The organism is Rothia sp. HMSC061C12 (genome assembly GCF_001815755.1).
Classification (GTDB): Bacteria; Actinomycetota; Actinomycetes; order Actinomycetales; family Micrococcaceae; genus Rothia; species Rothia mucilaginosa.
Window position 1 is genome coordinate 56,875 of record NZ_KV821863.1, and the last position, 40,466, is coordinate 97,340.

Genomic DNA, 40,466 nt, shown 5'->3' on the forward strand with positions numbered 1-40,466 from the left:
TGGAGGTCGGCAACTGCGCCGCATGCTGCTGCTCAGCAAGCCCCAGGTAGCTCAACCAGCTAAAACGCAGGGAACCGTACATCGTGCGGGTGGGAAGAGCGAAAATCTGCACGCGCTCGCTCGGACGGGCGGTAGGGCGCTCTGGGCGCTGTGCGCTGGGTGTTTCGGGGGCAGAATAGCTCATAGGTTTAGTGTACCCGCCCGGCTATGGTGGGCTCCTATAGGTTGTCCACAGCCGTGACCGCGCGCTACGCACCCTCGCCGCCGGTGCGGTAAAGTCATCACAGACATCATTACGGACTGCCGCCCGCACAATAGAGCGGCGGCGCAGAAAGAAGGTACCGTGAACAGCACGCAAGAGATCATTGCCGCCGCAGACGGCTCGGCGCTGGGCAACCCCGGACCGGCGGGCTGGGCATGGTATATCGACGACGACCACTGGGCGAGCGGCGGCTGGGCGCACGGCACCAACAATATGGGTGAGCTCAAGGCTGTCCTGGACCTGTTCGAGGCGACCGCATCCCGCCCGGAGGCGAAGCTGCGCGTGTACTGCGATAGCCAGTACGTCATTAACTCGCTGACCAAGTGGATGCCCGGCTGGAAGAAGAAGGGCTGGAAGAAATCCGACGGCAAGCCCGTGCTCAACCGCGACCTTCTGGAGGCGCTGGATCAGGCGCTGACCGGCCGCGACTACGAGTTTATTTGGGTGAAGGGCCACGCGGGTCACGCGCTCAATGAGAAGGCGGATTCCCTGGCGAACGGTGCCGCGCGCGCCTACCAGGAGGGCCGTGAACCCGCGCACGGCCCCGGCTTCGGTGCGGCTGCTGAACCCACTACTGCGGCTGAGCCTGTGGAGGCTCCGGCTGTTGAAGTGCCGATTGTGAACGCTCCGGTTGCAGAACCTGCCCTCTCTGACGTTGCGCTCTCTGATTCGGCGCCCTCCGAGTCTTCCGCGGACGCCCACCTGCCCATGCAGGAATTCACCGCAGCCGAGATCGAGAACGCCCAGCGCGGCGTGGAGAGCCTGCGCCTGTCCGGTCTGTTGCGCCCCGCCTCCGCGGTGAACGCCCCCGACCCGGAGGCGGTCCGCACCCGCAAGGAACAGCTGGCGCTCGCGGCAGAGCGTGCCGCTGAGCGTGACGCAAAGGCACTGGCACGCCAGCAGGAGGAGACCGCTCAGCAGGCATCGAGTGCCGCGCAGGCGGAAGAAGAGGATGACCTGACCGGTCTGGAAGAGTTCGCAGGTCTGGACCCGAACGATGTTGACCCGGCGGAACTGCTGGGCGAGACGGAAGCGCACGCAGAAGAGCAGGCGGTAGAGCCCGCCGCGGCGCCCGCACAGACCGTAGAGCCCGCTCAGGTTGAGGCACCCGTGAAGGACGCACCCGCTTCTGCCCCTGCGGCACCCGCGGCACCCGCTCTGAACCCCGAGGAAGCCGCCGCCGCAGAACAGCTACTCGAAAGCCGCGGCTCCGTCATGGAGGCACCGCAGCTGGAGTCCATGCTGCACGAGCGTCTGGTGTGGGTGACCGCCACCGGTAAGTCGGTGTCCCGCTCCTCGGTGCTGCAGTACCGCGAACGCGCCTTCACCCAGCAGGGTGCCCCACTCAAGCAGGGTATGCAGGTGCTGGATTCTTCCAGCGTGCTGGTTATGGCGGCGGTTGCGACCGCGCGTGGTCGCGTGAGCCGTTCGAGCATTTGGCATTACGATGCTGAGCGCGGCCTGTGGCGTCTGCGTTTCCGCCAGGAGACCCCTGCTTCCTAAAGCTCAGCTCCTAAAGCTCAGCTCCTAAGGAATGGGCTCTTGGGCGCAAAGATTTCCGTGCAATAAAACCCCGCCGCATCCTCATTCTCGAGGATGCGGCGGGGTTTTCTCAATAGATGTTCGCCGCCTTCTGGCAAATCTGGCGGGCGGTGTGCCGTGCGTCCGGGACCTTTAAACCACCCGGCCTGCTGCCTGGCTGCGGGTGGGGTTTTGGGCTTGCCGCCCTGACCCCTTAGCCGACGAACATGGAGGCGTTAGCCTGCTCGGTGTCTGCGTAGTTCACGCCTGCGCGGGTGAGTGCCTCGTTGATCTGGGTGATGGATGCTTCGACCTGGCGCTGGGTTGCGTGCCACTGGTCCAGTACGCCCTGGAAGTTGGCGGATGCGGAGCCGGTCCAGGAGCTCTGCAAATCGTGCAGGGATGCGGTCATACCGTTGACGTCTGCGGTGATGGATGCGACGTAGGATCGTGCCTGTGCGCTCTTGGCTGCGATGACTTCGGAATCGACATTGAACTGTGCCATGGTTTTTCTCCTTTGAGATATGTGAGATAGGTGGGGCGGTTGCCCCGTGGTGGCGCTTGGGGTGTGGATCTCTGGAAGGGTTGAGTTCCTGACCGGAAGCTTGTTATCACTATATCTTTCAAAATGCATCAAATGAGCTAAAAAGTGATTATTAAATAAATCTGTGGATAAACCCGCCAGATTCACTCCACATCTCGAAAAAATCGAAAGCCCTCCCGAAAATGACGCCGCCATGACGCGCGCTAGGTTGCTCCCGCGTTCTTTAGCCGTGCCGCTACTCGCACTCTCCTCACTTGTACCGCCGCGAGCCATAGTCCCGCCTCCGGCGCACAGCAAAATCCCCGAACTGTAGAACACTCAAGTTCCACAATCCGGGGGTTTATGCATCAGTGCTACTTCATTAGCTGATCATCCGAGACGGGCGGCGGATAGAACGGCAAAGAAATCACGAAGGTAGCGCCGCCACCATCGGTCTCTTCAATGTGAATCCTGCCCTCGTGCTGCTCGATAATCGCAGCCACAATGGACAGACCCAGACCCGTACCACCAGTCTCACGCGAACGTGAAGCATCGGTACGGTAGAAACGCTCGAAGACGCGCTCGCGGTCCTCGCCGTGAATGCCGGGGCCGTGGTCGCGCACCTCCAACACGGACAGCGGGAAGCCGTGAACCTCTTCGCGTACGCCCACCGCAATCTCCAGGGGAGAGCCGTCGGGGGTGTAGCGCATGGCGTTGGTCAGCAGGTTCGCCACGACCTGACGCAGGCGTGATTCGTCGCCGAGTACGGTTGCGGAGGTCGGCGCGACCTCTTCGTTCAGACCCACCAGGGACACTGCACGGTCGGGTGCCGTAGCGTAGGCGTCGTTCGTAGCGTCCACCGCAAGGTTGAACAGGTCGAAGGGCGCCAGCTTGGATTCGCGGCGCTCATCAATACGCGCCAGGGTCAGCAGGTCTTCCACGAGCTGACCCATACGCTTGGACTCCGATTCGATGCGGCTCATCGCGGTAGCGACAGCCTCATCGGTCGGTAGCGCGCCCTGACGGTACAGCTCCGAGTAGCCTCGAATACTGACCAGCGGGGTGCGCAGCTCATGCGAAGCGTCACCCACGAAGCGGCGCATTTTCGCCTCGCTCTTCTCGCGGGCTTTGAAGAGCATTTCAATCTGGGTGAGCATCGTGTTCAGCGAAACCGCGAGGTTACCGATCTCGTTGCTGGGGTTGTAGTCCTCAATACGCTGAGAGAGGTCACCGGCAGCGATCTTGGCGGCGGTCTGCTCCACGCGAGCCAGCGGCTCGAAGGTGCGGGTCACAATCACCCAGGTCATCGCAATCGCGGAGGCGAGAGTCGCCAAACCAAACGCGAAGGTCAGCACGCCCACGAGGGCGACCACCTGGTTCGTTTGTTTCAGCGGCATGGCAATGATGAGGGAAGCCGCCTCCGGCAAGCCTGAAGAGTCGTTGGCTTCAATGGGCACGGCGAGCACGCGCCAATCGGAGGAGCTGCCCACCGAGTTGACGGTGACTGCCTCCTCGTTTTGCTTGCGAACCTTCTCTTCGGTCCAGCCCTGCAGCGCCGGCTCGCTGAACTGTTCGCTGTCCTCGGACTTGAGCGAGTACAGTACGTTGCCGTCCTTATCGAGCAGGTACAGGCGGTAGGTGCTCAGGGATTGTTCCTGATTGCCGGAAGGGCGCACGGTCGCCAGCTGCACGAGTGAGGGGGCGCTGTTCTTCATCTCTTCGTCCAGCTGGTGCACCATCTGGGCACGCAGAGCGGAAATCGCCACCAGGCTCGTCACCGCAATGGAGAGGGCGATGAGCATGGAGGTAATGAGTACCAGCTGGGTGCGAAGGGAAAGAGACTGGGGGATCCGGTCGAGGGGTTTGAGCGCCACGTTAGCCTCGAGAACCGCGAATCATGTAGCCCACACCGCGCTTGGTGTGGATGAGCGGCTCGTGGTTTTCACGGTTGTTGTCAATCTTGCGGCGCAGGTACGAAATATAGGACTCAACGATGGAGGAGTCGCCGTTGAAATCGTACTCCCACACGTGGTCGAGAATCTGCGCCTTGGACAGTACGCGGTTGGCGTTGAGCATCAGGTAGTGCAGCAGGTTGAACTCGGTGGGGGAGAGGTCAATCTCTTCGTCACCGAGGAACACTTCGTGGGTGTCCACGTTCAGGGTGAGGGCGTCAACGCGCAGTACGGCGTCGTCCTCTTCCTGGACGCTGCGGCTACGGCGCAGAATCGCGCGGATGCGGGCGATCACCTCGTCGAGGGAGAAGGGCTTGGTGACGTAGTCGTCACCACCGGCACCCAGACCGGTCACCTTGTCCTCGGTGGCGTCCTTTGCGGTCAGGAAGAGTACGGGGGTGGTGGTGCCGTTTTCGCGCAGGCGGCGGGTCACCTCGAAGCCGTCCATGCCGGGCATCATGACGTCCAGGACAATGAGGTCGGGGTTTTCGGCGTGCGCCTTTTCGAGGGCTTCGCGGCCGTTGCCGGCGGTAACTACTTCAAAACCGGCGAAACGCAGGGAGGTGGCGAGCAATTCAAGAATGTTGAACTCGTCATCGACGACTAGGAGTTTTGCTTCAGCAGACATACTCTATCTTTCTCTCTGAATGGCAGGCTGTACTTGATAAGTGAATGATGTGTGTGAGCTTGCGGCTCAAATCTTTATGCCTTGTTGCGGCGCATGACCGACAGGATGAGTGCGGCCATGAGTGCAATAAAGGCGACGGGTAGGAGGACCAGCGGAATCTGGCTCATGAGGGCGGGCGGCGTTGCCCCAACCCACTTCATCACGAGCATGGCAACTCCGGTGAGCAGACAGAGCAGGGCGAGAAGCGCACCTGCCGCGCCGAGCCAACGGATGGCTCCGGCGTAGGGCAGGGGTGCAGGGATCTGCTCTGCAGTGTTGTGCTTATCCTGTGCGGGTTCATTACTCATGAAATTAACGGTATCAGCTCACACACAGCTGTTCGTGGGCGAAGCCCCAGATTTAGCGGTTTGAGACCCAAATTCACAGCGTATGCGAAGCTTGGAGCGGGCGCCGCAATGTTTGCGCACGCGAGATGCTTTAATAGGGGTATGTCTGAACAGGTTATTGAACTGCTCCCCGAAACTACGCCCGCTACTGACGCGCCCGCAGAGTCCGTTGTGCCTTCTGCCGCGCCTGAGAGCACCGACGAGGGTAGCGCTGTACCTGCTGAGACTCAGCCCTCCGTGAACGCTGAGGAGACTGAGGCGGCTGATACGCCCACTGAGGGATCTACCGCTGAGGAATCTGCCTCCGGGGAATCTGCTGCCGAAGAAACCGCACAGAACGAAGACTCCACCCCCGACCCCTTCACCCCGCTGGATGAAGAGGTGGGCGCCCCCTCCCTGGGTGTTCCGCACAAGCTGCGCCGCACCTCCAAGGTGGATGAGATTCTTGCCGCCGCCAAGGATGTGGCTTTGCAGGGCGTTCAGGAAATCGCCCCGGCACACGCTATCGGCCTGGTGCACCACGTGCGCGCCGAGGAAGAGCGTCTGAGCACTCACCTTTTCGAGTGCACCCTGCCCGGTTACCGCGGCTGGTTCTGGTTCGCGACCCTCTCGCGTGCGCCTCGTTCCCGCGTGGCAACGATCTGCGAGGTGGGCCTGCTGCCCGGCGACGACGCGCTCATTGCGCCGGATTGGGTGCCGTGGGCTGACCGCGTTCGCCCGGAAGACCTGGAGGAGAACGCCGCGCAGGAGAACGTAGAGCAGGAGAATGTAGAGTTTGATGCAGCTACTGAGGAATCTGCTGAGTCCGGTGAGCCCGTAGAGAACAACTCGGCGGAGAATGAAACCGCGCAGAACGCTTCTGCTGCAGAGGAAACTGCCGAGGCTGAGTCCGCAGAGTAAGCCTACCGTCTACTCCTCTTAATAAGGGGTGGGTTAGCAAAAGCGTATATATAAGGTGTCTTGAGTCGTCCAATGAGTTTTCATTGGACGACTCAATAACTTAAGCCGTGGCAAAAGCCGCTGAAAAAGTACATAATAGATTATTGAATAAGTAACGACTTAGGCAGTGCTATCTAAGTACTGTTGCGGTGAAAGCTGGGAGAGATATATGACAGACCTCATCGATACCACAGAGATGTATTTGCGCACCATCCTCGAACTGGAGGAAGAGGGCATCGTCCCCATGCGTGCGCGCATCGCTGAACGACTCGAGCACTCCGGCCCAACCGTTTCCCAAACTGTGGCACGCATGGAGAAGCACGGCCTGCTCACCGTTGAGCCGGACCGCCACCTCGAACTGACCGAGGAAGGCCGCCACAAGGCGGTCGAGGTGATGCGTAAGCACCGCCTGGCTGAGCGACTGCTCTCCGACATCATTGGTCTGGAACTTGAATACGTGCACGAAGAAGCATGCCGCTGGGAGCACGTCATGAGTGACAAGGTGGAGAAGCGCATCCTGGAGATGCTCAAGGACCCCAAGTTCTCCCCGTACGGTAACGCTATTCCCGGCCTGGAGGACCTGGGTCACGCTAGCGAGAAGAACGACGAGCGTACCGTGCCCATGTCCCTGGCGGCACGCGACTCCGGTCCCGAGGACCGTTTCACTATTTCTCGCTTCCCCGAGTCCATTCAGACTGACGTTGAGTTGCTGAAGCTGCTGGCTGACGCAGGTATTGTTTACGGCGCTTCGGTGTCCGTGGTCGCCGGTCAGGACGATGACGTGATTGTTCACGCCGACGGTGAAGAGGACACCCTCTCCCTGGATATGGACGTGGCAAACGCAATTGTGGTCAAGCGCGGCGGCAACCTCTAAGCTCTAATTCTGAGAGTCCGCTAACCCAGTTCACGCTAAACGGTGGTATCGCCTCCCTTTGTGGAGGAGGTGCCACCGTTTTTGTGCACGTGTTAGGGCTGCTCGGCCTTGCGGGGGAGGCTTCGGGGGAGCTGAGGTGCCTAGTGGACGGGGTATTTCAGAGTTTGGTCATGTGCGCGGGCGCATATACTCCTCTCTCAGAGTTTTAGCAACTGCGCTTGAGTGCATTTTTCGGGTTTTTCGCTTAAATCTGAGGTTGAAACTGATGGAAACGCCGATGTTTGAGCAATCTCTGGGAGTGGACACTTAAGAGATAAGGGTCATTTTTAAGAGTTTTGAACCCTGTCCTTAAGGGGGTACTGGTGCATTAAAAGCGAATGTGCATCCTTGTAAAATACCTAGTCAAGAGCCTTAAGCGGTAGCTGTTGGTTCCATTGAGAGGGGGTCAAATGCCTGGAGTGCCAAGTTTTCCCCCCAGGGTGAAAGTTCAAAATTTAAGCCCGAATGAAGTGACAACTGGGAGTTTTCTGTGTATTCTCATTTCTGTGCCCAAATCCTCATCGTAAGAGGGCACCGTCGAAGCGGTTCCGCTGAGTTCTGCCAACGCTTCGATGTACGTCTACCCAATATGGCAGAAGCGGGGGACCCAATCCCCAAGCTGGGATACGGCATCTCAATCGAGAAGCCTCGGGGCTAAGTCACTTCGGTGGCCGAGCGAATCCATGCTCGAGCCCGACAGCTCACCTCGTCAGGCAATGGAGGAATTACCAATGGCTAAGAAGATCGTACGTACCGCAGGTGCAACCCTCGCAGCAGGCGCAATCCTGCTCGGCTCGACCGTTCCCGCGAACGCATTCGCACAGATCCCCGCTGCGGCTGATCTGTCCTACGACTACACCAACTACGAGTTCGACTACACCAGCTACAACACCCCCGCAACCACCTACGTTGCACCCCAGGCTCAGGCACAGCAGACCTACGTTGCTCCCGCAGCAACCGAGGCACCCGCTGCTCCCGCAGTTGAGACCTCCTACGTAGCACCCCAGGCTGAGGCACAGCAGGCTTACGTTGCACCCGTTGCAGCTCCGGCACCCGCTGCTCCCGCAGCTTCCACCGGTAACGCATCCCGCGACGCAATCGTTGCAACCGCAATGAGCGGCCTGGGCGGCTCCTACGTTTGGGGCGGCAAGACCTTCGGTGCATGGGACTGCTCCGGCTTCACCTCTTGGGTTTTCGCTCAGCACGGCATCAAGCTGACCGCTTTCACCTACGCAATGAAGAACGAGCTGCGCCCGACCGCTAACCCCCAGCCCGGCGACATCGTCTTCCAGAACGGCTACAGCCACGTTGGTATCTACCTGGGCGACGGCAAGATGATCTCCGCTCTGAACCCCACCAACGGTACCCTGGTGCACCCCACCTCCTGGATGTCCGTTGACGGCTACTACACCGCTCTCTAAGCCTTAGCGCATAAGAGCTGGGCCTAGCCCAACATACTTCTCAAAAGGCGCCTACCCCGCACGGGGTGGGCGCTTTTTGCGTACCCGAGAGATTCCGTGAAAATACCGCCGAGAACGCACCTTAGTATGGGCGCATTCTCGGCGGTATGTGTTTTAGGTGTATGCGGCTAGGACGCGAGAGCCTGCAGAAGCCCCTGCGGGTCCTGAGCCCACTCGCTGAGCTCAGCACTCAGATTAGCCCTCGCGGGCTCCTCCCAGAGCTGCAGAGCCTGTTCGGAGAGGAAGATACGCTTACGCCCCAGGGTCGAACGCAGGAAGGTCGTACGACCGGTGCGGAACGCCTCATCGTCACAATGGGAGTACTCGCTACGCACCCCGCGCAGGTAGCGGTGGTAGCGTGCCGAATCAGCCGCCAGGATAGCCATATCGGCATCGAGGAAAAACTGAATATCCGCCGGCTCATAGCCCGCCGGTAGGTCGACAGACTCGGGCAACTCGTGGGTTGCCGTGGCACGCACCAGAAGGCTCACCATCTGTAGCTCGTGCCCGGTGAGCAGACCCGCGGTAACCAGCGGCTCCAGGGAGGTGCTCGCCAGCTGCTCGCTACGGCGCTCATCCTCACCCGGTGCACCCTCATAGACCGCGTCGTGGAACCACGCCGCCAGAACCAACGCCAGGGGAGTAGAACCCTGCGTGCGGTGTGCGTAGAGGCGGTCCAGATCGGTGAGCATCTGCGAAAGGTGCCCGCTGTGGTGGTAGGCGCGGTGCGGCTGCTCCCACGCCTGTAGCAGGCTCTCACCCAGTTCCGCTACCTGCGCCGTGAGTTGAGCCCGCAGCTCGGCAGGAACCTCCATGCGCTTGAGGCGGGGTGTAAACGCTGCCTCCCAGGCGCGAAGCAGACGCGGGCGAATCTTCTCGGGGCGCTCCTTCAGGGGAATCCGCAGACCGCTCGCAATGAGCGTGCGAGTCAGCTGCGCGCCGCTGAGCTCCTTCGCGCCCGCCCGTACTAGATCCTCGTAGAGGTGCGCCGGAACGTCGTAGTGGTCGCGGTCGAAGGCACGCTCACTGATGCCCGCCGCTGCGGCGAACTCGTGCAGTTCCGTCAGGGACACATCCGAAATGAGGTGCGAGAAGACGGTGCTGTGCGCGGGCCAGATGGGCGGGTCAATGTAGATGCTCATTCGTACATTGTAGGAGCGGTTCTGCCGCCGGGTGCGGGTGTCCTCAGGCGGTGAACACAGGGCGGTGAACACAGGCTGTGCGGACTCGCGGTGCGGGGTGCCTTATACTGGATAGGTACGCCCTCGTAGCTCAGGGGATAGAGCACTTCTCTCCTAAAGAAGGTGTCGGACGTTCGAATCGTCTCGGGGGCACACAGAATCGGTAGTCACGCCGGTACGAGAAAACCGCCCGTCGCTTGCATTGGCAGGCGCGGGCGGTTTCTCTGTTTCGGCACGTAACGAGCACTCAAGAAAACACGTTGTTATAGCTGAGACAGGTCAATCTTGCCCATCAGCAGGATCTTCTCGCGAGCGGCCTTATCCGCCATCAGCTCAGCAATATTGTGCGGGACAACCTGCCAAGAAATACCCCAGCGATCTACACACCAGCCGCAACGCTCCGCCTCAGGTATAGCCGAGAGCTGCTCCCAATAGTAATCAATCTCCTCCTGAGTACGGCACGAAAGAACTACCGAAACCCCCGGCGTGAATGTGAAATCGTGGAAAGTACCGGAATCAGTAGCCGCCATCCAGGTGCCATGCAGGTTGAAGTCGGTAAACATGACCGCATCTGCCTCAAAGGGGCTACCTTCCGGATAGTGGTACAGGGTGCCGCGGCGGGCATCATCAAACATGGAAATCCAGCCGTTGGTGGCTTCCTCTGCATTGCCGTGATTCGTGCCGCCAAACATGAAAGAAGGCACGACGAAGGGTCGCGGGTCGCCTGCAGGATTGGTAAGCATCAGCTGCCAGGTCATGCCGAAACGATCACGCACCCAGGCGTAGCGTGGGGAGAAAGGATACTCACCCAGTTCCATCAGCACACCGCCGGTACTTAGCTCTTCGTAGAGTTCATCGAGGTATGCTCGCGCTTGCGCCTCACCACCGAAGAGGAGCGGGTCAAAGTTTAGGATGCAACTGATGGACTGGTTCGGGACGTACCGGTCATCACCGTTAATGAGCGAGAGCTGGAAGCCATGGATGCTTAGAGTCGTGAGTCCGGGCACCTGTTCCATGATGGAAGCATCGCGAAAAACCCTGGTATAGAATTGTGCGGCTTCGTCGGCTGAGCCATTGCACCATAGGGCTATTGAGAGGCTCGGAGGTAAGGTCTGGGTCATGCGGTCATCCTAGCATGACTATTCTGCGCCACCGGTGTGCCGTTGCCGATATAGGACGTGCGGCGGATGACCGAGCGGGTGGGAGCCGCGGAGCAAATGCGGTAGCATGGAATATCGAACGTGTATTCTAGGCAGCGAGGTAGATGATGAGCGACAAGCCCGAACAGCAGAAGCAGCCCTTCACCGAACAGGACGGCCTGTTCGCCGCCGAACTCGTCACCCCCGCAGCACCGGTAGCGGATGACGAGCCGCCCTTCGACCCCTACTACGACGTGCCCCCTGCCGAGGACGACTACTACGCCCCTCCCATGGACGCCGCAGTGATGAATGCTCCGGTGATGGAGGAACCCGCACAGGACGTACCCGCCGCCCTGCCCACCGGCATGCCCGCCTACGGTACCCCTGCTACCAGCGCGCCCGTTCCTGAACCCGGCGCACCCGCAGCCTTCACCGCCGCAGACCCGCTCGGCGACTTCATGCCGCCCGCCTACCGCGTCGGTGGCTACGGCGATGACTTCGACCCCGCCGACCCCTACGGCGAACGCGCCCACAGCCTCAACGCCGTGGACCCTACCTCACTCACCGCAGGGCTCAACGAACGCCAGGAAGAAGCCGTGCTGCACTCCGGCTCGCCCTTGCTCATTGTCGCGGGCGCCGGCTCCGGCAAGACCCGCGTGCTCACCCACCGCATCGCCTACCTGCTCGCAACCCACCGCGCGACCCCCGGCCAGATTCTCGCCATCACCTTCACCAACAAGGCTGCCGCCGAAATGCGTGAACGTATTGAGGCACTGGTTGGCCCGCGCGCCAAGCACATGTGGATTTCTACTTTCCACAGCTTCTGCGTGCGCGTGCTGCGCCGTGAGGCCGCCGCCCTGGGTTTGAAGTCCACCTTCACCATCTACGATTCGACCGACTCGCAGCGCCTGCTGAGCCTCATCATTAAAGAGCTCAACCTGGACACCAAGAAGTTCACCGCCAAAGCCGTGGGCAACCGTATCTCCGCGCTGAAGAACGAGCTGGTCAGCGCCGAAGCGTACGCATCCCGCGTGGCGAGCGATAACCCGTACGAGAAGACCATCTCGCAGATTTACACCGTCTACACGCAGCGTCTGCGCGCCGCCAACTCCCTCGACTTTGACGACCTGATTGGCCGCACCGTCTTCTTGCTCGAGAAGTTCCCCGAAATCGCGAACTACTACCGCCGCAAGTTCCGCCACATCCTCGTGGACGAGTACCAGGACACCAACCACGCCCAGTACCAGCTGGTGCGTGAACTGGTCGGCGCCCACACGAAGGCACCGGCTGACCGCGGTCCCTACCCGGACGCCGTGCCCCCTGCCGAGCTGACTGTGGTGGGTGACTCCGACCAGTCCATCTACGCCTTCCGTGGCGCGGATATCCGCAATATTACGGACTTCGAGAAGGACTACCCGAACGCCCACACGATCCTGCTGGAACAGAACTACCGTTCCACGCAGAACATCCTCTCGGCGGCGAACGCGGTCATTGAACGCAACCCCGACCGTCGCCCCAAGAAGCTGTGGACCGCCTCCGGCGCGGGTGCGAAAATCATCGGTTACGTCGCCGAATCCGAACACGCCGAGGCGCGCTACATCACCCGCGAAATTGACCGCCTTGCCGATGAGCACGGCGTGCAGCCCGGTGACGTCGCAATCTTCTACCGCACCAACGCGCAGTCCCGAACCCTCGAGGACATGCTCATGCGTGCCGGCCTGCCCTACCGCGTGGTCGGTGGTACCCGCTTCTACGAGCGTAAGGAAATCAAGGACGCGCTGGCGTACCTGCGCGCCCTGAGCAACCCCGATGACGACGTGAACGTGCGCCGCATCCTCAACGAACCCAAGCGCGGTATCGGTGCCAAATCTGAGTCCGTGGTGGCGGAGTACGCGAGTGCGAACCGCATCTCCTTCTACGCCGCTGCACGCCAGGTAGCCGACATCCCCGGCCTGGGGGCCGCCGCGGTCAAGAAGTACGCCGAGTTCGTGCGCCTCATGGACGACCTGGCGCAGATTGCCCGCACCGAACCCGCCGCAACCTGCCTGGAAGCAGTCCTGGAGCAGACCGGGTACCTGGCGACTCTGCGCGCCTCCAAGGACATTCAGGACGAATCGCGCGTGGAGAACCTCTCCGAGCTGCTTGACGCCATGGTCGAGTTCGAGACCGAGAACCCCGGCGCCGACCTGGAGCAGTTCCTCGAACACGTGGCTCTGGTCGCCGACGCCGACTCGATCCCGAACCGTCCCGCCAGCGCGGAGGGTGAGAACGCCTCCGCCGCACAGATTGCCGCCGAAGCCGCCGAGGCGAAGGCGCAGGGCATGGTCACCCTCATGACCCTGCACACCGCCAAGGGCCTGGAGTTCCCCGTGGTGTTCCTGACCGGCATGGAGCACGGCCTGTTCCCGCATCAGCGTGCCCTGACCGACGAGAAGGAAATGAGCGAGGAACGCCGCCTGGCGTACGTGGGTCTGACCCGCGCCATGGAGCGCCTGTACCTGACCCGCTCGGAAACCCGCACCATGTGGGGTAAGAGCCAGTTCAACCCGCCCTCGCCCTTCCTGGAGGAAATCCCGGAGGAGCTCATCGAGTGGAAGCGCACCGCCGGTTTTTTGGGTTTTGGCGCCTCCGGTATGGGTGCGTATGGCGCTCGCGGCGGCGGTTCCTATGGCGGCAGCTCCTACGGCAACTCGTACGGTGGCGGCTATTCGGGTGGTTCCCGTTCCGGCTATGGTTCCGGCGGCTACTCGGGCGGTTACGGCTCGGGCGGGTACAGTTCCGGTGGCTCGCGCGGCTCATACGACCCCTACGAGTCCCGCCCCGTACGCCGTTCCGAGCCGTCCACCGCGGATATTAATGGCTCGGCAAGCTACGGGCTGGCGGCGGCCACCTCGAAGGTGACGAACCGTTCCCGCGTGCACCAGAGCAAGGAAATCCCGACTCTGACGGTCGGCGATACCGTGCGCCACACCAAGTTTGGTGAGGGTCGCGTGCTCGCCGTTGAGGGTAGCGGCGATAAGACCGTGGCAAAGGTCCGGTTCGGTTCGGAAGAGAAGCGTCTGCTGCTGCGTTACGCGCCGCTGGAGAAGGTGAGCTAACGCGTCAGGCGTGCGAACCTCACAACGCCTATGGAGGGGCGGGTACTTGAGGGTGCCCGCCCCTCTTTTGTGCGCTGTACCGGGCGTGTTGTCCGCCTGCTGAGAAGGGTGTGGCGGCTCTTAGGCACCGGGTGGTCAAGGTGGCGTGTTCGCCGGTATTTCGCGGCGGATGGGGGAGTGCTAGTTCGGGTTAGTTACCCGGTGCACAGCCTTTGGGTGGAATGTACCCAAAATATTTGTGAGCTGAGTCGCTAAAATCTCAGATTTGGGGCTCCGTGAGTGCGAGCTCACGCCGAATCCGATAGAGTAGAGACGAGAGAAATTCCCCGCGTCAATGATGCGTGTGCGCCGGGTGCGAGAGACCCCTATCGCACCGTACTGACCACACGGGGGAACCTCCTCTAATGACCAGGCCGAGTGCACCAGTACTCGGCACCACTTCGAAGAAGAAGGACACCTGTGGACCTTTTCGAATACCAGGCGCGCGAGCTCTTCGCAAAGCACGGTGTACCCGTGCTCAAGGGCATTGTTGCGACCACCCCTGAAGAAGCAAAGGCAGCAGCTGAGGAAATTGGCGGCCTGACCGTCATTAAGGCTCAGGTTAAGACCGGCGGCCGCGGTAAGGCTGGCGGCGTTAAGCTCGCAAAGTCCCCCGAAGAAGCTTACGAGCACGCTAAGGCAATTCTCGGCATGGACATCAAGGGCCACACCGTTCACCGCGTGCTGGTCGCTGACGGCGCAGACATCGCCGAAGAATACTACTTCTCCCTCCTGCTGGACCGTGCAAACCGCTCCTACCTGGCAATGTGCTCGGTAGAAGGCGGTATGGAAATTGAGCAGCTCGCTGCTGAGCGCCCCGAGGCACTGGCAAAGATCGAGGTTGACCCGCTGGTTGGCCTGGACCAGGCTAAGGCTGAGGAAATTGCTAAGGCAGCAGGTTTCTCCGCAGAACTGCAGGAGAAGGTTGTTCCCGTTCTCGTTAAGCTGGGCGAAGTCTACACCAAGGAAGACGCAACCCTGGTTGAGGTTAACCCCCTCGTTCTGACCCCCGAGGGCACCATCCTCGCCCTGGACGGCAAGGTCTCCCTGGACGACAACGCAGAATTCCGCCAGCCCGAGCACGAGGCTCTCGTGGACAAGTCCGCTGAGAACCCGCTGGAAGCTAAGGCAAAGCAGTTCGACCTGAACTACGTGAAGCTGGACGGCGAGGTCGGCATCGTTGGTAACGGTGCAGGTCTGGTTATGTCCACCCTGGACGTCGTTGCATACGCTGGTGAGAACCACGGCAACGTCAAGCCCGCAAACTTCCTTGATATTGGTGGCGGCGCGTCCGCTGAGGTTATGGCTGCTGGTCTGGAAATCATTCTGGGCGACGAGCAGGTCAAGAGCGTTTTCGTGAACGTCTTCGGCGGCATCACCGCATGTGACGCAGTGGCAGACGGCATTGTGAAGGCTCTGGAGATTCTGGGCGACGCAGCAACCAAGCCCCTGGTTGTGCGCCTGGACGGCAACAACGTTGCTGAGGGTCGCCGCATCCTCTCCGAGGCGAACCACCCGCTGGTTGTTCTGGCTGAGACCATGGACTCCGGCGCCGACAAGGCAGCAGAGCTCGCTCACAAGGCGTAATCGCCAGCAAAGGATTTCAAGGAAGTAATATGTCTATCTTTGTGAACAAGGACTCCAAGGTCATCGTTCAGGGCATCACCGGTGGCGAGGGTACCAAGCACACCGCACGCATGCTCGCAGCAGGCACCAACATTGTGGGCGGCGTGAACGCTCGCAAGGCTGGTACCACCGTCACCCACAAGGCGAAGGACGGCTCCGACATCGAGCTGGACGTCTTCGGTTCCGTAGCTGAGGCTATGGAGAAGACCGGCGCGAACGTCTCCATCGTCTTCGTTCCCCCGGCCTTCACCAAGGCAGCAGTTCTCGAGGCTATCGAGGCTAAGATCGGCCTCGTCGTCGTCATCACCGAGGGCGTTCCGGTTCAGGACTCCGCAGAGTTCTGGGCAGCTGCTAAGGCATCCGTGGACGAGAACGGCAAGCAGATCACCCGTATCATTGGCCCCAACTGCCCCGGCATCATCTCCCCCGAGGAGTGCCTGGTTGGTATTATCCCGGCGAACATCACCGGCAAGGGCAAGATTGGTCTGGTTTCCAAGTCCGGTACCCTGACCTACCAGCTGATGTACGAACTGTCCGACATTGGTTTCACCACCGCTATCGGTATTGGTGGCGACCCCATCATCGGCACCACCCACATCGACGCTCTGGAAGCTTTCGAAGCTGACCCCGAGACCGAAGCAATCGTCATGATTGGTGAGATCGGTGGTGACGCTGAGGAGCGTGCTGCAGAGTACATCAAGGCAAACGTGACCAAGCCCGTCGTTGGTTACATTGCAGGCTTCACCGCTCCTGAGGGTAAGACCATGGGCCACGCAGGCGCTATTGTCTCCGGTTCCTCCGGTACCGCTCAGGCGAAGAAGGAAGCTCTGGAAGCAGCAGGCGTGAAGGTCGGTAAGACCCCCTCCGAGGCTGCAAACCTGATGCGCGAAATCTTCGCAGCGAAGTAAACAGCATAGTATTGCGGCAGATGCCGGTAGTCCATGAGGCTACCGGCATCTGTGCTTTAACCGGGAACTCAACAGAGACAGTGCCGAAGAACGCCCAGAGGTGCTGGAGGGGAATGCACCGGGGAAAAGAGGAAGGTTGAGCCGCTCCAGCTGCCGAATAGTGCTGGGATTTGAGGATGCTTTTGAGATGTTTGAAACCGGGCGGTAGAACTTACGGAGGAAAGTAAGATTGTGCACATCCGCCCTCATAAGGTGCAGATATAACCTCAACCTTTGTATACTGGAGTGCATTGAGCCTAGTCAGAACCATTCTGAGCGGCTCTAAGAAACACCAAACACTCACAGGAGATCACTACACTCATGACTCAGCCCATCTCTCGCCGCACCATCGCAAAGGCAGGCGTCTGGTCCGCACCCGTCGTCGCAGCCTCCGCAGCAGTACCTGCCTACGCCGCATCCAAGGAAACCCCCGGCGTGCAGTACGGCGTGTACGTCAGCGTGCAGAACAACGGCGGCTACGTCGGCTACGCATCCTCCAACAACACCGGCACCATCAACCCGGCAAGCCCCGAGGCACACTTCACTGCCTCCGGCACCCCCGACTCCGACATCAACTGGGACGACGCAACCTCCAAGCCCAAGAGCGCAACCTACGTCAACGGCGAAGGTAAGTTCACCCCCGTCACCAACTCCCAGACCGGCGCAAACGGCGCATACATGTCCTCCAGCGGCTTCTGGTGGTCCGTACCGACCAAGGACACCGCAACCGGCACCGGCTACATCCCCGGCAGCAGCGTCACCCTCGCAGCTGGCGCAACCTTCGTAACCGAGGTTGAGTACACCGTCGCCGCCAGCGCACAGTCGCTCCTTAAGCTCGGTAAGATCAACGGTCAGGCATGGGCCCCCTCCGGTCGCAAGCTGACCGGTAAGACCACCGAACTGGTAGCCTCCGCAGGCCAGGCAAAGTACCTGTCCGTCGCGCAGACCGCCGGCACCTGGACCGCAGAAGTACCGACCGTCACCAAAAACTCTGACGGCACCTACACCTTCAAGGGTCGTATCGTCTACACCACCAGCAAGGCGTACACCATGAAGCAGTCCGGCACCAAGTACTACAGCCAGACCAACTTCATGCCGGCGCAGCTGCGCTTCCCGGCAAACGACGGCTGGGTTTCGTACAAGCAGACCTCCAGCGTGCAGGTCGCAAACCTGACCTACTCCGGCAACGGCGCGAGCGGTTCGGAGAGCGTTTCCGGTCAGGCCACCACCGCGGAGATTCACCCGTAATAGATCAACCCCTCATGCAGGGTAAGAACATATAGAAAACCCCCGGCGGATACACTGAATGTATCCACCGGGGGATTTCTGCATCCGAATAGTTCTCAAACGCTTGAAAACAAATTCCAGAGCGGCTATATACACTTGTCGAGAGCTTATTGGGGGTGTTGTAACTAGCCGACCGTCGTGCCGAACGCCAGACCCAGCAGGTAGGTCACGAACGCAGCGCCGAAGCCAATTAGAATCTGGCGAATACCGCGCTTGAGCGGGGAAGCGCCCGAAAGCAGACCCACCACGCCGCCGGTGAAGCCCAGCGCCGCACCCACAAACAGCAGAGACAGCACCATCGCGAATACACCCGACAAGCCAAAGATATAGGGCAGAATCGGAACCAGTGCACCCGAAGCAAAGAACGCAAACGAAGCAGCGGCGGCACCAATATCGGTACCCAAAGCCACGTTCTCCTCACGATCCTCATCCTCGCGGTGAGACAGCGACGGATCGCAGTCACAATCCATGTAGCCGAAACGCTCCATCGCACGGTGATGCGCCGCGTCCGGCTCCATGCCGCGGGCACGGTAAATCAGCTCCAGCTCGTTCGAATCCAAATCCAAATCGTGCGCAACACGCAGGGTCACCTGGGTCGGCTGGGAGGCATCCAACAGCTCACGCTGAGAACGAACCGACACGAACTCACCCGCCGCCATCGACAGCGCACCCGCCAGCAGACCCGCAATACCCGAGAGCAGAACCATCGAGCTGGATGCACCCGATGCGGTAATACCCATAGTCAACGCCAGGTTCGACACCAAACCGTCGTTAGCGCCAAAGACCGCCGCACGGAAATTACCCGATAGCTTCTCCCTGCCGCTGGTCGCCAGGGCGCGAATAATCTCCTCGTGAATTGCCTCGTCAGCGGCCATTTCCTCGGTGGCGTCCGGATCCTCAGCGTAGGGGGAGCGGGACTCAGCGCGCTGCGCCATCGCCAGAATAAACACCGAACCGAAGTTCTTCGCCAAGAACTGCAACAGCAGAGACTGCGGGGACGGACGCACGTGCACATCCGCGTGCTCACCGAGCATGTCACGCCAATGCTGCTGGTGACGCTTCTCCGCCTCAGCAACCTGCAGCAAGATCTCACGGTCGGTACCCTCGGCGCGGCGAGCCAGGTAGCGGTAGATACGCGCCTCCGACTCTTCATCCGCCAGGTAGCGGCGCCAACGCTTAATCTGCGCGGGCGTAGGGTCGGTGACCGCGCTGTGGCGGGTCGGCTTGTGCTCGGTCGCCTCAGCTGCGGTCCTTTCAGCCTTGGCCGCGTCAGCCTTAAGTTTCTCGGTCTGCTCGCCGTACGTGTCTTCGCCGTGCTCGTTCGGGGCGTGCGTGCTCATATCTCTCTTTCCGCCGGATGCGGGTCGCGCCGGGTATCTCCCGGGCGCGCAATCATGCGTTCAAGTCTGTGTGTTCTGAGTTGATCAGTGAACCACTGTAGAGCACCCCGAACAGAAAATCTAGGACGGCCTAACCCGGTGTTATTGTTCGCCTCAACGTACTTTGTGATACCGCACGGACGAGGACTCAAAGGTCGAGAAGGGTAAAAGTGGCTGGGGAGGGTAAAAGTAGTTGTGAAGAAGCGGAGCAACTTCGAGCATAGAAAGCCGGGCGGGCGCACCCTCCATAAGGAGGGCGCACCCGCCCGGTTTGTGACTCTAAAAGCTAATGCCTATATGACGTGCCGCCATGAGTAGGCTGCAGTTTAGAGGCTACGACGTAGATGGTTGCGGCTTAGATGTTGCCTTCGCCGTTCTCCAGGAACGCGCGGATGAACCACTGGAACTTCTCCAGCTCAGCGGTCTGGCCAATCAGCAGGTCCTCGGTGACGGGGTCGGACTCGCCAACGAAAGCAATAGCCTTGCGGTGATCCTCAATCACGCGGGTGTAGACGTCGTTCAGGGCGCGCAGGTGGTCGGCAACGCGTGCGCGGCCAACGGGGTAGTCCTCGACGGAACGCTGTGCAACCAGTGCGCCAGCCAGGCCGTTGGGGGTTGCGCCCAGGGTTGCCATACGCTCTGCGATAGCGTCGACGAACTCGCGGACGGTTTCGACCTGGGGGTCAATCATTTCGTGAACGGCGATGAAGCCGGGGCCGGTCACGTTCCAGTGTGCGTGCTTCAGCAGCAGGTGCAGGTCGTTCAGGTCGTGCAGACGTGCCTGGAGAACCTCAGAAATACCCTTGCCTTCTTCGATGGTCAGACCGGGTGCGGTGTAGTTTGCGAATGCCATGATGATCTCCTTCTTGAAGCTGTGATGTTTTTGGTTCGGTGAGGTGGCACCCCGCCGAATCGTTATTATGAGTAAATCATTTTAAGGAACCATTGTCAAGGTTATTTTGAGTAATTCGTAATAAATCGTCATCTGCGTGTCGCGCCGCGCCCAAAAGCCAACACCCAAAGCCCCTGCCTAAAAGCCATACCCAAGCGCCCGCATAGCTCCCCGTCTAGGCATGAACAAAGGGTGGGATGCGCGGTATCTCATCTCGCGCATCCCACCCTTTATTGGTGAAGCGTATTCAGTTTTCTATAGAGCTTTCAACCCGCGAACTAAGCGGTTACGCCAGCGCGCGAACCGCCTCCAGGGTCAGCTCCTCATGATTGAAACGTGCGGTGCCCAGCTCCGCCGGAACCTCCAGCTCGCCCGGCACAACAATGACACGCATGCCCGCCGCGGTTGCGCTGCGCACGCCCGAAGGGGAATCCTCGAGAGCCACGCACCGAGTCGGATCAACACCCAGACGCTCTGCCGCCAAAAGGTACGGCTGCGGGTCCGGCTTGGGGTTGGTGGTCTCATCGTTGCCAATAATGACCGAGAATGTGCCCTCGGGTGCCGCGTTTGCGGTACGGCGCGCTACGGAAGTGGTCGCATTGGTGACGATAGCCGCCGGAATCTGTGCATCGTGAACCTCCGAGAGGAAGCGCTCAATGCCGGGCAGGAACTCTACCGGCTGGTGCGCCAGGGCGTCATGCACCTTCGCCACAAGACGTTCATTAATCTCTTCGTCCGGCAGGTCCACGCCGCGCTCGCGCAGGCGATCCAGGGTGAACTGCATGGACAGACCCAAGCAATCGAGGGTGTCCTGCTCGCTCCAGGTGCCACCGAAATCTGCGGCAAGAGCAACCTTAGCGGCAGCCCATATGGGTTCGGTGTCAACGAGGGTTCCGTCGTGGTCGAAGAGAATGGCGGCGGGGAAGGTGTTCGTAGTCGTCATGCCATTAAGCCTACCGGTTTATTTCTGAGGTGACCGCAGGACAGCATCCCCAATCGTCACCAAAAAATCCGTGCCGGCGTTCTGGGGGTTCTTGGCGATAGTGAGCAGCGCATTGGCAACGTCCTCACGGGCAATCGTCGGAATGCCCGGAACGCGTTCGACACTCGCCATGTCAAACACCTTCACCCCGCCCCTACCGGGCTTATCGGTCAGCCTGCCCGGATGCGCCCGCGAAATATACGGCTGATATTCGGCGACCAGGGCGTCCGCCTTAACCTTGTCGGTAAAAATGCCGCGCATGATGACCTTGCACACCAGGCGCATGGGCAGGGAGGCGGTTCGCACCGTATCGCCCACGCCGTAGGCGCTCATCAGAACGCAGTGCTTCACGCCTGCGCCCACAACCGTCTCCATAATGAGCGGCAGGCGCTCCTGCAGGAACGTACTGTGAAGGAACTCTCGCACCGTGGCCTTCTGTCCCAGGGTGCTCACCATGACGTCCTGCCCGGTGGATGCTGTGGCGAGCTGTTCGGCATCGTTGAGGTCGCCGGGGGTGATGGTGAGGTTCGGGTGGGTTCCCAAAAGTGTGCGTGCCTTATCGGGGTTGCGCACGTAGGCGGTGACCGCGTGCCCCTCCTCGAGGGCTTTGCGGGTGAAGAGGCGGCCGGTGCGGCCGGTTGCGCCGAGAACCAGTATTTTCATGTGGGGCCCCTAATCTTTAGCTGTTATGGGAACCTGCAAGCACCCAATCCGGTCAGTATAACAATGTGGTTTCGACTGGGGGCTTTCGGTTGAGGCTCTTTCAAGCGGGGTTTTGGCTAGGGCTCAGAGCAGTGCGGGGTGAAAAACGAAAAAAGTGGACAAAATTTTTTGAAACCCCCTTGCGAAACATAGTTGAGTGGGGTAGACTCAAGTTATGTAATGCGAGGGGACGTAGGATAGGCCCCTGAATGCACGATACGAAAGGACATCATGGATATTAAGTTCACGACCAAGAGTCAAGAAGTTATCTCCGCCGCTAATACCAATGCGCAAACGGCGGGTAACCCCACTATTGAAACCTCCCACATCCTCAAGGCCCTGATGGACCAGCGCGAAGGCATCGCAGTCTCCGTGCTGAAGGCCGCAGGCCTGGATGTAGACGCCATCTCCGAGGCTGCTTCCGCAGAAATCAAGAAGCTGCCCAAGGCGTCTGGCTCATCCGTGCAGAACGCCTCCTTCAGCCGTTCCGCACTCTCCGCCCTGCAGGCCGCACAGACCCGCGCCCAGGGCTTCGGAGACACCTACGTCTCCACCGAAATGATTCTGCTGGGCATCGCCAGCGGAACCGATAGCACCGCTGAAGCAATGCACAAGCTTGGTGCTACCGCAGACCTCATTGCACAGACCATCCCCAACGTCCGAGGAGACCGCACCGTGGATACCCCCGACCCCGAAGGCACCTTCCAGGCCCTCGAGAAGTACGGCACCGACCTGACCGCCATTGCCCGCGCCGGCAAGCTCGACCCGGTCATCGGCCGTGACTCCGAGATCCGCCGCGTGGTGCAGGTGCTCTCCCGCCGCACCAAGAACAACCCCGTGCTGATTGGTGAGCCCGGCGTCGGTAAGACCGCCGTGGTTGAGGGCCTGGCACAGCGTATGGTTTCCGGCGACGTGCCCGAATCCCTGCGCGGCAAGACCCTGATTAGCCTGGACCTGGGCTCCATGGTCGCAGGTGCTAAGTACCGCGGCGAGTTCGAGGAGCGCCTGAAGGCAGTCCTCGAAGAAATCAAGAAGTCCGAGGGTCAGATTGTGACCTTCATCGACGAGATTCACACCGTTGTTGGTGCTGGTGCATCCGAGGGTTCCATGGATGCTGGCAACATGCTCAAGCCCATGCTTGCCCGTGGTGAGTTGCGCCTGATTGGTGCCACCACCCTGGATGAGTACCGCGAGAACATCGAGAAGGATCCCGCCCTGGAGCGCCGCTTCCAGCAGGTGTACGTGGGCGAGCCCAGCGTTGAGGACACCATCGGTATTCTGCGTGGTCTGAAAGAGCGCTACGAGGCACACCACAAGGTGCAGATTGCTGACTCCGCACTGGTTGCCGCAGCCACCCTGTCCAACCGCTACATTCCTTCCCGTCAGCTGCCGGACAAGGCAATTGACCTGATTGATGAGGCAGCATCCCGCCTGCGCATGGAAATTGACTCCGCCCCGGAGGAAATTGACCAGCTGCGCCGCGCCGTGGACCGCCTCACCATGGAGGAGCTGGCTCTTGCCGACGAGACCGATCCCGCATCGGTTGAGCGTCTGGAGGCCCTGCGCAAGGATATGGCGGACAAGAAGGAAGAGCTCGACGCCCTCAACGCCCGTTGGGAGGCTGAGAAGGCTAGCCTGAACCGCGTGGGTGACATCAAGACCCAGATTGATGAGCTGCGTTCCCGCGCAGAGGTTGCACAGCGCGAGGGTAACCTCGCCGAGGCATCCCGCCTGCTGTACGGTGAGATTCCGGCAAAGCAGGCTGAGCTGGAGGAAGCACAGCGCGCCGAGGACACCGCTAAGAGCGAGTCCATGGTTTCCGAAGAGGTCACTGCGGACGATATCGCCGAGGTGATTTCCTCCTGGACCGGCATTCCCGCAGGCCGCATGATGCAGGGTGAGTCTGAGAAGCTGCTCGAAATGGAGAAGCGCATCGGTGCCCGCCTCATCGGTCAGGAAGACGCAGTGGTAGCTGTCGCTGACGCTGTGCGCCGTGCTCGCGCCGGTATTTCCGACCCGAACCGCCCGATTGGTTCCTTCCTGTTCCTGGGCCCGACCGGTGTCGGTAAGACCGAGCTGGCTAAGGCACTGGCTGAGTTCCAGTTCGATGACGAGCGCGCCCTGGTGCGTATCGACATGAGCGAGTACTCCGAGAAGCACACCGTTTCTCGCCTGGTCGGTGCCCCTCCCGGATACGTCGGCCATGAAGAGGGCGGTCAGCTGACCGAAGCTGTACGCCGTCGCCCCTACTCGGTGGTCCTGCTCGACGAGGTTGAGAAGGCACACCCCGAGGTCTTCGACATCCTGCTGCAGGTGCTCGATGACGGCCGCCTGACCGACGGTCAGGGTCGCACCGTGGACTTCCGCAACGTCATCCTGATCCTGACCTCGAACCTCGGTTCGCAGTACCTGGTCAACCAGGATCTGCCCTTCGAGGAGCGCTCCGAGAAGGCTATGGAGGTTGTGCACCAGGCATTCCGCCCCGAGTTCCTCAACCGACTGGACGACATCATCATGTTCCAGCCCCTGTCGGCTGAGAACCTGGGCCAGATTGTGGGCCTGCAGGTCAAGAGCATGGCCAAGCGTCTGGAGGACCGCCGCCTCACCCTGAACGTGACCGAGGCAGCCCTCGAGTGGCTGGGCAAGACCGGCTACGACCCGGCATTCGGTGCCCGCCCGCTGCGCCGCCTGGTTCAGCGCGAGATTGGCGACCGCCTGGCTCGCGGCATCCTCTCCGGCGCTATCCACGATGGCGACACCGTGACCGTGGATGTGAACCCGGACGTTGCCAGCGACGGCCTGTCGGTGACCTCCGAGCGTGAGCAGAAGGCTGAGGACTAAACTCAACCGGTTAGCCGGACGGAGCCGATTGGCTCGGCGGGCTTAGCCTGTGGCTGAGTTTGCCAGTTCGAAACCATAAGAAATAGGCTGTGGGGTACCCTCAAAAGGGGTGCCCCACAGCCGTTTAACGTACTAGCCCCGCGCTAGTACACAGAGCATTGAGGAGAAGAATGGACCGCTGGACTGACCACCAGAACTTCGCCGCCGCCGGTGAACAGCGCGAAGAAATCGCCTCCGTGCACCGTGCCGCGATCCGCTCCATTCAGCGAGTCGTGCGCGAAAACGCTACCCCGCACGATGAGGAGTACGCCGCCGAAGGCATCGCGCGCCTGCTCAAGGCGGGTAAGGTTCTCGTGCTCACCGGCGCGGGCGTGAGCACCGAATCCGGCATCCCCGACTACCGCGGACCCGGCGGCTCCCTACACGACCACCGTCCCATGACCTACCAGGAATTCCGTTACGATGATGCCGCCCGTCAGCGCTACTGGGCGCGCTCCTACGTGGGTTGGCGCCGCATGCGCCGCGCCCAGCCGAACCGCGCCCACTACGCGCTCGCCGAGCTGGAACAGTTGGGTGCTGTGAGCGGCGTGATTACGCAGAATGTGGACGGCCTGCACGCCCGTGCTGGAAGCTCCAACCTGCTGGCGCTGCACGGCGACCTATCCCGTATTGTGTGCCTGGACTGTGGGCAGGACGAGGGGCGCGAAAGCCTCGATACGCGCCTGGACGCGGCGAACCCCGGCTACCTGGCGCGCCTTGAAGACGAAGATTTGCGCGTGAATCCCGACGGCGACGTGGAGCTGGACGAGCGCTACATCCGCGATTTTCAGATGGTGCCCTGCCTCGCCTGCGGCTCTACCAAACTCAAGCCGGACGTGGTGTATTTTGGCGAGTCCGTGCCCGCCGAGCGCAAGGCGCGCAAGGACGCCATGCTCGCCGAGTGCTCGGCGCTGCTGGTGGTGGGTTCCTCGGTGGCGGTTATGAGCAGCTACAAGATTGTGCTGGAGGCTCTGCGCGCCGGCAAGCCGGTCGCCGTCATCAATGGCGGTCCGGGTCGTGCGGATGCGAAAGCAACCTACCTGTGGCGCAGCGGCGTGGGTGAGGCACTGGAACTCATGCTCGACGCCGTTGACGTTTAAGGTTGCAGGGAGCGTTGCCGGGAATGTTGCAGAGGTCTAGACGGCGCTGTTTCTGCAGTGAATGCTGTTTCTCTGGCGAATTTTGCCGCGCGTGCACTGACCCAAAGTTAAGTGCACGAAAGTGCTATTTTGTGTTGCAAGTCATTGCAAATAGCCCCTGGACAGGCGGATACACCCATCGTGCGGGGATAAAATGATGGGATGGACATTCGACACACTATCACTCGCTTCGGTGCCACCGCCCTGATCGGTTGCGGTCTGGCGGTCACCGCAATCCCCGCAACTTTCGCTCAGAACAGTGAAGAGTCCGTCACCCACGTCTACTCTGACAAGGCTGCTTCCCACATTTCTGAGGTCTGGTACAAGGGCGAAACCCTGAAGATTACCGGTGAGGGCTTCCTGACTCAGGACGGCACCTCCGGTTCCGTTATCGCCATTAAGCTGAACAAGGGCTCCGTCAAGATTGACGGCAAGGACTACCTGGAAGTTCAGGCTGACGAGAAGGGCAACTTCTCCGTCTCCATTCCCTGGCAGAGCGACCTGGACGATCGCATCTCCGTGGACGTCTACCTGCTCTCCGGCTCCCTGAAGGACAACGACACCTCCCGCGGCGGTAAGGCTGCCACCGTGAAGATTGAGGCTCGTTCCGTTCAGGAAGCAACCCCCTCCGCTTCTGCGAGCGCTTCGGCAACTGCTTCGGCAACCGCTTCTGTGGTGGCTATCCCCTCCGCTTCTGCTACCTCCTCCGCATTGGTGGCGCCTTCCGCATCTGCTACCCCCTCGGCTTCTGCGACTGTTTCGGCTTCTGCTTCGACTACTGCCGCTGATGAGGTTGTTGCCTCCGTGGATGCAAAGATTAAGGACCGCGCCGAGGAGAAGGCTTCCGCTACCGCTTCGGTGAGCCCCTCGGCTACCGCATCGGCTTCTGCTTCTGTGGTGGCTACCCCCTCCGCTTCGGCATCTGCTACCGAGTCGGCTTCTGCTAATCAGAGTGCATCCGTTGCGAACGAGGCGAAGGATCAGCTGGGTGATTCTGCCTCTGCTACCGAGCAGGTGACCGCTTCGGCTGAGAGCACTCGCTTCGCGAACTGTGCAGAGGTTGCGGCCGCTGGCCTGGCGCCCATGCATAAGAGTCACCCGGACTTCCGCCAGAAGTTCGATAATGACAAGAATGATTGGGGCTGCGAGGTCATTAACAGCGAGGTGACTGACGGTTCCTCCTCCAACAGCTCCTCGGGTTCTTCGTCCCGTAACTCTGGTGGTCTGGATAACCTGGGCGGCAGCTCTTCCTCTTCGAGCAGCTACACTTCGAGCCGTGCTCAGCGCTCTTCCCTGGCTAACACCGGTGCTTCTAACGCCTTCACCATTGCTGGTATGGGTCTGGTAGCTCTGGGTCTGGGTGTTGCTGGCGTGTCTGCTGTGCGTAAGCGCAAGAACTCCTAAAAACTGTTGCCGCCCGGTGCGGTGTGCATGAGGGTCCCTTCCCCTGAATGCTTTCGAGTGTTCGGGGGAGGGGATTTTCGCGTTTAACGGGGTGGTTTTTGCTATTGGGTTGTGCTGATGGGATGGGGTATGTACCTGTTAGTTTCTTCAACGTCGGGTTGAGAGTTTAGGTGTGCACGGCGGTGCAAAAGGCTTATATAGTTCAACCATGCCTTCAATAAACCTTCAAGAAAAATATGTTTTGTGAGTCAGGTCATGGCAAATTAGCGTCTTGGGAGCCGGTATCCCAAGCTTCGCTCGTTAGAATGGGTGGCATGAATATTCGAAACAACATCGCACGCATTGGTGCCACCGCCCTCATCGGCTGTGGCCTCGTTGCTACTTCCGTCCCCGCGACCTTCGCTGTTGAAGGTGCGCCTCAGGTTGTCCACACCTACGCAGACTCTGCACAGTTCATCGCCCCCGACGTATGGGTTGAGGGTCAGGGTCTGAATATTGGCGGCGAGGGTTTCAAGACCGCTGACGGCACCTCCGGTTCCGTTCTGGCGCTGAAGCTGAACAAGGGTGCTGTCAAGATTAACGGCCAGGACTACCTGGAAATCCACGCTGACGCGGCTGGCAACTTCTCCGTTACTATCCCCTGGCAGGCAGAGCTGCACGGCAGCGTTTCTGTCGACATTTACCTGCTGTCCGGCTCCCTGAAGGACGGCGACGTTCCCCGCGGCGGTAAGGCAGCTACCGTGACCATCAAGGTTGCAGAGCAGCCCGCACCGGCTCCTTCGGAGGACCCGACCCCCGTTCCTTCTCAGGACCCGACTCCGGCTCCCTCCGAGGATCCGACCCCCGCTCCCTCCGAGGACTCGACCCCGGCTCCGACCACCGAGGCTCCCAAGCCTGCTGAAGAGACCTCCGCACCCGCAGTTGAGGACGCTAAGGAAACCAAGCCCGCTGAGGACCAGAAGCCCGCCGAAGAGCAGAAGTCTGAAGACCAGAAGTCTGACCAGGCTTCCGACTCCTCCGCAAAGGGCGAGAAGACCGACAAGTACCAGAACTGCGCCGACGTGTGGGCAGACCGTGGTGGCCCCATTTACAAGGGCGACCCGGACTTCCGCGAGAAGTTCGACGCTGACGGTGACGAAAAGGGTTGTGAAGAGCAGCCGAACTACGAGAACTCCAAGTCCGACAGTGTTTCGCTGAGCTCCGGCTCGAACGACAACCTGGGCTCCGGTTCTTCGAACGCATCCTCCAAGAGCTCTTCTTCCCTGGCTAAGACCGGTGCATCCGATGCGATGACCGCTGCTGGTCTGGGTCTGATTGCTCTGGGTGCTGGTGGCGCGACCATCGTGGCAACCCGCATGCGCAAGAAGGCATAATAACGCCTAGTCGCTAAGTTTTTAGCTGCTTTTATGGGCTCCCTCCATATCGGAGGGAGCCCATTTTTTGTGCTTTTTGAAGCTGTGGGATGCTCCGTCAAGGACACGAGAAAAGAGAAAAATTACGATTGAATAGCGCCACGATAAGTGTATTTATTAGAGACATATAACACTTATCTCTAAGTTAAGGGCAGCACAGGGTAAACACAGGCTTGCACGGGAATCTAGATACTACAAAGAACGCACAGCTTGGAGCTGAAGAACAGACAGCAAAGAGCACCGCGAACATCACGACACGATATCTGGAGCACCCAATGACTATTCTGACCATGGCACTCGCCGACGCTATAGCCATCGCAGCTCTCTGCACCCTCTACATGGTGCGGCACCGCAACCGCGAACTGATGATTTCCTACGCGGTCATCAACGCCGGCATCTTCACCGTCTCGGTGGCGCTGGTATCCGCCGGATCGAACGCATCCGCTATGGGTATGGGCCTCTTCGGTGTCCTGTCGATTATCCGATTGCGTTCCACCGCCCTGAGCCAGCGCGAGGTGGGTTACTACTTCGTAGCCCTCTCGGTCGGCATGATTGCAGGTGTGAACATTAGCCCGGCGTACATCGCCTTCGGCCTCATGGCTACCCTGGTCGGCCTCATCGCGATTCTCGACTCGCGCAGCGCCCCGGTCTCTACCGATCAGACTCAGACCGTTACCGCCGATCGTGCAATCAGCGACGAGGAAGAGCTCAAGGCATACCTGAGCGCTCGCCTGGGTTACACCGTCACCTCGGCGAAGATCACCGAGCTGGACATGGTGAACGACCTGGCCCGCGCCACCGTCACCTACCAGCCCAAGGAAACCACCGAGGGCGGCACCCCCGCGGCAGGGGAGGCGGCTCAGCCTGTAGCCGCTCAGACGGTAGCATCGCAGGCTCCTGCGGCTTACTCGGCAGCACCTCAGGTTCCCACAGCCGAGGCGCACACCACCCTGGACACCCGGATGGTTCCGCTCCAGCGCACCCTGGTGGGCAAGTAAGACCAGCCGGTATAAAAGCCTCCGATTCACTCCAACTGCACAAACTCTCCGATACCCACGACACGCCGCCCCCCAGCGCACAGCACGCAGGGGCGGCACCCCAGAAGGACGAAGACCCATGACTAACGCAGCCGCAAACATCATTCCCACAGAGTGGAAGAGCATCAGCCTCGAAGCCATGAACGAAAAGGCAGCCATGCAGACCCGCGTGGACCGCAAGTACATTGTCGACGCAGAAACCGCCGCCAAGGTACTCTCCACGCTCGACGCAGACGCCTCCGTCATGGAAATCGATGGCCAGCGCGACTTCGCCTACGACTCGGTCTACTTCGACACCCCGCAGATGCAGAGCTACCACTCGGCAGCCTACAGCCGCGACGACACCTTCAAGATCCGTACCCGTAGCTACCTGGACTCGGAACTGACCTTCCTGGAGGTCAAGACCGACGGTGAGCAGGATATGACCGTCAAGAAGCGTATCCCGTACACCTTCGAGAACCGCGATACGCTCACCGCGGAAGGTCACGAGTACATCACCGCAGCACTCGGCGATATCCTCGCCGGCCCCGTGCACAAGCTGGAGGCGGTTCTGACCACCGGCTACCGCCGTACCACGGTCTTCCTGCCGCAGAGCGAGAAGAACCCGGTCGCCTCCCGTATGACCGTAGATAACGCCCTGACCTGGACCCCCATGTCCGAGAACATCCTCATGGCGGGCGTGAACTACCGCAACTTCCACGGCAACCTGGTCGGCACCACCTACGGCCTGCCGAATGCGGTCATCATCGAAACCAAGTCCGGCGTGGAGCCCTCCGTGGCAGATCAGCACCTCTGGGATGCGGGCATCACCCCCGCGAAGATTTCCAAGTTTGCAACCGGTATGGCGGCGTTGAACCCGCAGCTGGCAAGCAACAAGTGGGAAGAAACCCTGAAGAACTGGATGCACCTGGAACCGGTCAATGGCACCCGCCTGAACGTGGATGACATGACCGAAGAGGACTACCAGAAGCTGCTGACCGAGCGTTTCGCAGCCGCCTAAAACGGCAATCTGGCTATAACAACAATCTGGATGCGCGGGTAGGGTAGCGCACCTACCTTACCCGCGTCCCCAGCCCCCTAACCTATACCCCCGAACCAAGCACAACATCGGCCTTATTCGCCCCACACAGGCAATAACCGCTCTCACACATATTCACATTTCACATACGTCTTACCCCTGTGGCGCTGGCTCTACGCGAGTGGTCACCCAAACACAAAGGAAAACCCGTGAAAAAGAGCAATATGATTAAGAGCGCAACCTCCATTACCCTCCTGGCAGCCCTGGCGTTGACCGGCTGCTCGGCAACCTCGGCATCGAATGCCAGCGCTTCGAGTGCAATCAGTACCTCCGCTTCGAGCACTTCGGGCACCACGTCGAAGGTGGCAGACTCCTTCTCCACCGACGTGAAGAGCGGAGCGAAGCTCGCCGAGGACACCCACTACTCCGCGAAGGATCTGACCTGGGATTCCTCCAGCGAAGTTACTATCGATCTTTCTAACCCGACCGCGACCGACGGTGTGACCGTCAGCGACGGCGTCATCACCATCACCAAGGCGGGCAACTACAAGCTCACCGGCACCTACGATGGCCAGATTAAGGTTGATGCAGCCGACAGTGACATGGTCCGCCTGATCCTGAACAACGCGACAATCACCAACTCCACCGGTGCAGCTATCAACGTTGTTGAGGCGGACGAGGTCGTTATCTACACCGCCTCGGGTACCACCAACACCGTCTCTGACGGCTCCTCCTACTCGGATACCGCCAGCGGCAGCCCCGATGCAGCTATCTACTCCAAGAGTGACCTGACCCTGGCGGGCGAAGGCACCCTGAAGGTTGAAGGTAAGTACGAAGAGGGTATCCACACCTCTGACGGCCTGGTCATTGCCTCCGGCACCCTGGAAGTGAACGCGGCAAACACCGGCATCAAGGGTAAGGACTACGTCGATATCCTGGACGGCACCATCACCGTGACCGCAACCAAGGACGGCATCAAGGCAACTAACGACACCGACGGCAACCGCGGCTGGGTACGCCTGAGCGGCGGTACCGTGAACATCTCTGCAGGTGATGACGGTTTCAAGGCTGAGCGCGTGCTTGAAATCTCTGGCGGTACCCTGAACATTACCAGGGCGAACGAGGGTATTGAGGCGCAGTACATCAACATCCTGGACGGCACCGTGAACGTGACCAGCTCCGATGACGGTATCAACGCCTCGTACAGCACCACCTCGACCAGCACTGAGTCGACTACTGCAACCTCGACTAAGCAGAGCGCGCAGGGTGGCCAGAACTCTGCGCCCCAGGCGCCCAGCGGTAGCGCAGGTCAGGTACCTGCAGGTGGCGGTCAGGCTCCCTCGGGCACTATGGGTCAGCCCCCGGCTGGCGGTGGCGCAGGTGGCGGCATGGGCGGCGGCATGGGTGGTGGCGGCACCTTCGAGGTGGTCGACGCAACCATCAACATCACCGGCGGTACCGTCACCGTGAATACGAACGGCGACGGCATCGACTCCAACGGTACGGCAACCCTCTCCGGTGGCACCCTGATCGTGAACGGTCCCTTCACCGGCGGTAACGCATCCCTGGACACCAACGGTGACCTGCTGCTCAACGGCACGACCGTGGCCGCGGGTAACTCCGGCGACATGTTCGAGGCACCCTCGACCAACTCCACCAGCGGCTACGTGAAGATCAGCAACGTATCGAACCTGAGCGCAGGCACCACCGTACAGGTGACCGACTCCTCCGGTAACGTGGTGGCGAACTACAAGGTGACTAACTCCAGCACCGCACTGATCCTGGTCTCCAGTTCCAAGATCACCAAGGGCGAGAGCTACACCGTGTACACCACCACCGATAGCGTGGATGCCTCCAGCACCACCCTGGCTTCTAACGCCACCTCGCTGGGCTCCTTTACCGCAAGCTAGCAGCTCCTTCGCCGCAGGCTCAGCGGCAGGGGGCTCTCCCTTAGACCCCGTGCGGGATGTCATGACCTGCACGGTACCCTCTCTGAACCCGGTCTTGTGAGTGAGCCGGAGGCAGAGACACTCGCCCCGCATCGGATATAGTGATATATCCGGTGCGGGGCTACGTGTTATATAGGGAGTGTGGCGGCTGGGGTAAAAAAGCTGCGGGTGCAAAATAAAACGGTTGTTCCGGTGCGAAGAAGTGCTCTGATACGCAAAATAGGTGCCGTCCAGCGAGACATTCAGGGCTGAAACAGGGTACTCTATAGTGTAGTAAAGACTGTTGAACGATCCGAGAGCGATGCGCCGCGCGTGCTGTTCGCCTCGGACAGGATGAAAGAGGGGGTCACGCCATGGGGCGCGGCCGTCAGAAGGCTAAAGCAACAAGGCAGGCTCGGGAGATGAAGTACTTCAGCCCCGAGACCGACTACAGCGCACTCGAGCGCGAGCTCAGCAGCGCGAAGAAAACGAAGTCCTCCGATTCGTCCCGCCGTCGCTATGACGACGAGGACGACTACTCGGCATACGCAGAAAAGTACGCGTCCTACGAGGATGAGGCATAAAGAATACGCGGAATGATTCGGTGCATATCGACCGAGCGTATTTCATAGATGATGAACCGGCTTGAGGCCCCGCACGGGGTGCTCAGCCGGTTTTTTCGTGCCTTCGAGTGGCCACGTGCGCGTGGGGGAGTGGGGATGCGGTGGGTGCTCAACTGCTTGGTACACACAGCCAGTACACATGTTTATACATGGGTGTGTATAGCATCTTCTGGTAATACGGAACAGGCAGTAATAAAAAAGCCTGGAATGAATAAGCATACATAGCTTCTGCACAGCTTAGTAATGCCTGGCACAGAGAATAGCCCGGCATTCTAGAGACATGAACAACGAACAGAACATGACTCAGAACATTGACCAGGCCACCCAGACCGCAGCGGAACAAGCTAACGCAGCGCAAACCGCTGCAGAGCAGAAGCTAGCCAAGAAGAAGCTCACCCGTCGAATTTTCATCGGCGGCGGCCTCGGCGCACTCGCAGTAGTTGGCGGCGGCGCAGGCTGGGCGTACAACCGCTACCTGGCAGAGCACACCGAAATCGAAGATACCACCGCCTACGAGGCGGCAGCAGCCCAGGCAAACGCAAGCGCCTCCGGCTCCGCCACCGCAGATCCCACCGAACTGACCGGCGTGAAGGTCAACGGCCAGAGCCTCACCGCTAACGAAGGCTCGATTACCATCACCTCCACCACCACCGGCAGCGGCTCGGACGCGGTCGTCTCCTTCGTAGCAGACATCAAGCTCGACAACGCAACCCTGCTGCGAAGCGCCTTCGCCAACAACAAGTTCGGCCAGAACATCATCGACACCCCCTCGAACATGGCGTCCGAACACAACGGCATCTGGGCGATCAACGGCGACTACTACGGCTTCCGTACCACCGGCATCGTGATCCGAAACGGTGTTGTCTACCGTGACTCCGGTGCACGTGAAGGCCTCGCCTTCTACCGCGACGGCTCCGTCAAGCTCTACGACGAAACCGCAACCAACGCCCAGACCCTCGTCAACGAGGGCGTGTGGAACACCCTCTCCTTCGGCCCCGCACTGGTCAAGGACTCCGCAATCGTCGACGGCATCGACAGCGTCGAAGTGGACACCAACTTCGGTAACCACTCCATCCAGGGCTACCAGCCGCGAACCGGTGTGGGCGTGCTCGGCACCAACCACCTGGTCTTCATCGTGGTCGACGGCCGCTCCACCAACTACTCGCGCGGCGTGACCATGCCCGAGTTCGCCCAGATGTTCAAGGACCTCGGCTGCGTGAGCGCCTACAACCTGGACGGTGGTGGCTCCTCCGCCATGGTCTTCAACAACAAGCTGGTCAACCGCCCGCAGGGTGGCACCAAGGAACGTGGCACCAGCGACATCCTCTACATTGCAGGGAGCGCATCGTGATTATCCTGATACCTGCCTATAAGCCGGACCAATCACTGGTCCGCCTTGCCCGGGCCCTGCGCAAACAGGACCCTGCCGCCGAAATCCTCGTGATTGACGACGGATCCGGCAGCACCTACGCACCCATCTTTACCGAACTGCGCATCGACGGCGTGACCGTGCAGATCCACCCCGCCAACAAAGGCAAGGGTGCGGCACTGCGCACCGGCATCGCCTGGGCGAAAGCAAACCGCCCCGGCGAGGTCATCGTCACCGCCGACGCGGACGGCCAGCACCTACCTCGGGACATCTTCCGAGTGGGTGTGCGCACCGAAACCGCCGCAGCGGCAGGTCAGCGGAGCATCATCCTCGGCGTGCGTACCAAGCCCGACCCGAACGCCGGCGAAGAAGGCACCAAGGTGCCGCTGCGCTCCAAGATTGGCAACAGCGCAACCGTAGGCTTCTTCGCCCTGGCGACCGGAGCCCGCGTGGCAGACACCCAGACCGGTCTGCGCGGCTTCACCCCGCAGATCCTGGACTGGCTACTGCAGATTCCCGGCGATAAGTACGAGTACGAGTTCTCCATGCTGCTGCGCGCAACCCGCGCAGACGTGGAACTGGTGCAGGTACCCATCGTGAAGGTCTACGAGCCCGGCAACCCGACCAGCCACTTTAGGCCCCTGCAGGACTCGGCGCTCATTTACGCACCGCTGCTTGCCTTCCTGGCATCGTCTTTCCTGACCGGCTTCCTCGTGGATGCTATCGCCCTCTTCATCCTGGTGGGCTTGGGTGCTCCGCTCCTGGCAGCCGTAGTCGGTGCACGTATCATCTCGGCGCTGACGAACTTCACCGTCAACCGAATGCTCATGCACGACGGAGGCGCACGCCCCTCGGCATCTTCCTCGCTGGTGCGGTACGCCGTGCTGGCGGTGGGTATCCTCGCAGCCAACGCGGCTCTCATGGAAGCCCTAACCGGTCTGGGCGCGTCCCTGCTGGTTGCCAAGATCCTGACCGAGCTGATCCTTATTCCGGTCAGCTTCGCGGTCCAGCGCCGCTGGGTTTTTCTACCCGCCAAGAGTCAGGAAAAGCTGCGAGCGAAGGAAATTGCCACCAACGCACCTTCGGGTCTGCGCGCGGTGAGCTACGAGTCCGCTCGCATGGAGGCAGCCGGTATCCGTACCGGTGTGCGCGCCTCCCAGGTACGCCCCTAGCGGCTAGTTCACTAGGGGCTACCTACAAAACTTCTCCCACCTGTCAGTCGTGAGGGTGGGTGGGAGATGCAAGCTGCAGCACCACAAGCGGCAGCATTCTGTTCACGAAAAGCCCCCGCTGAAAACTCAACGGGGGCTTTTTGTATGTGGCATCCTTCAGAAGCCTATTGGCTCACCGGCTTCCGAGCTGGCAACATGCCGATTACTGACCGGGAATCAGGCCGTGAGCAGTAATCAGGAACGGCGGGTTGTGGTTAACAGCCGGGTTAGTCACGTAACCAACACGAGCCGCACGGGTCGGGTGCTTGGGTGCACGCTTCGGCCAGGGCTTTGCCTGCGGGTTCGGGTCCTTCTTGCCCTGCACCATAGCCAGTGCGCTCGCGGCGTTCACAATGCCGGAACCGCAACCGTTCACATCGCAGGTGAGTGGCTTGGAGCTCTGCTTCAGAATCTGCTTTGCACGCTCAGCGTTCAGCGAGGGATCCACGGACTTCATTAGAGCAATCACGCCAGCAACCTGGGGTGCCGCCATGGAGGTGCCGTCGTACTCGGTGTAGCCCGCACCCTTGGAAACGGTGGTGCCCAGGTCCACGGTGGACATGATGCTACTGCCGGGGGCGCTCACATCAACAAGCTTGCCGTAGTTGGAGAAGTCGCTACGCTTACCGTTCTGGTCGGTAGCGCCCACCACGATCGAACCGCCGCAGTTAGCCGGAGCGACCTTGGAAGTGTCCTGACCATCGTTACCAGCAGCGACAACGAGAATCGCGCCGCGCTTGTTCACTTCAGTAATAGCCTTGGAGTAGGTTGCGGGGCAGGTGCCTTCGCCGCCGAGGGAGAGGTTAATGATCTTGGCGGGGTTGGAGTTCGCAGGAACGCCTTCAACGGTGCCGCCGGCTGCCCAAACCATTGCATCCGCAATGTCGGAGTCGTAGCCGCCGCACATGCCCAGGGCACGCACGGGCAGGATCTTGGTGGAGGGTGCCACGCCGACGATACCGCGCTTATTGTTCATAATCGCCGCGATGGAGCCGGCAACGTGGGTGCCGTGCCAGTTCGACTCGCTTGCCTCTGCATCAGCACCGCAGACGCCCGCTTCTTCCCAGTTGCCCTGGTCGGTCGGGTCGGAGTCGCGGCCGTTGCCGTCACGAGCAATGGAGGGCTCGGTGATGAAGTCGTAGCCGGGCAGGACGTTAGCGTCCAGGTCGGGGTGCTTGACGATGCCGGAGTCAATCACAGCAACGGTCACGCCGGCACCCTGGGTGGTCTTCCACGCTTCGGGGGTAGCCAGACCCTTGGTGCCGTGCAGGTTCCACTGCTGCGGGTAGAGGGTGTCGTTCGGCGCCACAACCTGGTTCGACGCCTGGGCAGCCTGGGCTACCTGAGCGACCTTGGAGTTTGCGGCGGTACGGGTGCGTGCGTTGGAGCGGCGCAGCAGGTCGGGCTCAACCGACGCGACGGAGGGGTTAGAGCTCAGCGCCGCCATGTACTTCTCTGCCTGCTCCGCGGTGAGCTTGGAGGAGAGAGTCACCACGGTTGCCTTCTGAGCGGTGGTGCGTACGTAGCTGGTCTTGATTTTGAAGAGGTCATCGACGCTCTTCACCTCGGAGGTGAGACCCTGGTAGAGGGCATCGTTCCAGGTGGCAACCTGGGTGCCTGCGGGGCTTGCCCAGTTGATGCCACCTGCGTTCAGAGCGCTATCGGTGTAGGTGATAACGAATCGGTTGAAGCCTGCCTTCTGCTGTGCGGAGCTGAGGGAGGAAATGGTGGTGTGCGCCTTGGCGCGCTCGGCTCCGTTAGCCTTGGCGGGTGCCGCGAAGGATGCGGGGGCGCCCAGGGTCGTGACGAGTGCTGCGGCGGTGCCCAGGCTCAGCGCGGTGCGTGCGACACCGCGCGCTGAGGGGTGAGTGGTAAAAGACATCGGGGTCCTTTGCGTATGTGAGTGCCGGAAGCGGCAAGTGGGTTGGTCATCCACTCACATAAATGCACCTTCGAGAAAATATTTGCATTCTTTTGCATATTTGCTTGTGAGGAGCGAATAGAAAAAGAAAATGCACATCACTGCATTGATGTGTATTTTTCTCTAAACCCCCGTGCGGGAGTTCATCGGAAGTAGTTTATGTGGTGAGATATCGCTATCCTAGCACCTTTTTCTATGTTTGGCGGGGCTAAAACTCGATAGTGTGGCGTAAATAATGAGATTTTTCTTTCATGTAAATGCAGATAAAGAAATGCCTAGTCGGAATATTCTCGCGACTTAAAGTAGTGATTTAAGTTTTACTCATCTATGCATAAAATGACCTGCATCACAAAGGTTATTTTATTCATAAAGTAACCCCAAAAGGGTGCTAGAGTATCTCACGGTGCGTACCCGTGCATGCACAATGTGGGGCTACCCTCAGTAGCCCCACAGGCCACAGCGCAGACACCACGCACTACAGCGCCATGCATCAACCACCCCGCACAACGACATCTACCCAGCAGATACGTGCGACGAAAACACCGCACAGCGCTAACATCTCACTCTTCCATATTCACTCGTACCGAGCACACACCTCACTCTGCGCCCTCAACGCGAGTCGGCAACGCTACGCCGCATCGTGCGCACCCGGTACCACTCACCTCAAGGACGTCCATGCTTCGCATTGCTCGCCCCTCGCAGGCACGCGCCTCCCAGCGTTCCCTGCTCAGCTTCGTCACCGCAACCTGCCTGCTCTCGGCAAGCGTGATCCCCGCCGTGGCGGCACCCACCGCGCAGGCTACCCACGCAACCCAGGCTTCTGCGGCGGCACAGACTTCTAACACCACCCAGTCCGCGCCCGTGGCATACAACCGCTTCATCATCACCTACACCGATGAAGCGAAGAACGCCGCCTCCGCTGACGCCACCGCAGACCAGATTGATTGGTCCGCAGCCGCCGGTACCCAGCAGGCAACCTGGAGCGACGCACTCTACGCGGGCATCAGCTCCGAGGTGCAGAGCATTGACGAGCTGCTGAACATTAAGACCAGCTACGTCCGCTCCACCGCGCTGGATGCCAGCGTGGTCACCACCTCCGCGGAGCTCACCCCCGCGCAGGCGCAGCAGTACATGAACGCCCTGAGCGCGAACTCCAAGGTCGCCTCCGTGTCGCCCGATATGCGCCGCTACGCCACCGTGGACAACACCTCGGAGACCGTCAAGATCAACGACCCGAAGATGAACCGCATGTGGTCCCTCACCGGTGAGAAGGGCGTCTCTGCGCTGGAGGCGTGGGGCACCACCCGCGGTAAGGGCGTAACCGTGGCGGTGCTGGACTCCGGCATTACCGCCCACCCGGACTTGGACGTTAACGTGCTGCCCGGCTACGACTTCATTGCCGAGTCGGCGTTCTCCAACGACGGTAACGGCCGCGACTCCGACCCGACCGATGCCGGCAACTGGACCGTAGACAACCAGTGCTTCACCGGTTCGAAGGCGACCGCCTCCGACTGGCACGGCACCCACGTGGCGGGCACTATTGCCGCTATCGCGAACAATAACGAGGGCATTGCCGGTGTGGCACCCGAGGCGAAGATCGTGCCCGTGCGCGTTCTGGGCGCCTGCGGTGGCTTCGACTCGGACATCACCGACGGCATTATTTGGGCTGCCGGCGGTAGCGTGCGCGGCGTTCCGGCAAACCAGAACCCCGCCCAGGTCATTAACATGTCCATCGGTAGTGAGGGCACCTGCACCACCCCGTACCGCCAGGCGATTGCTCAGGCGAATAAGCGCGGCTCCATCGTGGTCGTTGCTGCGGGTAACAACAACTTTGATGCCTCGAAGTCCAGCCCCGGCAACTGCGAGGACGTCATCAACGTGGGCGCAACCGATAAGAACGGCAAGCGCTCCTACTTCTCCAACTACGGCTCCCGCGTGGACGTGAGCGCCCCCGGTGGCGACCGCCGCTACTGGGGTGGCGGTATTCTCTCCACCCTGAACGCCGGCAAGACTGCTCCCGGTAAGGCTGATTACGCCGAGTACCAGGGCACTTCCATGGCGGCGCCGCATGTTGCCGGTATTGTGGCGCTCATGAAGGCGGTCGACCCGAAGCTGACGTACGCCCAGGCGAAGAAAGCCCTGCAGTCCACCTCTCAGGGCGTTGAGTGCGACCAATCCGCGTGCGGTTCCGGCATTGTGAATGCGGCGCGCGCGGTTCAGCAGGTCCGTTCCGACCGCGAGGCTGCGGATGCTGCCGCGGCTGAGGCGGCACGCAAGAAGGCTGAGGAGGAAGCCGCACGTAAGAAGGTGGCTGAGGAGGCGGTACGCAAGAAGGCTGAAGAGGACGCTAAGCGTCAGCAGGCCCCCGCACCGAAGGTAACCCCTGCACCGAAGGTGACCCCGGCTCCGAAGGCCAGGACCCGCCCGTCCCGCCCGGTGACTCGCCCCTCCTACCCGTCGCGTCCGCGTCACGGCCACACCCCGCGATACCGCTCCTGGTACGGTGCATCTACGAACACCTACCCGAGCAGTACTTACCCGAACAATGGCTACCTGAACAATGGTTACTTGGGCTTCGCGACCGGTAATCACCGCTAGTCAAAACTGATTTTAGATACGAAAAGCCCCCGATGAGTTTTGAACTGCGCCCCGAAACTTGGACGCATTA

At 60.6% G+C, this 40,466-nt stretch carries 31 protein-coding genes, 1 tRNA gene and 1 riboswitch (1 of these 33 running past the window's edge); of the genes, 20 read left to right on the plus strand and 12 right to left on the minus strand.

The window, feature by feature from the left end:
- On the minus strand, window positions 1–184 hold the 5' portion of the coding sequence (locus tag HMPREF3055_RS04405) for a 4'-phosphopantetheinyl transferase family protein (protein ID WP_070642298.1). 821 nt of this gene lie to the left of the window's left edge; 184 of the gene's 1,005 nt are visible here — the first part of the coding sequence; the start codon lies at window positions 182–184; the stop codon falls past the left edge of the window.
- Window positions 185–343: 159 nt separating this feature from the next.
- Here HMPREF3055_RS04405 and HMPREF3055_RS09540 point away from each other — a divergent pair, with 159 nt between their 5' ends.
- Complete coding sequence (locus HMPREF3055_RS09540; RefSeq protein WP_005504525.1) at window positions 344–1,765, plus strand: RNase H family protein; 1,422 nt, start codon at window positions 344–346, stop codon at window positions 1,763–1,765.
- Window positions 1,766–1,997: 232 nt separating this feature from the next.
- On the opposite strand, the gene HMPREF3055_RS04415 is transcribed toward HMPREF3055_RS09540, so the two are convergent.
- The 4 genes from HMPREF3055_RS04415 to HMPREF3055_RS04430 all read right to left on the minus strand — a co-directional run bounded on the left by HMPREF3055_RS04415 (window position 1,998) and on the right by HMPREF3055_RS04430 (window position 5,233).
- Complete coding sequence (locus HMPREF3055_RS04415) at window positions 1,998–2,288, minus strand: WXG100 family type VII secretion target (protein ID WP_005504526.1); 291 nt, start codon at window positions 2,286–2,288, stop codon at window positions 1,998–2,000.
- 392 nt (window positions 2,289–2,680) lie between these two features.
- On the minus strand, window positions 2,681–4,180 hold the full coding sequence (locus HMPREF3055_RS04420; RefSeq protein ID WP_070738234.1) for a sensor histidine kinase: 1,500 nt from the start codon (window positions 4,178–4,180) through the stop codon (window positions 2,681–2,683).
- 1 nt (window position 4,181) lies between these two features.
- Window positions 4,182–4,886, minus strand: coding sequence for a response regulator transcription factor (locus HMPREF3055_RS04425; protein ID WP_005504528.1), 705 nt, complete (start codon window positions 4,884–4,886; stop codon window positions 4,182–4,184).
- Between the two features lie 74 nt (window positions 4,887–4,960).
- Window positions 4,961–5,233: a hypothetical protein gene (locus HMPREF3055_RS04430; protein ID WP_049357300.1), complete on the minus strand. Its 273-nt coding sequence runs from the start codon at window positions 5,231–5,233 to the stop codon at window positions 4,961–4,963.
- A 141-nt stretch (window positions 5,234–5,374) separates the two neighbouring features.
- On the opposite strand from HMPREF3055_RS04430, the gene HMPREF3055_RS04435 reads away from it, so the two are divergent.
- The 3 genes from HMPREF3055_RS04435 to HMPREF3055_RS04445 all read left to right on the plus strand — a co-directional run bounded on the left by HMPREF3055_RS04435 (window position 5,375) and on the right by HMPREF3055_RS04445 (window position 8,545).
- Window positions 5,375–6,172: a DUF3027 domain-containing protein gene (locus tag HMPREF3055_RS04435; protein WP_246826894.1), complete on the plus strand. Its 798-nt coding sequence runs from the start codon at window positions 5,375–5,377 to the stop codon at window positions 6,170–6,172.
- 208 nt (window positions 6,173–6,380) lie between these two features.
- Window positions 6,381–7,085: an iron-dependent transcriptional repressor DtxR gene (locus HMPREF3055_RS04440; RefSeq protein ID WP_049346095.1), complete on the plus strand. Its 705-nt coding sequence runs from the start codon at window positions 6,381–6,383 to the stop codon at window positions 7,083–7,085.
- Between the two features lie 610 nt (window positions 7,086–7,695).
- Window positions 7,696–7,855, plus strand: a riboswitch (cyclic di-AMP (ydaO/yuaA leader).
- Window positions 7,856–8,545 carry a C40 family peptidase gene (locus HMPREF3055_RS04445; protein WP_070738239.1) on the plus strand — a complete coding sequence of 230 codons (690 nt, stop codon included), beginning with the start codon at window positions 7,856–7,858 and terminating at the stop codon, window positions 8,543–8,545.
- 167 nt (window positions 8,546–8,712) lie between these two features.
- Here the strand turns inward: HMPREF3055_RS04445 and HMPREF3055_RS04450 are convergent, their stop codons facing one another.
- Window positions 8,713–9,726: a DUF4031 domain-containing protein gene (locus HMPREF3055_RS04450; protein ID WP_070738242.1), complete on the minus strand. Its 1,014-nt coding sequence runs from the start codon at window positions 9,724–9,726 to the stop codon at window positions 8,713–8,715.
- A gap of 119 nt (window positions 9,727–9,845) precedes the next feature.
- On the opposite strand from HMPREF3055_RS04450, the gene HMPREF3055_RS04455 reads away from it, so the two are divergent.
- Window positions 9,846–9,918, plus strand: a tRNA-Arg gene (locus HMPREF3055_RS04455).
- Window positions 9,919–10,028: 110 nt separating this feature from the next.
- On the opposite strand, the gene HMPREF3055_RS04460 is transcribed toward HMPREF3055_RS04455, so the two are convergent.
- Window positions 10,029–10,886 (minus strand): VOC family protein, encoded by an 858-nt coding sequence (locus HMPREF3055_RS04460; RefSeq protein WP_049348934.1) that lies wholly within the window; start codon window positions 10,884–10,886, stop codon window positions 10,029–10,031.
- A gap of 143 nt (window positions 10,887–11,029) precedes the next feature.
- On the opposite strand from HMPREF3055_RS04460, the gene HMPREF3055_RS04465 reads away from it, so the two are divergent.
- The 4 genes from HMPREF3055_RS04465 (at window position 11,030) to HMPREF3055_RS04480 (ending at window position 17,862) form a co-directional block, all read left to right on the plus strand.
- The gene (locus tag HMPREF3055_RS04465; RefSeq protein WP_070738245.1) at window positions 11,030–14,002 is read left to right on the plus strand and encodes a UvrD-helicase domain-containing protein; all 2,973 of its coding nucleotides are present in this window, start codon (window positions 11,030–11,032) and stop codon (window positions 14,000–14,002) included.
- Between the two features lie 459 nt (window positions 14,003–14,461).
- A complete protein-coding gene (sucC, locus tag HMPREF3055_RS04470; protein WP_005504561.1) occupies window positions 14,462–15,628 on the plus strand; it encodes an ADP-forming succinate--CoA ligase subunit beta in 1,167 nt (388 codons plus the stop codon).
- Window positions 15,629–15,657: 29 nt separating this feature from the next.
- Window positions 15,658–16,575 (plus strand): succinate--CoA ligase subunit alpha, encoded by a 918-nt coding sequence (gene sucD, locus HMPREF3055_RS04475; protein ID WP_049340934.1) that lies wholly within the window; start codon window positions 15,658–15,660, stop codon window positions 16,573–16,575.
- 360 nt (window positions 16,576–16,935) lie between these two features.
- Entirely contained in the window at window positions 16,936–17,862 is a 927-nt protein-coding gene (locus HMPREF3055_RS04480) for a hypothetical protein (protein WP_049340935.1), read from the plus strand.
- Between the two features lie 164 nt (window positions 17,863–18,026).
- On the opposite strand, the gene HMPREF3055_RS04485 is transcribed toward HMPREF3055_RS04480, so the two are convergent.
- The 4 genes from HMPREF3055_RS04485 to HMPREF3055_RS04500 all read right to left on the minus strand — a co-directional run bounded on the left by HMPREF3055_RS04485 (window position 18,027) and on the right by HMPREF3055_RS04500 (window position 21,817).
- Window positions 18,027–19,241: a VIT1/CCC1 transporter family protein gene (locus tag HMPREF3055_RS04485; protein ID WP_070738248.1), complete on the minus strand. Its 1,215-nt coding sequence runs from the start codon at window positions 19,239–19,241 to the stop codon at window positions 18,027–18,029.
- 394 nt (window positions 19,242–19,635) lie between these two features.
- Window positions 19,636–20,133 carry a DNA starvation/stationary phase protection protein Dps gene (dps, locus tag HMPREF3055_RS04490; protein ID WP_070738251.1) on the minus strand — a complete coding sequence of 166 codons (498 nt, stop codon included), beginning with the start codon at window positions 20,131–20,133 and terminating at the stop codon, window positions 19,636–19,638.
- Between the two features lie 325 nt (window positions 20,134–20,458).
- On the minus strand, window positions 20,459–21,115 hold the full coding sequence (locus HMPREF3055_RS04495) for an HAD family hydrolase (protein WP_070738254.1): 657 nt from the start codon (window positions 21,113–21,115) through the stop codon (window positions 20,459–20,461).
- A gap of 18 nt (window positions 21,116–21,133) precedes the next feature.
- The gene (locus HMPREF3055_RS04500; protein WP_070738257.1) at window positions 21,134–21,817 is read right to left on the minus strand and encodes an NAD(P)-dependent oxidoreductase; all 684 of its coding nucleotides are present in this window, start codon (window positions 21,815–21,817) and stop codon (window positions 21,134–21,136) included.
- Between the two features lie 270 nt (window positions 21,818–22,087).
- Between HMPREF3055_RS04500 and clpB the strand changes: the two genes are divergently transcribed.
- From clpB to HMPREF3055_RS04550, 10 genes are all read left to right on the plus strand, one after another.
- On the plus strand, window positions 22,088–24,697 hold the full coding sequence (clpB, locus tag HMPREF3055_RS04505) for an ATP-dependent chaperone ClpB (RefSeq protein WP_070738260.1): 2,610 nt from the start codon (window positions 22,088–22,090) through the stop codon (window positions 24,695–24,697).
- 170 nt (window positions 24,698–24,867) lie between these two features.
- On the plus strand, window positions 24,868–25,836 hold the full coding sequence (locus tag HMPREF3055_RS04510) for a Sir2 family NAD-dependent protein deacetylase (protein ID WP_070738263.1): 969 nt from the start codon (window positions 24,868–24,870) through the stop codon (window positions 25,834–25,836).
- A gap of 201 nt (window positions 25,837–26,037) precedes the next feature.
- Window positions 26,038–27,279 (plus strand): excalibur calcium-binding domain-containing protein, encoded by a 1,242-nt coding sequence (locus HMPREF3055_RS04515; protein ID WP_070738265.1) that lies wholly within the window; start codon window positions 26,038–26,040, stop codon window positions 27,277–27,279.
- Between the two features lie 314 nt (window positions 27,280–27,593).
- Window positions 27,594–28,652 (plus strand): excalibur calcium-binding domain-containing protein, encoded by a 1,059-nt coding sequence (locus HMPREF3055_RS04520; protein WP_070738268.1) that lies wholly within the window; start codon window positions 27,594–27,596, stop codon window positions 28,650–28,652.
- 314 nt (window positions 28,653–28,966) lie between these two features.
- A complete protein-coding gene (locus tag HMPREF3055_RS04525) occupies window positions 28,967–29,689 on the plus strand; it encodes a DUF4956 domain-containing protein (protein WP_070630007.1) in 723 nt (240 codons plus the stop codon).
- A gap of 118 nt (window positions 29,690–29,807) precedes the next feature.
- Window positions 29,808–30,728: a polyphosphate polymerase domain-containing protein gene (locus tag HMPREF3055_RS04530; RefSeq protein ID WP_049346069.1), complete on the plus strand. Its 921-nt coding sequence runs from the start codon at window positions 29,808–29,810 to the stop codon at window positions 30,726–30,728.
- A 227-nt stretch (window positions 30,729–30,955) separates the two neighbouring features.
- On the plus strand, window positions 30,956–32,656 hold the full coding sequence (locus HMPREF3055_RS04535; RefSeq protein ID WP_049346068.1) for a carbohydrate-binding domain-containing protein: 1,701 nt from the start codon (window positions 30,956–30,958) through the stop codon (window positions 32,654–32,656).
- A gap of 392 nt (window positions 32,657–33,048) precedes the next feature.
- A complete protein-coding gene (locus HMPREF3055_RS04540) occupies window positions 33,049–33,258 on the plus strand; it encodes a DUF3073 domain-containing protein (RefSeq protein WP_005504588.1) in 210 nt (69 codons plus the stop codon).
- Between the two features lie 319 nt (window positions 33,259–33,577).
- Entirely contained in the window at window positions 33,578–34,648 is a 1,071-nt protein-coding gene (locus HMPREF3055_RS04545; protein ID WP_070507162.1) for a phosphodiester glycosidase family protein, read from the plus strand.
- Complete coding sequence (locus HMPREF3055_RS04550) at window positions 34,645–35,838, plus strand: bifunctional glycosyltransferase family 2/GtrA family protein (RefSeq protein WP_049346066.1); 1,194 nt, start codon at window positions 34,645–34,647, stop codon at window positions 35,836–35,838. Before HMPREF3055_RS04545 ends, HMPREF3055_RS04550 begins: the two co-directional genes overlap by 4 nt.
- Window positions 35,839–36,040: 202 nt before the next feature.
- Here the strand turns inward: HMPREF3055_RS04550 and HMPREF3055_RS04555 are convergent, their stop codons facing one another.
- A complete protein-coding gene (locus HMPREF3055_RS04555; RefSeq protein ID WP_070738271.1) occupies window positions 36,041–37,759 on the minus strand; it encodes a S8 family peptidase in 1,719 nt (572 codons plus the stop codon).
- Between the two features lie 714 nt (window positions 37,760–38,473).
- Here HMPREF3055_RS04555 and HMPREF3055_RS04560 point away from each other — a divergent pair.
- Complete coding sequence (locus tag HMPREF3055_RS04560; protein WP_070738273.1) at window positions 38,474–40,396, plus strand: S8 family peptidase; 1,923 nt, start codon at window positions 38,474–38,476, stop codon at window positions 40,394–40,396.
- Window positions 40,397–40,466: the final 70 nt, after the last annotated feature.

What these genes read in the sequence shown, in the direction of transcription:
- HMPREF3055_RS04495 (WP_070738254.1), bottom strand. Translation starts at nt 21,115, where the DNA reads ATGACGACTACGAACACCTTCCCCGCCGCCATTCTCTTCGACCACGAC.
- HMPREF3055_RS04480 (WP_049340935.1), top strand. Translation starts at nt 16,936, where the DNA reads ATGACTCAGCCCATCTCTCGCCGCACCATCGCAAAGGCAGGCGTCTGG.
- HMPREF3055_RS04530 (WP_049346069.1), top strand. Translation starts at nt 29,808, where the DNA reads ATGACTAACGCAGCCGCAAACATCATTCCCACAGAGTGGAAGAGCATC.
- HMPREF3055_RS04525 (WP_070630007.1), top strand. Translation starts at nt 28,967, where the DNA reads ATGACTATTCTGACCATGGCACTCGCCGACGCTATAGCCATCGCAGCT.
- HMPREF3055_RS04415 (WP_005504526.1), bottom strand. Translation starts at nt 2,288, where the DNA reads ATGGCACAGTTCAATGTCGATTCCGAAGTCATCGCAGCCAAGAGCGCA.
- dps (WP_070738251.1), bottom strand. Translation starts at nt 20,133, where the DNA reads ATGGCATTCGCAAACTACACCGCACCCGGTCTGACCATCGAAGAAGGC.
- HMPREF3055_RS04500 (WP_070738257.1), bottom strand. Translation starts at nt 21,817, where the DNA reads ATGAAAATACTGGTTCTCGGCGCAACCGGCCGCACCGGCCGCCTCTTC.
- HMPREF3055_RS04450 (WP_070738242.1), bottom strand. Translation starts at nt 9,726, where the DNA reads ATGAGCATCTACATTGACCCGCCCATCTGGCCCGCGCACAGCACCGTC.
- HMPREF3055_RS04460 (WP_049348934.1), bottom strand. Translation starts at nt 10,886, where the DNA reads ATGACCCAGACCTTACCTCCGAGCCTCTCAATAGCCCTATGGTGCAAT.
- HMPREF3055_RS04425 (WP_005504528.1), bottom strand. Translation starts at nt 4,886, where the DNA reads ATGTCTGCTGAAGCAAAACTCCTAGTCGTCGATGACGAGTTCAACATT.
- sucD (WP_049340934.1), top strand. Translation starts at nt 15,658, where the DNA reads ATGTCTATCTTTGTGAACAAGGACTCCAAGGTCATCGTTCAGGGCATC.
- HMPREF3055_RS04440 (WP_049346095.1), top strand. Translation starts at nt 6,381, where the DNA reads ATGACAGACCTCATCGATACCACAGAGATGTATTTGCGCACCATCCTC.
- HMPREF3055_RS04510 (WP_070738263.1), top strand. Translation starts at nt 24,868, where the DNA reads ATGGACCGCTGGACTGACCACCAGAACTTCGCCGCCGCCGGTGAACAG.
- HMPREF3055_RS04445 (WP_070738239.1), top strand. Translation starts at nt 7,856, where the DNA reads ATGGCTAAGAAGATCGTACGTACCGCAGGTGCAACCCTCGCAGCAGGC.
- HMPREF3055_RS04560 (WP_070738273.1), top strand. Translation starts at nt 38,474, where the DNA reads ATGCTTCGCATTGCTCGCCCCTCGCAGGCACGCGCCTCCCAGCGTTCC.
- HMPREF3055_RS04435 (WP_246826894.1), top strand. Translation starts at nt 5,375, where the DNA reads ATGTCTGAACAGGTTATTGAACTGCTCCCCGAAACTACGCCCGCTACT.
- HMPREF3055_RS04520 (WP_070738268.1), top strand. Translation starts at nt 27,594, where the DNA reads ATGAATATTCGAAACAACATCGCACGCATTGGTGCCACCGCCCTCATC.
- HMPREF3055_RS04545 (WP_070507162.1), top strand. Translation starts at nt 33,578, where the DNA reads ATGAACAACGAACAGAACATGACTCAGAACATTGACCAGGCCACCCAG.
- HMPREF3055_RS04485 (WP_070738248.1), bottom strand. Translation starts at nt 19,241, where the DNA reads ATGAGCACGCACGCCCCGAACGAGCACGGCGAAGACACGTACGGCGAG.
- clpB (WP_070738260.1), top strand. Translation starts at nt 22,088, where the DNA reads ATGGATATTAAGTTCACGACCAAGAGTCAAGAAGTTATCTCCGCCGCT.
- HMPREF3055_RS04430 (WP_049357300.1), bottom strand. Translation starts at nt 5,233, where the DNA reads ATGAGTAATGAACCCGCACAGGATAAGCACAACACTGCAGAGCAGATC.
- HMPREF3055_RS04515 (WP_070738265.1), top strand. Translation starts at nt 26,038, where the DNA reads ATGGACATTCGACACACTATCACTCGCTTCGGTGCCACCGCCCTGATC.
- HMPREF3055_RS04465 (WP_070738245.1), top strand. Translation starts at nt 11,030, where the DNA reads ATGATGAGCGACAAGCCCGAACAGCAGAAGCAGCCCTTCACCGAACAG.
- HMPREF3055_RS04555 (WP_070738271.1), bottom strand. Translation starts at nt 37,759, where the DNA reads ATGTCTTTTACCACTCACCCCTCAGCGCGCGGTGTCGCACGCACCGCG.
- HMPREF3055_RS04540 (WP_005504588.1), top strand. Translation starts at nt 33,049, where the DNA reads ATGGGGCGCGGCCGTCAGAAGGCTAAAGCAACAAGGCAGGCTCGGGAG.